This is a genomic window from Enterococcus cecorum DSM 20682 = ATCC 43198 (assembly GCF_000407565.1).
Classification (GTDB): Bacteria; Bacillota; Bacilli; order Lactobacillales; family Enterococcaceae; genus Enterococcus_E; species Enterococcus_E cecorum.
In genome coordinates this window covers 909,045-966,715 of record NZ_ASWI01000004.1, presented here as the reverse complement: position 1 = coordinate 966,715, position 57,671 = coordinate 909,045, and the positions used below count along the sequence as shown (strand labels likewise).

56 protein-coding genes and 4 pseudogenes (2 of these 60 cut by a window edge) are annotated in these 57,671 nt (G+C 35.9%); 33 read left to right on the top strand and 27 right to left on the bottom strand.

The genetic code is table 11. The features are described 5' to 3' along the window. The 13 genes from I567_RS10725 to I567_RS10665 form a co-directional block, all read left to right on the top strand. On the top strand, positions 1–219 hold the 3' end of the coding sequence (locus I567_RS10725) for a CBS domain-containing protein (protein WP_016252247.1). Its footprint begins 486 nt before the window's first position; the window shows 219 of its 705 coding nt (coding positions 487–705); its start codon lies off the left edge, out of view; it ends in the stop codon at positions 217–219. Beyond that, a complete protein-coding gene (lspA, locus tag I567_RS10720) occupies positions 219–677 on the top strand; it encodes a signal peptidase II (RefSeq protein WP_016252246.1) in 459 nt (152 codons plus the stop codon). The genes I567_RS10725 and lspA overlap by 1 nt, the downstream gene beginning before the upstream one ends. Then, positions 674–1,591, top strand: coding sequence for an RluA family pseudouridine synthase (locus I567_RS10715; RefSeq protein ID WP_016252245.1), 918 nt, complete (start codon positions 674–676; stop codon positions 1,589–1,591). The genes lspA and I567_RS10715 overlap by 4 nt, the downstream gene beginning before the upstream one ends. 361 nt (positions 1,592–1,952) lie before the next feature. Next, on the top strand, positions 1,953–2,477 hold the full coding sequence (gene pyrR / locus I567_RS10710; RefSeq protein WP_016252244.1) for a bifunctional pyr operon transcriptional regulator/uracil phosphoribosyltransferase PyrR: 525 nt from the start codon (positions 1,953–1,955) through the stop codon (positions 2,475–2,477). A gap of 19 nt (positions 2,478–2,496) precedes the next feature. Beyond that, positions 2,497–3,423 carry an aspartate carbamoyltransferase catalytic subunit gene (locus I567_RS10705; protein ID WP_016252243.1) on the top strand — a complete coding sequence of 309 codons (927 nt, stop codon included), beginning with the start codon at positions 2,497–2,499 and terminating at the stop codon, positions 3,421–3,423. A gap of 11 nt (positions 3,424–3,434) precedes the next feature. Further along, positions 3,435–4,721 carry a dihydroorotase gene (locus I567_RS10700; protein ID WP_016252242.1) on the top strand — a complete coding sequence of 429 codons (1,287 nt, stop codon included), beginning with the start codon at positions 3,435–3,437 and terminating at the stop codon, positions 4,719–4,721. Next, positions 4,721–5,809, top strand: coding sequence for a carbamoyl phosphate synthase small subunit (locus I567_RS10695; RefSeq protein WP_016252241.1), 1,089 nt, complete (start codon positions 4,721–4,723; stop codon positions 5,807–5,809). Before I567_RS10700 ends, I567_RS10695 begins: the two co-directional genes overlap by 1 nt. Further along, positions 5,802–8,984, top strand: coding sequence for a carbamoyl-phosphate synthase large subunit (carB, locus tag I567_RS10690; RefSeq protein ID WP_016252240.1), 3,183 nt, complete (start codon positions 5,802–5,804; stop codon positions 8,982–8,984). Before I567_RS10695 ends, carB begins: the two co-directional genes overlap by 8 nt. Positions 8,985–9,052: 68 nt before the next feature. Further along, on the top strand, positions 9,053–9,844 hold the full coding sequence (locus I567_RS10685; protein ID WP_016252239.1) for a dihydroorotate dehydrogenase electron transfer subunit: 792 nt from the start codon (positions 9,053–9,055) through the stop codon (positions 9,842–9,844). After that, on the top strand, positions 9,844–10,782 hold the full coding sequence (locus I567_RS10680) for a dihydroorotate dehydrogenase (protein ID WP_016252238.1): 939 nt from the start codon (positions 9,844–9,846) through the stop codon (positions 10,780–10,782). Before I567_RS10685 ends, I567_RS10680 begins: the two co-directional genes overlap by 1 nt. Then, entirely contained in the window at positions 10,769–11,482 is a 714-nt protein-coding gene (pyrF, locus tag I567_RS10675; protein ID WP_016252237.1) for an orotidine-5'-phosphate decarboxylase, read from the top strand. Before I567_RS10680 ends, pyrF begins: the two co-directional genes overlap by 14 nt. Next, on the top strand, positions 11,479–12,114 hold the full coding sequence (pyrE, locus tag I567_RS10670; protein WP_016252236.1) for an orotate phosphoribosyltransferase: 636 nt from the start codon (positions 11,479–11,481) through the stop codon (positions 12,112–12,114). Before pyrF ends, pyrE begins: the two co-directional genes overlap by 4 nt. Before the next feature lie 95 nt (positions 12,115–12,209). After that, complete coding sequence (locus I567_RS10665; protein WP_016252235.1) at positions 12,210–12,908, top strand: carbonic anhydrase family protein; 699 nt, start codon at positions 12,210–12,212, stop codon at positions 12,906–12,908. Positions 12,909–12,951: 43 nt separating this feature from the next. Here I567_RS10665 and efbA read toward each other — a convergent pair whose 3' ends face one another. Further along, complete coding sequence (efbA, locus tag I567_RS10660) at positions 12,952–14,655, bottom strand: fibronectin-binding protein EfbA (RefSeq protein ID WP_016252234.1); 1,704 nt, start codon at positions 14,653–14,655, stop codon at positions 12,952–12,954. Between the two features lie 446 nt (positions 14,656–15,101). On the opposite strand from efbA, the gene trpX reads away from it, so the two are divergent. From trpX to I567_RS10600, 13 genes and pseudogenes are all read left to right on the top strand, one after another. Continuing rightward, complete coding sequence (gene trpX, locus I567_RS10655; protein ID WP_026209918.1) at positions 15,102–16,112, top strand: tryptophan ABC transporter substrate-binding protein; 1,011 nt, start codon at positions 15,102–15,104, stop codon at positions 16,110–16,112. A gap of 83 nt (positions 16,113–16,195) precedes the next feature. Continuing rightward, positions 16,196–17,080, top strand: coding sequence for an ABC transporter permease (locus I567_RS10650; RefSeq protein WP_016252232.1), 885 nt, complete (start codon positions 16,196–16,198; stop codon positions 17,078–17,080). Beyond that, the gene (locus I567_RS10645) at positions 17,077–17,844 is read left to right on the top strand and encodes an ABC transporter ATP-binding protein (RefSeq protein WP_016252231.1); all 768 of its coding nucleotides are present in this window, start codon (positions 17,077–17,079) and stop codon (positions 17,842–17,844) included. Before I567_RS10650 ends, I567_RS10645 begins: the two co-directional genes overlap by 4 nt. A gap of 361 nt (positions 17,845–18,205) precedes the next feature. Continuing rightward, the gene (aroE, locus tag I567_RS10640) at positions 18,206–19,072 is read left to right on the top strand and encodes a shikimate dehydrogenase (protein ID WP_016252230.1); all 867 of its coding nucleotides are present in this window, start codon (positions 18,206–18,208) and stop codon (positions 19,070–19,072) included. 29 nt (positions 19,073–19,101) lie between these two features. Continuing rightward, entirely contained in the window at positions 19,102–20,127 is a 1,026-nt protein-coding gene (gene aroF, locus I567_RS10635; RefSeq protein WP_016252229.1) for a 3-deoxy-7-phosphoheptulonate synthase, read from the top strand. 11 nt (positions 20,128–20,138) lie between these two features. Then, positions 20,139–21,206, top strand: a complete 1,068-nt coding sequence (gene aroB, locus I567_RS10630; protein WP_016252228.1) for a 3-dehydroquinate synthase — start codon at positions 20,139–20,141, stop codon at positions 21,204–21,206. A gap of 3 nt (positions 21,207–21,209) precedes the next feature. Beyond that, the gene (gene aroC / locus I567_RS10625) at positions 21,210–22,376 is read left to right on the top strand and encodes a chorismate synthase (RefSeq protein WP_016252227.1); all 1,167 of its coding nucleotides are present in this window, start codon (positions 21,210–21,212) and stop codon (positions 22,374–22,376) included. Beyond that, positions 22,354–23,460 carry a prephenate dehydrogenase gene (locus I567_RS10620; protein ID WP_016252226.1) on the top strand — a complete coding sequence of 369 codons (1,107 nt, stop codon included), beginning with the start codon at positions 22,354–22,356 and terminating at the stop codon, positions 23,458–23,460. Before aroC ends, I567_RS10620 begins: the two co-directional genes overlap by 23 nt. A gap of 19 nt (positions 23,461–23,479) precedes the next feature. After that, positions 23,480–24,751 (top strand): 3-phosphoshikimate 1-carboxyvinyltransferase, encoded by a 1,272-nt coding sequence (gene aroA / locus I567_RS10615; RefSeq protein ID WP_016252225.1) that lies wholly within the window; start codon positions 23,480–23,482, stop codon positions 24,749–24,751. Positions 24,752–24,764: 13 nt separating this feature from the next. Beyond that, a pseudogene (locus tag I567_RS12980) lies at positions 24,765–25,247 on the top strand (shikimate kinase); the annotation flags it as partial. A 21-nt stretch (positions 25,248–25,268) separates the two neighbouring features. Continuing rightward, positions 25,269–26,093, top strand: a complete 825-nt coding sequence (pheA, locus tag I567_RS12975; protein WP_034863815.1) for a prephenate dehydratase — start codon at positions 25,269–25,271, stop codon at positions 26,091–26,093. A gap of 104 nt (positions 26,094–26,197) precedes the next feature. Beyond that, positions 26,198–27,337 carry an LCP family protein gene (locus I567_RS10605; RefSeq protein ID WP_016252223.1) on the top strand — a complete coding sequence of 380 codons (1,140 nt, stop codon included), beginning with the start codon at positions 26,198–26,200 and terminating at the stop codon, positions 27,335–27,337. 83 nt (positions 27,338–27,420) lie between these two features. Further along, a complete protein-coding gene (locus tag I567_RS10600; RefSeq protein ID WP_016252222.1) occupies positions 27,421–28,269 on the top strand; it encodes a DegV family protein in 849 nt (282 codons plus the stop codon). A gap of 25 nt (positions 28,270–28,294) precedes the next feature. Here I567_RS10600 and I567_RS10595 read toward each other — a convergent pair whose 3' ends face one another. Together I567_RS10595 and I567_RS10590 are read right to left on the bottom strand one after the other, a co-directional pair. Next, on the bottom strand, positions 28,295–28,630 hold the full coding sequence (locus I567_RS10595) for a nitrous oxide-stimulated promoter family protein (RefSeq protein ID WP_016252221.1): 336 nt from the start codon (positions 28,628–28,630) through the stop codon (positions 28,295–28,297). 13 nt (positions 28,631–28,643) lie between these two features. Continuing rightward, positions 28,644–29,516, bottom strand: coding sequence for a DMT family transporter (locus I567_RS10590; protein ID WP_231940234.1), 873 nt, complete (start codon positions 29,514–29,516; stop codon positions 28,644–28,646). 215 nt (positions 29,517–29,731) lie between these two features. Between I567_RS10590 and I567_RS10585 the strand changes: the two genes are divergently transcribed. Together I567_RS10585 and I567_RS10580 are read left to right on the top strand one after the other, a co-directional pair. Continuing rightward, the gene (locus I567_RS10585) at positions 29,732–30,757 is read left to right on the top strand and encodes a threonine aldolase family protein (RefSeq protein ID WP_016252219.1); all 1,026 of its coding nucleotides are present in this window, start codon (positions 29,732–29,734) and stop codon (positions 30,755–30,757) included. Between the two features lie 267 nt (positions 30,758–31,024). Continuing rightward, positions 31,025–32,695 carry an aryl-sulfate sulfotransferase gene (locus I567_RS10580; RefSeq protein WP_248622575.1) on the top strand — a complete coding sequence of 557 codons (1,671 nt, stop codon included), beginning with the start codon at positions 31,025–31,027 and terminating at the stop codon, positions 32,693–32,695. 44 nt (positions 32,696–32,739) lie between these two features. On the opposite strand, the gene xerS is transcribed toward I567_RS10580, so the two are convergent. The 6 genes from xerS to obgE all read right to left on the bottom strand — a co-directional run bounded on the left by xerS (position 32,740) and on the right by obgE (position 40,256). Continuing rightward, on the bottom strand, positions 32,740–33,861 hold the full coding sequence (gene xerS, locus I567_RS10575) for a tyrosine recombinase XerS (protein WP_016252217.1): 1,122 nt from the start codon (positions 33,859–33,861) through the stop codon (positions 32,740–32,742). 306 nt (positions 33,862–34,167) lie between these two features. Then, on the bottom strand, positions 34,168–34,680 hold the full coding sequence (locus tag I567_RS10570; protein WP_016252216.1) for an adenine phosphoribosyltransferase: 513 nt from the start codon (positions 34,678–34,680) through the stop codon (positions 34,168–34,170). Position 34,681: 1 nt separating this feature from the next. Then, positions 34,682–36,991: a single-stranded-DNA-specific exonuclease RecJ gene (gene recJ / locus I567_RS10565; RefSeq protein ID WP_016252215.1), complete on the bottom strand. Its 2,310-nt coding sequence runs from the start codon at positions 36,989–36,991 to the stop codon at positions 34,682–34,684. 73 nt (positions 36,992–37,064) lie between these two features. Beyond that, a complete protein-coding gene (locus I567_RS10560) occupies positions 37,065–37,856 on the bottom strand; it encodes an SDR family NAD(P)-dependent oxidoreductase (RefSeq protein ID WP_016252214.1) in 792 nt (263 codons plus the stop codon). Between the two features lie 16 nt (positions 37,857–37,872). Further along, positions 37,873–38,814 carry a ribonuclease Z gene (rnz, locus tag I567_RS10555; protein WP_018345245.1) on the bottom strand — a complete coding sequence of 314 codons (942 nt, stop codon included), beginning with the start codon at positions 38,812–38,814 and terminating at the stop codon, positions 37,873–37,875. Positions 38,815–38,942: 128 nt separating this feature from the next. Beyond that, complete coding sequence (gene obgE / locus I567_RS10550; protein ID WP_016252212.1) at positions 38,943–40,256, bottom strand: GTPase ObgE; 1,314 nt, start codon at positions 40,254–40,256, stop codon at positions 38,943–38,945. A 192-nt stretch (positions 40,257–40,448) separates the two neighbouring features. Here obgE and I567_RS10545 point away from each other — a divergent pair, with 192 nt between their 5' ends. Further along, entirely contained in the window at positions 40,449–41,192 is a 744-nt protein-coding gene (locus I567_RS10545) for a peptidylprolyl isomerase (RefSeq protein WP_016252211.1), read from the top strand. A gap of 26 nt (positions 41,193–41,218) precedes the next feature. Here the strand turns inward: I567_RS10545 and fabZ are convergent, their stop codons facing one another. The 7 genes and pseudogenes from fabZ to tnpC all read right to left on the bottom strand — a co-directional run. After that, on the bottom strand, positions 41,219–41,659 hold the full coding sequence (gene fabZ, locus I567_RS10540) for a 3-hydroxyacyl-ACP dehydratase FabZ (RefSeq protein WP_016252210.1): 441 nt from the start codon (positions 41,657–41,659) through the stop codon (positions 41,219–41,221). 194 nt (positions 41,660–41,853) lie between these two features. Next, complete coding sequence (locus I567_RS10535) at positions 41,854–42,117, bottom strand: hypothetical protein (protein WP_016252209.1); 264 nt, start codon at positions 42,115–42,117, stop codon at positions 41,854–41,856. Next, positions 42,098–42,322 carry a helix-turn-helix domain-containing protein gene (locus I567_RS12525; RefSeq protein ID WP_071858882.1) on the bottom strand — a complete coding sequence of 75 codons (225 nt, stop codon included), beginning with the start codon at positions 42,320–42,322 and terminating at the stop codon, positions 42,098–42,100. Before I567_RS12525 ends, I567_RS10535 begins: the two co-directional genes overlap by 20 nt. A 14-nt stretch (positions 42,323–42,336) precedes the next feature. Next, positions 42,337–43,278 (bottom strand): metal ABC transporter substrate-binding protein, encoded by a 942-nt coding sequence (locus I567_RS10530; protein WP_016252208.1) that lies wholly within the window; start codon positions 43,276–43,278, stop codon positions 42,337–42,339. Continuing rightward, positions 43,275–44,117, bottom strand: coding sequence for a metal ABC transporter permease (locus I567_RS10525; RefSeq protein ID WP_016252207.1), 843 nt, complete (start codon positions 44,115–44,117; stop codon positions 43,275–43,277). Before I567_RS10525 ends, I567_RS10530 begins: the two co-directional genes overlap by 4 nt. Position 44,118: 1 nt before the next feature. After that, on the bottom strand, positions 44,119–44,838 hold the full coding sequence (locus tag I567_RS10520; protein WP_016252206.1) for a metal ABC transporter ATP-binding protein: 720 nt from the start codon (positions 44,836–44,838) through the stop codon (positions 44,119–44,121). Between the two features lie 238 nt (positions 44,839–45,076). Then, positions 45,077–45,802: pseudogene (tnpC, locus tag I567_RS10515) on the bottom strand (IS66 family transposase); the annotation flags it as partial. Here tnpC and I567_RS12690 point away from each other — a divergent pair. Next, positions 45,778–46,401 (top strand): annotated as a pseudogene (locus I567_RS12690) (IS110 family RNA-guided transposase); the annotation flags it as partial. The pseudogenes tnpC and I567_RS12690 overlap by 25 nt on opposite strands. A gap of 151 nt (positions 46,402–46,552) precedes the next feature. Here the strand turns inward: I567_RS12690 and I567_RS10505 are convergent. The 4 genes and pseudogenes from I567_RS10505 to I567_RS10490 form a co-directional block, all read right to left on the bottom strand. Further along, complete coding sequence (locus I567_RS10505; RefSeq protein ID WP_016252202.1) at positions 46,553–46,930, bottom strand: hypothetical protein; 378 nt, start codon at positions 46,928–46,930, stop codon at positions 46,553–46,555. 31 nt (positions 46,931–46,961) lie between these two features. Then, on the bottom strand, positions 46,962–47,141 hold the full coding sequence (gene rpmF, locus I567_RS10500; protein WP_016252201.1) for a 50S ribosomal protein L32: 180 nt from the start codon (positions 47,139–47,141) through the stop codon (positions 46,962–46,964). Between the two features lie 14 nt (positions 47,142–47,155). Further along, the gene (gene rpsN / locus I567_RS10495) at positions 47,156–47,425 is read right to left on the bottom strand and encodes a 30S ribosomal protein S14 (RefSeq protein WP_034863813.1); all 270 of its coding nucleotides are present in this window, start codon (positions 47,423–47,425) and stop codon (positions 47,156–47,158) included. 134 nt (positions 47,426–47,559) lie between these two features. Beyond that, positions 47,560–48,425 (bottom strand): annotated as a pseudogene (locus I567_RS10490) (IS982 family transposase). Positions 48,426–48,621: 196 nt separating this feature from the next. Here I567_RS10490 and fabI point away from each other — a divergent pair. After that, positions 48,622–49,377: an enoyl-ACP reductase FabI gene (fabI, locus tag I567_RS10485; protein ID WP_016252197.1), complete on the top strand. Its 756-nt coding sequence runs from the start codon at positions 48,622–48,624 to the stop codon at positions 49,375–49,377. Between the two features lie 86 nt (positions 49,378–49,463). After that, the gene (locus tag I567_RS10480; protein WP_016252196.1) at positions 49,464–50,354 is read left to right on the top strand and encodes a mechanosensitive ion channel family protein; all 891 of its coding nucleotides are present in this window, start codon (positions 49,464–49,466) and stop codon (positions 50,352–50,354) included. 47 nt (positions 50,355–50,401) lie between these two features. Here the strand turns inward: I567_RS10480 and cbpB are convergent, their stop codons facing one another. The 4 genes from cbpB to racE are packed head-to-tail and all read right to left on the bottom strand — an operon-like array spanning position 50,402 to position 53,587. Then, the gene (cbpB, locus tag I567_RS10475; RefSeq protein ID WP_016252195.1) at positions 50,402–50,887 is read right to left on the bottom strand and encodes a cyclic-di-AMP-binding protein CbpB; all 486 of its coding nucleotides are present in this window, start codon (positions 50,885–50,887) and stop codon (positions 50,402–50,404) included. 11 nt (positions 50,888–50,898) lie between these two features. Next, entirely contained in the window at positions 50,899–51,411 is a 513-nt protein-coding gene (locus I567_RS10470; protein WP_016252194.1) for a metallophosphoesterase, read from the bottom strand. Between the two features lie 15 nt (positions 51,412–51,426). Next, positions 51,427–52,770 (bottom strand): ribonuclease PH, encoded by a 1,344-nt coding sequence (rph, locus tag I567_RS10465; RefSeq protein WP_016252193.1) that lies wholly within the window; start codon positions 52,768–52,770, stop codon positions 51,427–51,429. Between the two features lie 13 nt (positions 52,771–52,783). Further along, the gene (racE, locus tag I567_RS10460; protein ID WP_016252192.1) at positions 52,784–53,587 is read right to left on the bottom strand and encodes a glutamate racemase; all 804 of its coding nucleotides are present in this window, start codon (positions 53,585–53,587) and stop codon (positions 52,784–52,786) included. A 200-nt stretch (positions 53,588–53,787) separates the two neighbouring features. Here racE and trpS point away from each other — a divergent pair, with 200 nt between their 5' ends. Next, on the top strand, positions 53,788–54,792 hold the full coding sequence (gene trpS / locus I567_RS10455; protein ID WP_016252191.1) for a tryptophan--tRNA ligase: 1,005 nt from the start codon (positions 53,788–53,790) through the stop codon (positions 54,790–54,792). A gap of 43 nt (positions 54,793–54,835) precedes the next feature. On the opposite strand, the gene I567_RS10450 is transcribed toward trpS, so the two are convergent. From I567_RS10450 to pheT, 3 genes are all read right to left on the bottom strand, one after another. Further along, positions 54,836–55,222, bottom strand: a complete 387-nt coding sequence (locus I567_RS10450) for a hypothetical protein (protein ID WP_016252190.1) — start codon at positions 55,220–55,222, stop codon at positions 54,836–54,838. Between the two features lie 125 nt (positions 55,223–55,347). After that, positions 55,348–56,766, bottom strand: coding sequence for an MFS transporter (locus tag I567_RS10445; RefSeq protein ID WP_016252189.1), 1,419 nt, complete (start codon positions 56,764–56,766; stop codon positions 55,348–55,350). A gap of 114 nt (positions 56,767–56,880) precedes the next feature. Beyond that, positions 56,881–57,671, bottom strand: partial view of a phenylalanine--tRNA ligase subunit beta gene (gene pheT / locus I567_RS10440; protein ID WP_016252188.1) — the final stretch only. It continues 1,630 nt past the right edge of the window; 791 of the gene's 2,421 nt are visible here — the last part of the coding sequence; its start codon lies off the right edge, out of view; the stop codon is at positions 56,881–56,883.

Genomic DNA, 57,671 nt, shown 5'->3' with positions numbered 1-57,671 from the left:
GAGCAATTAAAAGCGAAAGATATCCTAACAATTGAAGGAAAAAAAGCCAATTATCAATTTGTGGGTGAACAAACTTTGGTAGCTGATGTGTTAAAATTTTTTCATCAGTATCCACAATTAGAAGTGATTTTTGTAAGTGCAAAAGGAAAGGAAGAATTGCCAATTACGGGTGTGATTCGTCCTAGAGATTTAATTAAATTAGAAGAGAGTGAAAATTAGTGTATATTTATTATTTATTGGCGATATTGTTTGCCATCTTGGATCAACTAGTCAAATTGGCGGTGGTCAAACAAATTCCATTGGGTGATGAAGTGAATGTCATTCCTGGTATTTTATCTTTCTTTCATATTCGCAATACAGGTGCTGCTTGGAGCATGTTGGAAGGTCAAATGTGGTTTTTCACTGTGATCACATTATTAGCCATTGTTGCCGTCAGTCACTTACTTTCTAAATATGGGAAAACAAATGGTTGGTTGTTTTCGTTAAGCTTAAGTATGATTTTAGGTGGTACATTTGGTAATTATTTTGATCGCATGCGCTTAGGTTATGTTGTAGATATGTTTAAACTTGATTTTATCAACTTTCCGATATTTAATATCGCGGATATTGAGTTAACTGTTGGCGTAGTGATTATGTTTATTTATATTATTTTTGAGGAGCGTTTCAAACATCAATGAGTGAAAAATTAACTGTAACAATTACTAATCAAAAAGGTCGCTTAGATAAATTATTAACGGAACAATTGGCTGGTTATTCAAGATCACAAATTCAGTCTTGGCTAAAAGATGGCTTAGTCTTTTCAATCACTGCGCAACAAGTTGTCAAAGCTAATTATAAAGTGAAGAGCACAGAAACTTTTGAAATTCAACTACCTGAAGTGCAAGAATTGGAAATATTGCCTGAAGATATTCCTTTAGAGATTGTCTATGAAGATAAAGATGTGGCTGTTGTGAACAAACCTCAAGGAATGGTGGTTCATCCTTCTGCCGGACATCCTAATCATACATTGGTGAATGCTTTACTTTATCATTTGAAAGATTTATCTTCTATTAATGGTGTGATTCGTCCAGGGATTGTTCATCGCATAGATAAAGACACCTCGGGATTGTTAATGATTGCTAAAAATGATATGGCCCATGAAAGCTTGGCCAAACAATTAAAAGAAAAAACTTCTTTACGTAAATATGTCGCTCTAGTGCATGGCGTGATTCCTCATGAGAAGGGAACCATCAACGCGCCGATTGGAAGAAGTAAGCAAGATCGCAAAAAACAAGCAGTGGTGGAAGATGGTAAGGATGCAGTGACGCATTTTACTGTTTTGGAACGCTTTAATCAGTTTACTTTAATTGAATGTAAATTAGAAACGGGGAGAACCCATCAAATCAGAGTCCATATGCAATATATTGGCTATCCATTAGCAGGTGATCCGGTTTATGGTCCGAAAAAAACACTAAAAGGTCACGGCCAATTTTTACATGCACGTGATTTAGGTTTTGAACATCCAACGACAGAAGAGTGGCTAGCATTTTCTTGTCCACTTCCAGAAGTTTTTTCAACTACTTTAGAAAAACTACGAAAAGAAAATATATAATCTACAGAGCACTCAATTTTGGGGTGCTTTTTTTATTTTATTAGTAGTTTTGAAATATATTTTTAAGATAAACTGTTTTACTTGAAAATATATGTAAATTTTCACGAAAATAGATTGCTTTTATTCGTAATTGCGCGTATATTGGTTGTAATAAGAAATATTAGTCCTTTAAGTTTAGTCCCGTGAGGCTAAGAAGGAAGCAATCAAAATAAATATCTAGCTAATATTCTATCCATTTTTGAATATTGGCGCCTTTGTTATAGATAATTTTGTGAACTTCACTCCGACCTCGCGCAGGTGGGAGTTTTTTGTTGTAAACGGAAGGCAAAAATAAAGGATGAGACATTTTGGAGGGATATTTATGTCAGCAAAAGAAGTCATTGATTCAGTTACTATGAAGCGAGCAATTACACGAATGACCTATGAGATGATTGAACGTAACCGAGGATTGGAAGATTTGGTATTAGTTGGAATTAAAACAAGAGGTATCTATATCGCCCAACGCATTGCCCAACGTTTAAAACAGATTGAAGAAATTGAAGTGCCGGTTGGGGAGTTAGATATTACCTCCTATCGCGATGATCAAAAGAAGCACTCATCTGAAAAGCAAGAATCCGTAATGCCGGTATCGCTTGAAGGTAAAGAAGTCATTTTAGTAGATGATGTTTTATATACCGGACGTACCATTCGTGCTGCTTTGGATGCGGTAATGGATTATGGTCGACCAAATCGTATTGGTTTAGCTGTATTGGTAGATAGAGGACATCGTGAGCTGCCTATTCGTGCCGATTATGTCGGAAAAAACATTCCAACTTCATCAGACGAAGAAATTATTGTTGAAATGGAAGAAATTGACAAGCAAGATAGAATTTTAATCAATAAATAATCGATGAAGGAGTAGGCAAATGATCATTCAATCACAGGCAATCAGTTTAAAGCACTTATTAACAGTTGAAAGTTTAAGTGAAGCAGAAGTTTTAGGATTAATTAAACGTGCGAGTGAATTTAAAGCGGGTGCTAAGTGTGTATTACCTAAAGAAAAATATTTTGTGGCCAACCTATTTTTTGAAAACAGCACGCGAACGCATAAAAGTTTTGAAGTGGCCGAGAAAAAATTAGGCTTAGAAGTGATTGAATTTGATGCTTCTACTTCATCAGTACAAAAAGGTGAAACGTTATATGATACCGTCTTGACAATGTCGGCTATCGGTGTTGATGCTGTGGTTATTCGTCATAGTGCTGAACATTATTATAATGAATTAGTAGAAAGTAAGACAATCCAATGTAGTGTGATTAATGGTGGGGATGGTAGTGGCCAACATCCTACGCAATGTCTATTAGATTTAATGACGATTTATCAAGAATTCGGTTATTTCGAAGGTTTGAAAGTAGCAATAGTTGGTGATTTAACCCATTCACGTGTTGCAAAATCAAATATGCAAATGCTGAAACGATTAGGGGCACAAGTTTACTTCTCTGGTCCGCTTGAATGGTATGATGAATCCTTTGAAGTATATGGAAAGTATCTTGCAATTGATGAGTTAGTCGATAAAGTGGATGTGATGATGATGCTGCGGGTACAACATGAGCGTCACGTAGGAAATCAGCAATTTTCTAAAGAGCAATATCATCAAACTTATGGATTGACCCTTGAACGTGCGAAGAGAATGTTACCTCATGCGATTATCATGCATCCTGCACCGGTGAATCGTGATGTAGAACTGGCAGATAGCTTGGTGGAAGGGTTACAATCAAGAATTGTGCAACAGATGACTAATGGCGTGTATATTCGCATGGCGGTTTTAGAAGCAATATTAAATGGAAAGGCATAAGGAGTAAGTATATGAAAACTTTATTAAAAAATGGACGAATGGTTACAAAAGAAAATACCTGTCATCAAGTAGATATTTGGGTAGAGGATAAAAAGGTTTTCGCTATCGGATTAGATTTTGCAGAAAAAGACTTTGATCAGGTGATTGATTTAAAAGGAAAATTAGTTATGCCAGGTTTGGTTGATGTGCATGTTCATTTTAGAGAACCTGGTTTTACGTATAAAGAAACGATTTTAACAGGAAGTCAAGCAGCGGCAAGAGGTGGTTTCACCAGTGTCTGTGCGATGCCAAATCTAGATCCAGTTCCAGATAGTGTAGAGAATTTTCAAAAAGTTCAGGAAATAATTGATCGTGATGCTTGTGTGAAAGTGTATCAATATGCTTCTATAACTGAAAAACTAAGAAGTGAAGTGTTAACGGATCAAGTGGGACTTAAAGCTGCGGGTGCCTTTGCTTTTACGAATGATGGTGTTGGTGTTCAAACAGCTGGAACCATGTATTTGGCCATGAAAGAAGCTGCTAAAAATAATATGGCCATCGTGGCTCACACAGAAGACGAATCACTTTTATTTGGTGGCGTGATGCATGCTGGCAAACGTGCAGAAGAATTGGGTTTACCAGGAATTTTAAGTGCGACAGAAAGTTCTCAAATTGCCCGTGATTTAATCTTAGCCGAAGAAACTGGGGTTCACTATCATGTTTGTCACGTCTCAACGAAAGAAAGTGTGCGAATTATTCGTGAGGCCAAAAAAGCTGGGGTTCATGTGACTTGTGAAGTTTGTCCGCACCATCTACTGTTAAATGATATGGATATTCCTGAAGATCATGGCTTTTGGAAGATGAATCCGCCATTAAGAGCGAGTGAAGATCAGCAAGCATTAATTGAAGGACTATTAGATGGTACGATTGATTGTATTTCAACCGACCACGCTCCTCATGGACATGATGAAAAATGTCAATCTTTCTTAAAAGCGCCATTTGGAATTGTTGGTTCTGAGTATGCCTTTCAGTTAATTTATACAAAATTTGTTAAGACAGGTATTTTCACTTTAGAACAAGTCATGAATTGGATGGCTATCAAACCAGCAGAAATATTTGCGTTACAAGCAGGTCAATTAACTGTTGGTAGTCAAGCGGACATTGCAGTATTTGATATTGATCATGAATATGTGATTGATGCGGCTAATTTTAAATCAAAAGCTGATAATACGCCGTTTACAGGTTGGAAATTATTCGGTGATACCTATCTAACCATGGTGGATGGTCAAATTGTCTATCAAAAGGAGGCAAACAACTAATGAAACGTTGGTTAATTTTAGAAGATGGGACGCATTTTGTTGGTGAAGGCTTTGGCGCGACAAATAGTGTGGTTGGTGAACTGGTTTTTACTACAAGTATGACCGGTTATCAAGAAACCATCACTGATCAAAGTTTTAATGGACAAATCATTACTTTTACCTATCCAATGGTGGGAAATTACGGGGTTAATCGTGATGACTATGAATCAATTGCACCTACTTGTAAAGGGGTTGTAGTAAAAGAACATGCTAGACGTGGAAGCAATTGGCGTAATCAAATGACTTTAGATGAATTTTTAAAGCGTAAAGGAATTCCAGGCATTTCAGGGATTGATACTCGTGCTTTAACGCGTAAAATTCGTCAACATGGAACGATGAAAGCAAGTATTGTAGATGCAGCTGATGATTTCAATCATGCTTATGACCAATTAAAAGCAGCTGTTCTTCCAACGAATCAAGTCGCTCAAGTCTCTACTGCTAAGCCATATCCAAGCCCTGGTACTGGATTAAATGTAGTAGTGATAGATTTTGGCTTGAAACATAGTATCATGCGAGAGTTCTCAAAACGTCAATGTAATTTAACGGTTTTACCTTATAATACGACTGCTAAAGAAATATTAGAATTATCTCCAGATGGTGTCATGCTGACAAATGGGCCAGGAGATCCTAAGAGTGTCCCAGAAGCCATTGAGATGATTCAAGGAATTCAAGGAAAAGTGCCGATTTTTGGTATTTGTTTAGGTCATCAACTATTTTCATTAGCAAATGGTGCGGATACTTTTAAAATGAAATTCGGCCATCGCGGTTTAAATCATCCAGTAAGAGAAATCGCAACCGGCCGTGTCGACTTTACCTCACAAAATCATGGCTATGCAGTAGATGCCAATACGATTGATCCTGAAAAATTAATTGTAACGCACGTGGAAATTAATGATGGCACGATTGAAGGGGTTCGTCATCGCCACTATCCAGCTTTTAGTGTGCAATTCCACCCAGATGCTGCCCCTGGTCCGCATGACGCCTTATATTTATTTGATGAATTTATCGAAATGATGGAAGCATGGAAGGAGAAACAGAAAAATGCCTAAACGTACAGATATTTCAAAAATTTTAGTCATTGGTTCAGGGCCAATCATTATTGGACAAGCCGCTGAGTTTGACTATGCTGGCACACAAGCTTGTTTAGCTTTGAGAGAAGAAGGCTATGAAGTTATATTGGTAAACTCTAATCCAGCAACCATTATGACCGACCGCGAAATTGCTGATAAAGTGTACATTGAGCCGATTACTTATGAGTTTTTAGCGCGAATATTACGTAAAGAACAACCAGATGCCATTTTACCAACATTAGGTGGACAAACTGGTTTAAACATGGCGATGGAATTATCTAAATCAGGAATTTTGGAAGAATTAGGAATCGAATTATTAGGGACTAAGCTTTCAGCCATTGACCAAGCAGAAGACCGTGATTTATTCAAACAATTAATGGAAGATTTAAACCAACCTATTCCTGAATCGACTATCATCAATAGCGTGGATGCTGCAGTTGATTTTGCCAATGAAATCGGCTATCCAGTCATTGTTAGACCAGCATTTACTTTAGGTGGAACTGGTGGCGGAATGTGTAATAATGAAGAAGAACTCCGTCAAATTGCCGAAAATGGCTTAACACTTTCTCCAGTTACGCAATGTTTAATTGAACGCAGTATTGCAGGATTTAAAGAAATTGAATATGAAGTGATGCGAGATAGTGCGGATAATGCCATTGTGGTATGTAATATGGAGAACTTTGACCCAGTTGGTATTCATACCGGTGATTCGATTGTTTTTGCACCAAGCCAAACTTTATCTGATATTGAATACCAAATGTTACGGGATGCTTCTCTATCCATCATTCGTGCCTTGAAAATTGAAGGAGGCTGTAACGTTCAATTAGCCTTAGATCCAAATAGCTTTAATTATTATGTGATTGAGGTAAATCCTCGGGTTTCTCGTTCTTCTGCCTTAGCAAGTAAAGCAACGGGTTATCCAATCGCCAAATTAGCAGCAAAAATTGCAGTAGGGTTAACCTTAGATGAAATGAAAAATCCTGTCACTGGTACTACTTATGCTGAATTTGAACCAGCTTTAGACTATGTGGTCGCTAAGATTCCGCGTTGGCCATTTGATAAATTTGAAACTGGTGAACGTCTACTTGGTACACAAATGAAAGCAACTGGGGAAGTCATGGCAATTGGGCGTAATATTGAAGAATCACTGTTAAAAGCTGTGCGTTCACTAGAAATTGGTTGTATCCATGTTGAAATTCCTGAATTGGGTCAAGTCGATGACGCACATTTAATGAATCGTATTGTTAAGGCCCAGGATGATCGTCTATTTTACTTAGCGGAGGCTTTACGTCGTGGATTTACCATTGAAGAGTTACATCAAATGACAAAAATTGACTTATTCTTCCTTGATAAATTATTGCATATTATCGAAATTGAACAACAGTTGAAAGAAACAGTAAAAGATGTCGATACTTTACGTTTAGCCAAACAAAATGGTTTTGCAGATAAAAAGATTGCTGAGCTATGGCAAATGACGATTGAAGAGGTCCGCCAATTTAGATCAGCCAATCAAATTAAACCTGTTTATAAAATGGTTGATACTTGTGCGGCTGAATTTGAATCAAGTACACCATACTTCTATAGTACTTATGAATTTGAAAATGAATCGATTCGCTCGCCTAAAGACTCAGTATTAGTGTTAGGCTCAGGTCCTATCCGTATCGGTCAAGGGGTAGAGTTTGACTATGCGACCGTTCATTCGGTTAAAGCGATTCAAAAAGCTGGTTATGAAGCTGTCATTATGAATAGTAATCCTGAAACAGTTTCTACAGATTTTTCAATTTCAGATAAACTATACTTTGAACCATTGACGATTGAAGATGTTTTAAATGTGATTGAATTAGAACAACCAATTGGCGTGATTGTACAATTTGGTGGGCAAACTGCGATTAATTTAGCTGAACAATTAGTAAAAAATGGCGTTAATATTTTAGGTACGCAAATTGAAGATCTTGATCGTGCGGAAAATCGTGATTTATTTGAACAAGCCTTAAAAGATTTAAATATTCCACAGCCACCTGGTGATACCGCGACGAATAAAGCTGAGGCCGTAGAAATTGCAAAACGTATTGGATATCCGGTACTAGTCCGTCCAAGTTATGTCTTGGGAGGTCGTGCGATGGAAATTGTCCAAAATCAAGCCGACTTAGAAGACTATATGGAAAATGCGGTTAAAGCTTCTCCAGAACATCCCGTTTTAGTGGACCGTTATTTGGTTGGTAAAGAATGCGAAGTCGATGCAATCAGTGATGGTAAAAATGTCTTAATCCCTGGAATCATGGAGCACATCGAACGTGCCGGTGTCCACTCAGGAGATTCAATGGCTGTTTATCCACCACAAACTTTATCACCAGAACAAATTCAAACGATTGAAGACTATACTAAGCGACTAGCCATTGGTTTAAATTGTGTGGGCATGATGAATATCCAGTTTGTTATTCACGATGATCAAGTTTATGTCATTGAAGTCAATCCGCGAGCAAGTCGTACTGTACCATTCTTAAGTAAAGTAACTGGTATTCCTATGGCGCAAGTAGCAACTAGAGCGATTCTAGGGGAAGATTTGGCAGAAATGGGCTATCCAAACGGGTTATATCCAACTAGTGAAAACGTTCATATTAAAGCACCGGTCTTTTCATTTACGAAATTGTTAAAAGTAGATACGTATTTAGGACCTGAGATGAAGTCAACGGGTGAAGTTATGGGTTCAGATAAAAATCTGGAAAAAGCCTTGTATAAAGCTTTTGAGGCGAGTGGTCTGCATATTCCAAGTTTTGGCACTGTTTTATTTACCATTGCAGATGATAGTAAAGAAGAAGCACTTTCCTTAGCCAAACGTTTTGTCGAGATTGGCTTTAGTATTTTAGCCACTTCAGGAACAGCGAAATACTTTGAGCAAAATGGTATCAAATGTAAGACAGTGGCTAAGATTCATCAAGCCTTTGAAAAACATGTGATTGACTATATTCGTGATGGTAGCTTACAGATGGTGATTAACACGATGGATAAAAATCGTCAAAATAATGCTGAAGATGGCTTCCATATCCGCCGTGAATCTGTTGAACATGGTGTGCCGCTTTTCACTTCATTAGATACAGCTGATGCAATCTTAAAAGTGATGGAATCTCAAGCATTTACTACGCAAGCAATTTAACGTTAAAGATAGGCAAGGTCATTCTTGCTTATCTTTTAAAATGATGGCAGGAAAGGAAAGGTAGTGGCATGAAACAAGAATTAATGACAGTAGTCTCAAATCACCAACTTGCACCTAAAATTTTTGAATTAGTCTTAACCGGACAATTGGTCAAGCAAATGCATCATCCAGGACAATTTTTACATTTACGTGTCCCACAAGCAGATTTGTTATTACGTCGACCAATTAGTATTAATCAAATCAATCAAGAAAAACAAACAGTGACTTTAATCTATCGTGTACAAGGACAAGGGACACAAGTTTTCTCTCAATTACAAGCAGGCGATCAATTAGATTGTATGGGGCCTTTAGGTAATGGATTTAGTCTTGAGGGTGTTCATTCAGGTGATGAGGTCTACATTATTGGCGGTGGGATTGGCATTCCGCCATTATATGAACTATCCAAACGATTAATCGAAAAAGGAGTACGCCCTGTGCATTTCTTAGGTTATGCCAATGGTGAAGTGAGCTATTATATTGATGAATTTCAAGCTCTTGGTCGCACGTTGATTGCTACAGATGATGGTTCGATTGGCTTTAAGGGAAATGTTGGCCAGCTTTTAGATGATTATTTATCAAAAAATACAGAAATGCCAAAAGCAGTTTTCACTTGTGGCAACAATGGGATGTTAAAAAAAGTAGAAAGCTTATTTTATCAAAAAGTAGCCGATGTTCAACTCTCTTTGGAATCAAGAATGGCTTGCGGAATGGGTGCATGTTATGCCTGTGTCTGTCATAAAAAAGATGATCCAACCAAACAAACAAGTGTGAAAGTTTGTGATGAGGGACCAATTTTTCAAGCTGGGACGGTGATTTACTAATGAATCGATTACAAGTCAAACTACCTGGATTAGATCTGAAAAATCCAATTATGCCCGCTTCTGGTTGCTTCGGATTTGGGAAAGAATATGCAAAATATTATGATATTGAACAGCTCGGGGCAGTCATGATTAAAGCGACCACGCCTCTTGCTCGCTTTGGTAATCCTACGCCGCGTGTGGCAGAAACACCCAGTGGCATGTTAAATGCGATAGGCTTACAAAATCCTGGCTTAGAAGTTGTCATGAATGAAATCTTGCCTTATTTAGCAAAAGAATTCCCACGATTACCAATTATTGCCAATGTTGCTGGTTCTACAAAAGAAGATTACATCGAGGTTTGTGGTAAAATTGGGGATGCCAAAAATGTACATGCCATCGAGTTAAATGTTTCTTGTCCAAATGTCAAACATGGCGGAATTGCATTTGGTACTAATCCTGAAGTGATATTTGATTTAGTCACTGCGGTTAAAAAGGTCAGTAGTGTACCAATTTATGTCAAACTTTCACCAAATGTTACGGATATCATTCCAATTGCTCAAGCGGTTGAAAGTGCTGGTGCTGATGGCTTCTCAATGATTAATACTTTATTAGGGATGCGCATTGATTTAAATACCCGAAAACCAATTTTAGCTAATCAAACAGGTGGCTTGTCTGGTCCGGCTATTAAACCAGTAGCTATTCGCTTAATTCATCAAGTAGCGAGCGTTTCTGATTTACCTATTATTGGGATGGGGGGCGTAATGCATGTTGATGATGTCATTGAAATGTATCTTGCTGGAGCGAGTGCCGTAGCGGTAGGCACAGCGAACTTCACGGACCCTTATATTTGTCTAAAATTAATTGAGGCCTTACCAAAGCGGATGGATGAACTAGGAATTGAAAGTCTATCCCAATTCATTCAAGAAGTGAGAGAGGAAAAGAAAAATGCAAGAAAATAGACCTATCATTGCCTTAGATTTTGCTTCTAAAGCGCAAATCGAACAATTTTTAGCGAAATTCCCTGCAGACGAATCACTATTTGTGAAAATTGGGATGGAATTATTTTATCAAGAAGGCCCAGCGATTGTCCAATTTTTAAAAGAACAAGGTCATGATATTTTTTTAGATTTAAAATTACATGATATTCCTAACACGGTCGAGAAAGCCATGAAAGGAATTGCTAAACTTGGCGTAAAATTAACCAATGTTCATGCCGCAGGTGGCATTCAAATGATGCAAGCGGCACTAAAAGGACTAACGGAAGGAAGCAATGGAGAGGTACCAATGTTAATTGCAGTTACGCAGCTCACTTCTACTAGCCAAGAACAGATGAACCAAGAACAAAAAATTCCTGGTGATTTATTGGCAAGTGTTATCAATTACGCCAAATGTAGCCAACAAGCTGGTTTAGCAGGAGTGGTTTGCTCGGCTTTAGAAGCTAGTGCCATCCACCAAGCAACGAGTGACGCCTTTGTCTGCTTAACACCTGGTATTCGTCCAAGTGGCAGTCAAGTTGGTGATCAAAAACGAGTCGTAACCCCAGCCTTAGCCAAAGCGTATGGTGCTAATTTTATCGTGGTGGGAAGACCAATTACTCAAGCTGTGAATCCTTATGAAGCTTACCAAGCAATAAAAAAAGAATGGAATGGTGAAGAATGAGTCTATCAATTGAACAACAAGTAGCACAAAATTTATTAGCGATTAAGGCGGTATTTTTAAGCCCAAATGAACCCTTTACTTGGGCGAGTGGGATTAAGAGTCCAATTTATTGTGATAACCGTTTAACGATGAGTTTCCCTAAGGTTCGTCGTTTAATTGCCAAGGGATTAGCTGAAAAAATCAAAAAGCAATTTCCTGACGTAGAAGTAATTGCTGGCACTGCCACTGCTGGGATTCCGCATGCTGCCTGGGTAGCAGAAATTTTAGATTTACCAATGGTGTATATCCGTAGTAAAGCGAAAGATCATGGAAAAGGCAATCAAATTGAAGGTCAAATTACCCCTGGTCAAAAAATGGTTGTAATTGAAGATTTAATTTCTACAGGTGGAAGTGTACTAGAAGCATGTCAGGCAGCCAAACGAGAAGGAGCTGATGTCTTAGGGGTAGCAGCTATCTTTACCTATGAATTACCAAAAGGAGCGACTAATTTTAACACAGCAAAATTACCACTTGTTACCTTGACCAATTATACAACGCTTATTCAAACTGCTCTTGAAGAAGGTTATATTTCAGAGGATGACTTAGCTTTACTTACAGCTTGGAAACACGATCCAGAAAATTGGTTAAAATAATCCATTTTTGTTAATATAAGGATATCAGGCTAATCTTACTTTTAATCAATTGAAAAGTGAGTATTAGCCTTTTATTATAAAGGACGGTGAAAGCGATGCATCAAAATTTAGAGGTTTATTGGGATTATAGTGGGAATACTGGACCAGAATGTTGGCATTTATTGTGCGATAGATTTAAAAAAGGAGCGGAATTTGCCTATCAGTCTCCGATTCATTTAAAAAAGCAAGAAACAATAGCGATTCCAACATCAGAGAAGATTCAATTCTTTTATCAGAAACAAAAATTTACAGAGAAGGAATTCAAAAATACCATTCACTTTGTTCCTTTTGATCAACTTTCGCATTTGGTTTATCATGGTGAAAAATATTTTTTAACCGATATTCATTTTCATATGCCTAGTGAACATGTATTAGATGAAATTCAAGCCCCTTTAGAATTTCATTTGGTGCATACTAGTAAAAAACAAGTGAATCTGGTTGTGGGCATCTTATTTGAAACTGTCTTTATGTCAAATCACATATGTCACGATCATGGAGATGAAATTTGGGATTTTGATCATCATATTCAGTGGTTTAATCCGGATATCTTTTTACCAAATCAAAAAAGTTATTATCATTATGTCGGTTCCTTAACAACACCGCCTACTGTAGGACCGATTCAGTGGTTTATTTTTGATGAAGTAGGACAAATGAATAGCGAATTTATTAAAATGTTTAAAAATGAGCTACTTCTTAAAAATAATCGCCCGTTACAGAAGAGAAAAGGACGCTTGATTTATTATCACGAAGAATAACAAAAACGTTATCTGACCTATTCGGAAAGATAACGTTTTTTCTTTATTGTTTTCTTAAACGTTCGATAACATCAGCTTTAGGTGTGACAAAGTTAGTTGTTTGATTAGTGTAGATGACAAAGCCCGGTTTTGCACCATTTGGTTTCTTGATATATTTGACTTGTACACAATCGACAGGCACTTGGGCTGAATAGCGATATTTTGAGAAGTAGGCAGCTAGTTCACTTGCTTCTAATATATCTTGATCACTTGGTTGGTCCGTTTTTAAAATGACATGTGATCCAGGTATATCTTTGGTATGGAACCAGTAATCCGTTTTTCTAGCTTGCTTTAAGGTTAATTGATCATTTTGTAAATTATTTTTACCGACTAAAATTTCGATCCCACTTGATGTTTGATAGCTATCTGGTTTACTTGGTGTTGCTTTTTTACTTCCTTTGATTTGTTTGTTTTTTAAATAGCCTTGACTGACTAGTTCTTCACGAATTCCCTGTAATTCAGTTGGTTCAGCTAGTTCTAATTGTGCTAGAACAGATTCAAGATAATCGATTTCGGCTTTTGCTTCATCAATTTGTTCGTGAATTAATTTGACTGCATTGCGCAATTTTTGATAGCGTTGAAAATATTTTTGCGCATTTTGATTAGCAGACAAGGCTGGATTTAATACGATTGTTAATGGCTGATTATTTTCGTAATAATTATCTAAAGTTACTTTTTCAGCTCCTTTGGGTACTTGTGACATGAAAGTAGTAAGCAATTCGCCTTTTTGTCTTAAAATTTCAGCATTTTCGGATTCTGCTAATGTTTGTTCACGTTTTTTGAGCTTGGTTTGATTGCGACTCAGCTCATTTTCTACTTTTTTGATTAATTCATTCCCTTGTTGGCGTACGCGATCTCGTTGGGCTTTATCATGGTAAAAGGCTTCAAGTAATTCGCTTAAGGTATTAAATTCCTGAATTTCTTCAGCTTTGTTTGTTTGGTAAGTATAATTGATTGGACTAAAAAATTCTTTTTGATTGATACGTGTTAAAGTTGGCTGAACTTGTTTTAACTCTTGAAAGAATGTTTGCCAAACTAGGATTTTATCGTTTGGATGTTGTTGCAAACGATAAATTAACTCACTAGCGGTATCTTTTCCAAGTCCTTGAAAGCTTTGTTGCAAGTATTTGGTATTTAATTCATTGGTTTGAGAGAGTAATTCAAATAGCTGTACTTTATCGATGGTAAATGGATTGGCTGCTGTTTGCTTTGGTGGATGGACATATTCGACACCGGGAAGTAATTGGCGGTAACTATTTTGTGAGCTGCCGATATGTTTAATGGCATCTAAAATTTTACCTGTTTGTTTGTTCACTAAGCAAATCGTACTATGTCTGCCCATAAGTTCCACAATCAAAATAATTTCTTGCATATCTCCGAGTTCATCGCGCTTTTTGATATGAAAATGTACAACCCGATCATTGTCGATTTGTTCTAGAAAATCTAAAATGGCACCGTCTAGATATTTTCTAAGCATCATAATAAAATTTGGCGGTGTATCTGGATTAACATAAGGGGTTTGTGTTAATTGGATACGTGCATAACTTGGATGCGCAGAGATTAATAATTTATGATTTTTTCCTTGTGAGCGGATTGTTAAGATAATTTCATTTTCATAAGGTTGATGAATTTTACTGATTCGACCACCACTTAGTTGTTGATTTAATTCATCAACCATTAAGTGGGTAAAGATTCCATCAAATGACATATACTTTCCTCGTTTCTTTCAGATTACTATACTTATTATAGCTAAGTTCTTATTAAAAATAAAATATAATCTCTATTATCTAGATGTATTTGTATTATGAAACTAATAGAGAAGGATTAAAAATTTCTCATTTTTTTATTGACGAGTCTTAAAAATTTTTGTATATTAGAACCATCAAATTTAGGAGGTCGTCATTATGAAATTATCAAAACAAAACACTGCATACAAAGCATGGCGTTTTTGGCGTAGATAAGATTGTATTGAGGACAATTCCATAGATACAATCTTTTTGATGAACGAAAAAGTTTGTATCTATGCCGGTTATAATTGAATTTACCCGCATAGATGTCGATCCTATGCGGTTTTTGTTTAGGCAATTTCCAAATAGGAGGTTGCTTTTTTATTTTTTAAAAGATGAAATTTAAATGAGTTAGGAGAAATGAATGATGAAAAATAAGGGATTAATCGCTAGTGTCGTTGTGATTATTGCCGTTGTAATTGGCTTTTTTATCTATCAAACAATGAATACACCAGCAAAAACGGCAAAAAAAGCTGAGGATAAAGTGCAAACAGTCGGTATTTTACAGTTTGTTTCACATCCAGCTTTAGATACGATTACAAAGGGAGTGAAAGATGCTTTAAAAGAAGCTGGCTATAAAGAAGGTAAGAATTTAAAGATTGTCTTTCAAAATGGTCAAGCCGATCAAAGTAAATTAGCGACTATGAGTCAACAGTTAGTCGACAAAAAAGCCGATGTATTGGTTGGGGTTGCGACACCAGCTGCCCAAAGTTTAGCGAATACGACTAAAGATATTCCAATTGTTTTAGGGGCAGTTACTGATCCTGTGGGGGCAAAATTGGTCGCTAGTTTAGACAATCCTGGAGGAAATGTTACTGGAGTATCTGACCAACCACCAGTCGCTTCTCAAATTAAATTAGGTAAAGAATTATTGCCAGATGCGAAAACAGTAGGGATGCTTTACTCATCAACAGAAGTCAATTCAAAATATCAAGTGAATGAAGCTAGCAAAACAGCGGAATCACTTGGGATGGCAGTGAAAGAATATCCAGTTGCTTCAACCAATGAAATTGCGCAAACCGTTCAAGTGATGAGTCAAAATGTTGATTTTATTTATATCCCTCTTGATAATACGATTGCCAATGCGATGCAAGCAGTAGTTGGAGAAGCAAATAAATCTAAAACACCAATTATTACTTCAGTAGATACGATGGTTGAACAAGGTGGTTTAGCAACTGTTGGGATTGATCAATATACTTTAGGTAAGAAAACAGGGCAAATGGTCGTGCAGATTCTAAAAGGTGCTGATCCTTCTGTAACGCCAGTCTATACCTTTAAAGAAGGTGTGACCGTCTTGAATGAAAAACAAGCCGAATTTTTAGGTATTCAAATTCCAGATAATCTGAAAAAAGAGGCACAAATTGTAGGCAATAAATAATAAACATGATATAGTGAAATAGGTCTGACTTGGACTTATTTCACTTATTTTAAATTTTTTGATGATAACGCTTGGAGGTTAAAATGATTATTTCAGCAATTGGTCAAGGGCTTTTATGGAGTGTCCTTGGTCTAGGTATCTTTATGACCTATCGTATTTTAAATTTCCCGGATATGACGACAGAAGGTTCATTTCCTTTGGGTGGGGCAGTCTGTGTTACAGCAATTACGCATGGGATTTCACCAGTATTAGCAACTCTATTAGGAATTTTAGCTGGTATGGGGGCCGGACTCGTGACAGGCCTGCTTTATACGAAAGGCAAAATTCCGGTTATTTTAGCAGGAATTTTAGTCATGTCTGGGCTAAACTCTGTAATGCTATTTGTGATGCAGTCTCCAAACCTTTCATTATTACACCAACAGCGACTTTTTGACTTTTTTAATAAGATGCCTCTTCCAGATTATTTTGATATTGTTTTTATGGGCTTCATCATTGTTGCGATTATCGTTGCATTATTATATTTCTTTTTTGATACGCATTTAGGACAAGCCTATATTGCGACGGGTGATAATGAAACGATGGCCAAATCATTAGGAATCCATACAGATGCGATGAAAATTTTAGGTTTAGTTTTGTCTAATGGCGTGATTGCTTTATCTGGAGCCTTAATTGCGCAACACGATGGTTATGCAGATGTCTCTAAAGGTGTAGGGGTAATTGTTATTGGTTTGGCTTCGATTATCATTGGTGAAGTATTATATGGAAATTTAACTTTATTTGAACGTTTAATAGCCATTGTGATTGGTAGTATTATTTATCAATTATTAATTCTCTTCGTTATTAAGGTTGGTTTCCCTACAACATACATCAAGATTTTCTCATCCATGATATTAGCGATTTGTCTATTAATTCCACAATTGAGAAAAGCACTGAACTTAAAGACAGGTTTAGAGGGGATGAGTAAATGAGTATGTTACGATTAGAAAATATTACTAAAATCATTCATAATGGTAGCAATGAAGAAAAAGTACTATTGGATCATATTGATTTTCAGGTTAATGCCAGTGATTTTGTGACGGTTTTAGGAGGAAATGGTGCCGGCAAGAGTACACTTTTTAATACGATTTCGGGGAGTTTACCAGCTACTTCCGGTAAGATTTTTATCGATAATCAAGAAGTCACGCATCTTAGTGAAGAATTAAGAGCACCTTTTATTGCTCGCGTTTTCCAAGATCCTAAAATGGGGACTGCACCTAGAATGACTGTAGCTGAAAATTTATTATTAGCAAAATTCCGTGGGCAAAAACGGAGCTTAAAGTTAAGAAAGCTTGGACAATATCAAGAGGAATTCTATCAATTATGTGCCCAAATCGGAAATGGACTCGAAGCCCATCTGCAAAGTGCGACCGGTGATTTATCTGGCGGACAAAGACAAGCTTTAAGTTTATTAATGGCTACTATCCAATCACCAAAATTATTATTGCTTGATGAACATACAGCGGCATTGGATCCAAAAACAGCCAAACAATTAATGCATTTAACAGCTGAAATTGTTGAACAAAAGCAGTTAACTTGTATGATGATTACCCATCGCATGGAAGACGCACTGAAATATGGTAATCGTTTAATTGTATTGAAAAAAGGGAAGATTATTAAGGATTTATCAAATGAAGAAAAAGCAAAATTGACGATGAATGAAGTTTTACACTTTTTTGAAGATGACTTTATTTAGTTTATTCATTTATTTTTCACTTTTTTTAACAATTTCTCATTTTCCGTATTGACAATTGCATGTACACGGCTTATACTGTTATCAATCTTACATCAGTTTGGAGCGAATCGATATGAAAAAGAATAATCCGCAAAAACTGAATAATTTTTACTTTAGCTATTTTAGATAGGTTTGTATTCATATTCATTATGGGTACAAACGAAAAGTATGTTTGTATCTATGATGGCTAAAGCATTTAATCTTGCATACACTAGCCACGTAGAGATCGCAACAATCTACAGTGGCTTTTTTCTTTTAACGTACACTTTGATTGTTGTAGACATTTAAAGTGTACGTTTTTTATTTTATAAGGAGGGAAAACATGAAAAGTATTGAAGAAATCAGTGGACAAACTAGATTGGTTGGGTTTTATGCTAATCCTGCTCGTCACAGTTTATCTCCTAAAATGCATAATTTAAGCTTTTCAAAATTAGGCATTGATGCGGTCTATCTAGCGTTTGAAGTAACAAAAGAAGCTTTACCCACACAAATTCAAGCTATTCGTAATATGCAAATGTTAGGGGTAAATTTATCTATGCCCCATAAGGTTGCTGCACTAGACTACGTGGACGAACTTTCGCCAGCAGCCAAAATCATCGGTGCAATCAACACTATTGTGAATCATGAGGGAAAATTGATTGGGCATAATACAGATGGTATCGGATTTATTGCTAGTCTTGCTGAAAATCAAATTGATATCATTGGACAAACGATGACCATCATTGGTGCAGGCGGGGCAGCTACGGCGATGATTACCCAAGCGGCCTTAGATGGTGTAAAACAAATCTATGTACTGAATCGTCCAAGTGCTCATTTTAAAACTTATCAAGAAAAAATACAGGCAATTATGCAAGCGACGAATTGTCCAATTGAGCTCATTTCACTTGAAGACCAACCACTTGTTTATCAAGCAGTGAACAAGAGTCAATTATTGGTGAATGCAACGAGTGTCGGGATGTACCCTAATGTTGATGAACTACCAATTGATAAAGAAGTTTTAAGAGCTGATTTGCCTGTATATGATGCCATTTATCATCCAAGAGAAACCAAATTGTTAAAAGTGGCTGCAGCAAAAGGCGCGTTGACGATCAATGGACTTGGCATGTTGTTACATCAGGGCGCAGCGGCATTTAAATTATGGACAAACCAAGAGATGCCAGTAGATTATGTGAAGGAACATTTATTTTAAAAAGGAAAAATAGAAAGGATGTTGGTCAAATGATTATTATTATGAAACCGAGAGCAACAAAAGAACAATTAAACAAAGTGATTCAAAGAGTGGAAGCGGAAGGATTAACCTATCAATTAAACCAAGGAAGTGAACAAGTTGTTTTAGGTTTGATCGGTGATACACGTTCTATTCAAGATGTGGCCTTTTTAAGTTATGAAGGTGTTGAAAAAACTATGCGTATTTCAAACACTTATAAATTAACTTCTCGTGAATTCCACCCGCAAGATACGGTGGTTGATGTGGATGGTGTGAAAATAGGCGATGGTTCTTTTGTTACTATGGCAGGCCCCTGTTCGATTGAAGGTTTAGAGCAAATTCGTGAAACAGCAAGAATGGCTAAAGCGGGTGGAGCGAAAATCTTACGTGGTGGTGCTTTCAAACCAAGAACGTCTCCTTATGCTTTCCAAGGGTTAGGCGAAGAAGGCTTGAAATATATTCGTCAAGCAGCGGATGAGTTTGATATGAAAGTCATTACTGAAGTGATGGATGAAGCCCACATAGATATGGTTGCTCATTACAGTGATATTATTCAAATCGGTGCTCGTAATATGCAAAACTTTAAATTATTATCTGCAGTTGGGAAAACAGGTAAACCCATTGGCCTAAAACGTGGAATTTCTGGTACAATAGATGAGTGGTTAAATGCAGCAGAGTATATTGCAGTTGAAGAAAAAAGTCCGGTTATCTTTATTGAACGTGGTATTCGTACTTATGAAACAGCTACAAGAAATACGTTTGACTTGAGTGCTGTACCTTTAATCAAAAAATTAAGTCATTTTCCAATCATTGTTGATCCAAGTCATGGTACCGGTGTGTGGGATTTAGTCACTCCGATGGCAAGAGCTGGGGTTGCTGCTGGTGCTGATGGGATGATTGTTGAAATTCATCCAGATCCACAAAATGCGTGGTCAGATGGCATGCAATCATTAAATGAAAAGACCTATTTGCAAATGATGAAAGAAGTCAATATTTTAGTGGATGCAATGAAGAAAATCAAACAAATTGAAGCTTAAGGGGCGATTTTATGTTAGCAGTCAATTTACCAAATCATAGTTATCAAATTATTGTTAAAAAAGGCGCGTTAGATAACTGTGGTCAATGGGTGAAATCTTTATGGAAAGAGCAAAAAATTGCCATTATTACGGATAGCAATGTAGAAAAATTATATGCAGACAAAGTCAAGCAAGAATTAAATGATGTTGGCTTTGAAGCAGAAGTCTTGGTGGTTCCGGCTGGAGAAAAATCTAAATCTTTACAATGTGCTAGTGATTTGTATGATCAATTAGCCGATTTAGGTTTTACTAGAAGTGATGGAATTATTGCTTTAGGTGGTGGCGTAGTAGGCGATTTAGCTGGTTTTGTGGCTTCAACCTTTATGCGTGGCCTTCATTTCTTGCAAATTCCAACTACACTTTTAGCTCAAGTTGATTCCAGTATTGGCGGAAAAACAGCGGTCAATACCCAAAAGGCGAAAAATTTAGTGGGAACCTTTACCCAACCTGATGGCGTCTTAATTGATCCTTTTGTATTGAAAACCTTAGATGACCGCCGGATTCGTGAAGGAATTGCTGAAATTGTCAAATCTGCAGCGATTGCGGATAAAGTGCTTTGGGAATTTTTAGGGACGCTTTCTGATGAACATGATTTATTAAACCATGCCGAAAAAGTCATTACGGCAGCATTAAACGTCAAGAAAAAAGTCGTTGAAGAAGATGTTTTTGATCATGGAAGTCGCTTAACTTTGAATTTTGGTCATACCATTGGACATGCCATTGAAAATACCGCAGGTTATGGTGTGGTCAGTCACGGTGAAGGAGTAGCAATCGGGATGATGATGATAAATTCGCATGCTGAAGCGCTTGGACTTTCACCAAAAAATTCTACTCAAGCGTTAAAAACGATGCTAGAAAGATTCCATTTACCAACGAGCTATCCTGAACTAGATGCACAAGCTATTTATACGGCGATTACGCATGATAAAAAGGCGCGTGGAAGCCAATTGAAGATTATTACCTTAAAAGAAATTGGCCAAGCGCAAATCACACCAATTCCAATAGAGAATATTAAAGAATACATTAAAGGAGAGAATTAATTTATGCGCTACTTTACAGCTGGAGAATCACACGGACCAGAGTTGACAGCAATTATTGAAGGATTACCTGCAGGCATGCCTTTAACAGTAGAAGATATCAATACAGAATTAGCAAGAAGACAAACCGGCTATGGCCGTGGTGGCAGAATGTTAATTGAAAAAGACCAAGTTCGCATTACTTCTGGTGTTAGACATGGTAAGACTTTGGGATCACCCGTCACTTTAGTCGTTGAAAATAAAGACTGGAAAAACTGGACAACGGTCATGAGTGTCAGTGAAGTTGAAGAAAAGGAACGTCATTTGCGTCGTGTGGCTAAACCTCGTCCAGGACATGCGGATTTAGTAGGTGGTATGAAGTATCATCACCGTGATTTGCGTAATGTATTGGAACGTTCTTCCGCGCGTGAAACAACGATGCGCGTGGCAATTGGTGCAGTATGTAAGAAATTATTGTCTTTACTAGATATTACTGTAGCTGGCCATGTTGTAAAACTAGGTGGGATTAGCGTCAATCCAGAAAATTATCCAAGCGTGGCTGAAATCAAAGCCATCTCAGAAAAGTCAGAATTACGCGTCATTGATCCAAGTGTGGAACAAGCGATGAAAGACTTAATCGACCAAACCAAGAAAAATGGCGATACGATTGGCGGAATTGTGGAAGTACAACTGGATAATGTTCCTGCTGGATTAGGAAGCTATGTTCAATGGGATAAAAAGCTAGATGCAAAAATTGCTCAAGCGGTGGTTAGTATCAATGCCTTTAAAGCGGTCGAATTTGGTATCGGTTTTGAGATGGCAAATTTACCAGGTTCTCAAGTCATGGATGAAATTCAATGGGATCAAGAAAAGGGCTATACCCGTAAAACCAATCGCTTAGGTGGCTTTGAAGGTGGTATGACAAATGGTGAGACATTGATTGTACATGGTGTGATGAAACCAATTCCTACTTTGTATAAACCATTACTGAGTGTGGATATTGATACCAAAGAACCATACAAAGCAAGTATCGAACGCTCAGATTCAACGGCAGTCCCAGCAGCAAGTGTCGTGTGTGAAAATGTTGTGGCAACTGTGGTAGCTGGTGAAATATTAGAAAAATTTGCCAGTGATTCCTTTGAAGAATTAGTAGAAGAGGTTAGTCGTTATCGTGAATACCTTAAAGCATACTAAGCAAATTCTAGTGATAGGTCTAGGCTTAATCGGAGGATCTTTAGCCAAATGCATTCGTCTTGCTCATCCGGATTATCACATTATTGGTTTTGATGCTAATCTCACTTCTGGGAAAACAGCGGTTAAACGAGGAGTTATTGATAAATTTACCCAAAACTTACAGGAAGCTGCGCAAACTTCAGATATTATCTTGTTAGCAGTGCCTGTTAAGATTTCCTTGGATTATCTGAAACAATTAAATCAATACTCCTTAAAAGAATCAGTTTTAGTTACAGATGCAGGTAGTACCAAGTGTGAGATTAGTGAATTTGCGCAGAACTTAAATTTTGATTTTATCGGTGGACATCCTATGGCAGGTTCACATAAATCAGGGATTCAAGCAAGCGATGTGAATCTTTTTGAAAATGCTTATTATATTTTCACCCCATTTGATAAACAAAATCCGCGTGTAGCTGAATTAACAGATTTATTTAGTGGGACAAGAGCCAAACAAATTATTTTAACACCGCAAGAGCACGATGAGATCACGGCGATGCTTAGTCATTTACCGCATATTATTGCCGCAGCTTTGGTGAATCAAGCGGATCAATTTAATCAACTTCATCCGCATGCCAAAAGATTAGCTGCTGGCGGATTTAGAGATATCACACGGATTGCTTCTTCAGATCCTAAAATGTGGACAGATATTTTATTGAGTAATCAAACGTCTTTAATTCATTTGATTGATCAATGGCAAGAAAAAATGGCTGAAGTAAAGTCTTGGTTAACATCTGATAACCAAACACAAATTTATCAGTTTTTTGAAAATGCGAAAGATACCAGAGGTCGCTTGCCGGTTCATAGCAATGGTGCGATTCCGGCCTTCCATGATTTATTCATTGATGTGCCAGATAAACCAGGGGTCATCGCCGAAGTAACCACTTTATTGGGGCAAGCCAATTTGTCGATTATAAATATTAAGATTTTAGAAACGCGTGAAGATATTATCGGGGTTTTACAAGTTTCCTTTAAGAATCAGGCCGATCTTTTAGCGGGTAAAGCCTGTATCGAAGCCAATACCCCTTATCATTGTAGAGTAAAGTAAAAATAGAAAGAAGGATATTATGGAGTTACTACGTGCAAAACAGTTAAATGGTCAAATCGAAGTTCCAGCCGATAAATCTATTTCCCATCGCAGTATTATGTTTGGGGCGATTGCAAAAGGCACGACAACTGTTAAGAATTTTCTGCGTGGGGAAGATTGTTTAAGTACTTTAAATGGCTTTAAAGAATTAGGGGTTCCGATTGAAGATGATGGACAAACAATCACTATTCAAGGAGTGGGATTTGAAGGATTAAAACCAGCTTTGGGTCCAATTGATTTAGGTAATTCTGGTACAAGTATCCGTTTGATGATGGGAATATTAGCAGGAACAAATTTTCAAACAACCCTATTTGGCGATGAATATTTAAATCGTCGTCCCATGCAACGGGTGATGGCACCGCTCAATCAAATGGGCGCTCATCTAGTTGGCTTTGAAAATACGCAATATCCGCCAATTAGTATTCAAGGTGCAAAATTAGCTCCGATTACTTATGAAATGCCCGTCGCAAGTGCTCAAGTAAAATCAGCCATTATTTTTGCGGCCTTACAAGCTCAAGGAACTTCTACCATTATTGAAAAAGAACCTTCTAGAAATCATACAGAACAAATGATTAAACAGTTTGGCGGTGAGATTGAAGTATCAGGAAAAACGATTCGTGTTACAGGTCCACAACAACTTACTGGACAAGAAGTGATTGTGCCGGGGGATATTTCATCAGCAGCTTTCTTTATCGTGGCAGCCGCAATTTTGAAAAACAGTCAAGTAGTCTTAAAAAATGTGGGGATTAATCCAACGCGTACTGGTATTTTAGATGTGTTAGAAGCGATGGGCGGTACATTTGAACTCAGTGAAATCGATGAAGCCAATGAATCTGCAACGATTACTGTTTCTTCGTCTACGCTTAAGGCGACCACTATCCAAGGGGCGGATATCCCACGTTTAATTGATGAGTTACCAATCATTGCTTTATTAGCCACACAAGCTGAAGGCACGACCATTATTAAAGATGCTCAAGAATTAAAAGTAAAAGAAACCAATCGGATTGATGCAACCTGTGAAGAGCTACAAAAACTAGGTGCCAATATTGAACCAACTGATGATGGCATGATTATTCATGGTCCAGTTCAATTACATGGTGGAAAAGTAAGTTCTCGAGGGGATCATCGCATTGGTATGATGTTACAGATTGCTGCACTTTTAACAGAGAAGATAGTCGAATTAGACAAGGCTGAAGCTGTAGCCGTTTCTTATCCACATTTCTTTGAAGATTTAGCTAGTTTAATAAATTAAAAGAGGGTTAAATGTGAAAACAACAATAGTATTAGTAGGATATATGGGTGCTGGTAAGAGTACTGTTGCAAAATTATTAGCTGAAAAATTAGCTATGCCGATTGTAGATTTGGACAAAAAAATTGAAGAAAGTGCACAGTTGTCTATTCCTGATATTTTTGCCAAACAAGGAGAAGCTGCCTTTCGAAAATTAGAATCACAAGTTTTACAAGAGTCTTTACAACAAACAGGAATTATCGCGACAGGTGGAGGCGTTGTGCTCTCTAAAACCAATCGTGATCTTTTAAAGGATGCTTGGGTGGTGTTTTTAGATTGTCAAGGCGATGTTCTTGTTAAGCGAATTTTCGGGGATAAGCAAAACATTCGCCCCGTGGTCCAAAATAAAACGGCTGAGCAAATCAAAGGAATTTATCAAGAGCGCAAACCTTTTTATGATGAGGTTGCGTCATTAACTATTGATACTTCAAGCTTAACTGTAGATGAAGTGGTGCAACAAATTATTCAAGCACAGCAAACGATTGGCTATTTAGGTCCGGTCAATTCCTTTTCTTTTCAAGCGTTAAAACAAGTCGTTGATCATCAAAAAGTGGTAGAATTTGCTTCTATTCCACTATGTATAGATGCTTTATTAAAGGAAAAACTTGATTTTGCCTTGGTTCCAATTGAAAATTCGCTTGAAGGTTCTGTCCATGCTAGTGTGGATCGTTTGTATGATCAAAAAGAGTGTTACGTGCAAGCTGAAATTGTCTTACCCATCCATCAACAACTGATTGGTTATGATGCAAAACAAATCAAGAAAATCTTATCGCATCCACAAGCTTTAGCCCAATGTCAAAAGTATATTGAAGAGCATTTTCCTTGCGCTTTCTTAGAACCCGTTCAGTCAACTACAGCTGCGGTGCTTGAAATTGCGCAAAGAAAAGATAAAAGTTTAGCTGCAATTGCCGGTAAACAAGCAGCCAAATTTTATCAAGTGCCAATTTTAGCTTCAAATATACAAGATAATGACTTTAATCAGACACGATTTTGGATTTTAGGAAAGAAGCATTTCGATACTTCACGGTTAACAACCAGTGAGCAAAAATTAACATTGTATATCACTTTACCTAAAGACAGTCCGGGGGCTTTACATAAAGTATTAGCTGCATTTGCTTGGCGTGATTTAAACTTAGTAAAGATTGAGTCCCGACCACAAAAAACCAAATTAGGAGAGTACTTCTTTATTGTTGATTTACAAGTTAATCGTCCACATATCTTGTATCAAAATGCGATAGAAGAGTTAGAAGCATTAGGCTGTGTGGTACAGAATTTAGGAATGTATCCAGTTTTACATCACAGCTAATTTGGATGTGAAAATTTTAAAAAATATTAAATCCTCCCCATTCCAGATTCGTTTATAGGTAAACTATGCTACAATGGATTTGACTTAGGTGGAGGTTATTTTTTATGAATCGAATGGAAAAAAATAAAAAATTGCGCGATGAATTACGTCAATCTGAACAGCATGCGAATCGCTTTGCTCGTAAAACAAGAAATCGGCACGAAGAACAAGCGCATCATTTTGAAGAGGATACTCATCGAAATGTTGAAAATAGCTATGAAAATCAACAACAAATATATCAAAAACAGCTCCAACATCATCATGAACATCACCAAAATGTGCATTCTACTAAGAAGTTACGAAAAAAACATCATCCATTCAGAAAGTTATTTGTTCTCTTACTTTTGATCGTTTTGGGTGCAGGGGCTTATAGTGTATATGGTTATCAAAAAGGGTATAATGAAGCCAAAAAAGAAAAGCATACCCAATCAGCTCAAACGTTTCATGGCGTTACTTCTAGTGATGGTTCCGAGAATATTTTATTGATTGGTAATGATAGTCGTGACGGTGAGAATTCACGTTCAGATAGCATCATGGTCTTGCACATAGGAAATTCACTTAATAGTAAACCTAAAATTATTTCCTTTATGCGTGATACTTATGTGACAATTCCTGGCGTAGGGGATAATAAGATTAATGCTTCTTATGCCTATGGTGGGGCAGAATTATTACGTGAGACTTTAAAACAAAACTTTAATATTGATTGTAAGTATTATTTTTTAGTTGATTTTAAAACATTTGAGAAGGTAATTGATGCACTATTTCCAGATGGCGTACAAATTGATGCTGAAAAAGATATGAGTGCCTATATTGATGTGCCAATTAAAAAAGGACCACAAAAAATGAATGGCTTTACGCTATTACAATATGCGCGGTTTAGAATGGATGAAGAAGGCGATTTTGGCCGAGTACGACGTCAACAACAAGTGATGAATGAGGTTTTCAAACAAGTTAAAAGTTTTTCAGCAATTTCTAAAATGCCTTATGCAGCAGGAAAAGTGATGGGTTATTCACCCAATGATATTCCAATGAGCTTTATTTTAAAACATGGTTTGATTGCGGCTAAAAATGCAAATGGGATTCAACGTTTGAGTATTCCTGTAGATAATTCATGGCAATATGGTGAAAGCTATGAAGCTGGCAGTTATTTAGAAGTGGATAAAAAAATGAATCAAGATGCCATTGAAAACTTTTTGAAAAATTAACTGAATTTCATTTTATTTACAACTTATTTATGCTATAGTTAATATAATATGACTAATATATTGAAATGAGGATTTATAATTCTATGAAATTAGCAATTGTTACGGATAGTACGGCTTTTATACCAACAGCTATTAGTAATCATCCGGATATATATATATTACCAATCCCTGTTATTTTAGATGGCAAGATATATAATGAAGGCATTGATATCCATGCAGATGAATATTATGATCTCCTTAAAGCCTCTAAAGAATTCCCGACTACTTCTCAACCAGCTTTAGGTGAAGTGGTTAGTTTATATGAGAAATTAGCAAAAGAAGGTTACACTGATATCATTAGTATCCATTTATCAGGCGGGATTTCTGGTTTTGTCAATACCTTATTTGCTTTACAAGGAACGATTGAGGGAATCAATATCCATCCATTTGATTCAAAAATTACTAGCATGCCAATGGGTAATATGGTTCAAAAAGCGCTTGAAATGAAAGATGCGGGCAAATCTATTGAAGAAATTTTGGATTATTTAGATTATATTCGCTCAAATACCCGCGCCTTCTTAATTGTCGATGATTTGAACAATTTAGTACGTGGTGGCCGTTTAACAAATGGGGCTGCGATTATTGGCGGTTTATTGAAGATTAAGCCGATTTTAACTTTTGAAGATGGTAAAATTGTCTTGCATGAAAAGATTCGTTCAAGTAAGAAAGCATTTGCTAAGGCAGAGGAACTAGTATTTGAAAGTGCACAACAATGTCCAGGTAAGGTAAAATATTATGTGATTCATGCCAATAATTTGGAAGTTGCGAAAGAGGAAAAGGCGAAGTTAGAAGCACAATTTCCTGATATTCAAGTAGAAATTGGTTACTTCGGTCCTGTAATTGGTACCCATTTAGGTGAAAAAGCAATCGGGTTAGCTTTTAGTGCAGAATAAAAAAATTAGCTAGATAGTTTTCTTACTATCTAGCTTTTTTTAATTCATGTGAGCGTGTCCATTGTCGATAGTAATGTTTGATAGAAAAAATGGGGTGACGGTATAACATGCGTGGGCCAGCATAGCGCATAATGACTTTCATTTGTTGACGGTATTTTTTCTGATAACAATGAACCGGGCATTTTTTACACGTTGTTTTCTTTTCACCAAAGCGACAAAAGGCAAGTCGGTCTAGCGCATAATTTAGCATTTCGTCTTTACTAATTTCATCGTTTGGATGTTTTTGATAGTAAAGTTGAATCATAATTGAAATTAATCTACTCTCTTCAGTAATTACAGGTCCAGTGTTTCTTTGTTTCACGATTTTCACCTCTCTAATAAAGTTCAATTCCTAACACACCAATAAATAGAAATATAATGCCAATCACTTGGATAAATTTGATTGGTTTTTTAATAGCACCTAGTAATCTAAATTGATCGATGACTAAGCTAGAAATAATTTGACCCACTAATGAAAGAGTGACCACCGCTCCAGTGCCAATTAATGGTGCTAAATACGCATTACAAAAGACATAGCTTGCTCCGAAAAAGCCGGCAAGATAAATGTATTTTGGTGCCTGTTTAAGGATGCTTAATTGTAATTTTCGATAAGATTTTTCAGATAATACAACAACTAAAACTAAAAATGTACCAATCGAAAATGAAATAAAAGCTGCGTGGATAGATGAGTGCAGTTGTTTACCTAAAAAGCCATTAATAGCAACTTGTGTGGACATTAACATACCAGCTATAATACCTGTTAGTTGCCAGAGAAATTTGGATGGCACATGTTCTTTCGTCTCTTTCATCAATTGACGTTTTTGTTGCAGGTAACTTGGTAAAAATACAATTAAAAGTACGCCCACAATAAATGAAATAAGTCCTAAAAAGCGAATGAATGATAATGGACGTAGTAAGGTATGAAATAAGCCAAAATGATCAATAAGAATTGACATCAATAATTGGCCTAAAATAGGTAATATGACTGTCTGAACACTACCTAAAATCGGGAAAAGCAGAATATTCGCTGTTAGTCCAAGCATTCCGAGTAAACCACCAAGATAGGCCCACCAAGGAGTTCTGGCAAAAACATCTGAGGTAATCAATAAGGGCACCCCTTGAAAAATTGCAATCAAAGCTAAAAAAAGCGTACCGATAGCAAATGAAAATAATGAAGCTAAAAAAGGGGATTGCACGATACCTCTCATTTTTTAATTAAATGCTGTTTGTATTGGTAAAAGACTTCCAACAAATAGTCCGAGTAATAGATACATGTACCCACCTCCAAAAAAATCTATGTTTATTTTACCACATTCGTATTTTTATTCACCATACTAGAATTTTGTTTACATAATACATATATTAAATAAATTGTATTTAGAATAAAGATTTGATAAAATAGCAAAAAAGGAGGAATGTTTGAATGCTTTCATTTGAATCAGATTATACTGAAGGAGCGCACCCTAAAATTTTAGAAAAGTTTATCCAAACCAACTTCGAACAATTACCAGGTTATGGCTCTGATGATTACACAAAACAAGCAAAGAAAAAAATTAAAGCGGCTTGTCAATTACCAGATGCAGATGTTCATTTCTTAGTAGGGGGTACTCAAACGAATCAAATTATTATTGATACGATGTTAGCTCCATATGAAGGTGTCATTGCTTGCCAAACAGGTCATATTGCCTCACATGAAGCTGGAGCCATTGAATTTACCGGTCATAAAGTTTTAACACTACCTGAAAATTTAGGGAAAATGTCCGCACAAGATCTGAGTCAATTATTACAGGTATTTTACTCAGATGAAAATCATGAACATATGGTATTTCCAGGAATGGTCTATCTTTCTTTCCCAACTGAATATGGTACGCTATATACTAAAGATGAATTACTTGCAATCAAAGCTATCTGTCAAAACTATCAAATTCCACTATATATTGATAGCGCAAGATTAGGTTATGGACTTAAAGCTGCTGATTGTGATTTGACACTCCCTGAATTAGCACAACTTGCGGATGTATTTTATATTGGTGGGACAAAAGTAGGTGCTTTATGTGGTGAAGCGGTGGTATTCACTAAAGGTAATACGCCTAAACATTTTATTACGCAAATCAAGCAACATGGTGCTCTTTTAGCCAAAGGAAGGGTGTTAGGGATTCAATTCGATACTTTATTTACTGATAATCTTTATTTTAAAATGAGTCAAAATGCGATTGAGCGTGCGGATGAAATTAGAAAATTACTTAAGGAAAGAAAATACCCATTCTTCATTGAAACAACGACTAATCAAATTTTTGTCATCGTTGAAAATCAAAAATTAAGTCAACTTCAAGAACAGGTAAGAGTCGGTTTTTGGGAAAAATATGATGAAAGTCATACGGTGATTCGTTTTGCAACAAGTTGGGCAACGACAAAAGAGCAAGTACAACAATTAGAGGAAATCTTATAGTTTTGGATAACCGATATACTTTGATGGTATATCGGTTGTTTTTATCCAGGTTATGAGAAGAGTCGAACAGCTACGCGCAGCTAAGTTTGTCCGGAATGGCAGGAAAATCCATCGTGTTTTAAGATTTCCCTAGGCAGGCCGGCTTAGATGTGATGTAGCTACCCTTCGAATACCGTTTTAAGTTAAGCTTAAGTTTAAAATGATTCAATAGAGTTATCAAAAATAGAGAGGAAGATTCGTTTGAAAGTGTCACGAAAGCTTTCTATAGTGGCTATTAGCTTATTCCTAGTTGTAGGAACGATAACTAGCTATGATATCATTCAAAAACATCGTTCATCAGAAACTGTAAAGATGGCACAGACAACGCAAAATAATTTAGTGAATCGCTTGACTTCAGCAACTGGATCAACCATTCATATATTAAATTATAGTGATATGGATATTGAAAAGATGGCGGATGTCTATCAATTATCGACACAGGAAAGAATTCAAGAGCAATTATTACAATTGATTGAATCGCAAACACCAACCTTTACGCAACCGCTGATTGTATCAAATCCATTTTTAACCAATACCACTGGCTTATATTTGGCCTTTTCAACAGATGAAGCAGTAAAAATTTCTTATCGTATTGATGCCCAAGGATATCCATCGTTTGAAAAAAATTTGAAACAAAATGAAGAATATGCGACGAGTCATCAGTATCAAATCATTGGCTGTATTCCAAATGTTGATAATCTCATTACCTTGACTGCGACTACTCAAGATGGGCAACAGCAGCAGATGCAGTTTCACTACACACCGCCTAAATTAAGTACAACCTCTGAAATGAACTATCAATTGTCAAAACAAGAAAGTGATGAAAGTTTGAGTGAGGGTCTATTTGCAGTAATTGGAAATCAAGCTGGCGAAAAAGCAACCTATTTAGTCGATAACGATGGCTATATTCGTGCAGAAATACCGATTGTTAATTATAATTCCATGCGCTTAGTTTTTAATGATCAGCAAGAAATGTTTATGGCTGTCTCAGATTCCAAAATTGTAAAGATCAATGCGTTAGGGCAAGTTAAACAAGTTCTTGATTTAGCAAATACCGACTATCTTTTACATCATGATTACATATTGAATGATAAGAATCAATTGATAGCTTTAGCAACAAGTAAAACTGCTAAAAAACAAGCGGGCTATGTAGAAGATCGAATCATAACTATTGATTTATCCACGCAAGAAGTCACTGAGATTGCTAATTTTGAAGAACTTTTACCTGATTTATATCAAAAAGCAACAGGAATTGAAGAACATAGCAACAATAAAGGGTATTTAGATCCTGTTCATATCAATAGTCTTCAATTAACAGATAATCAGCAACTCTTGGTCAGCTCTCGGGAAACTTCGACTATTCTTGCCTTGAAACCAGATGAGCAAGGCATCTATCAAGTAGAATATATGATGGGGGATGAAGCAATTTGGCAGGGAGTAGGAGAGTGCGGCCAATTATTGCTAGAAAAAGAAGGCAGTTTTACTTCTCAATATGGACAACATTCAATTACGTATGAGACAGCAGAAGATTTATCAGCTGGCCAATATTATTTGAGCTTTTTTAATAATAATTCGACTATTATGGATTCGCGGATTGATATATCTTTAGCGAAAATTGCAGATAAGACAGCAGGGAAAACCTCTAAATATATGAAATATCTGGTAGATGAAAAGACAAATTCTTATAAACTGGTGGAAAGTTTTGATGTTCCTTATTCAGCTTATGTGTCAAGTGTCCAGAATTATCAAAATCATATTATTGTTGATTCCGGTCAACAAGCTACTTTTGCAGAATATACGAGTTCAGGTAAAATGATTCAACGGTTTACACAAAAAACGGATACAAAATATTTATATCGTGTCTATAAATATGATTTTAAAAACTATTATTTTGATTAAAATCAACCAGCCATCAAAGCTAATTAATGATGGCTGGTTTTGTGTTAATCGTATAAATGATTCATGATGTTGACTTGTTCTTTGGCACCAATGTGGGTATAGATACTAGTTGAGTTGGTATTATTTTGACCAAGTAATTGTGCAGTGGTAACAATTGAGCCGGTTTTTCGATAAATTTGAGTACCAACGGAGTGTCTAAGTTTATGCGGAGTGGTCCGCTTATTATAGGCTTTAGAATACTTATCAACCATTTTTTCAATTGCATTGGCTTTTAGACGTTTAGCTGCACCACCATAAGTTGATAAGAAGAGGGGTTGGACATTTTCTGTAATTTGATAGGTAGTTTGGCGAGTATCTAGATAGTCAGTAATGTAAGATATCATAGGAGAGGCTACAGTAACCCAGTCCATTTGTCCACCTTTTCTGATAACCCGAATATGCATAGATTCGTCCGTTAATTCCATGTCTCGTAGATTAATGTTGACCAATTCGGACAAACGGATACCAGTTCCTAAAAATAATGCCAAGATTGCCAAGTCACGAATTTTATTTTTTTCAAATGCAGCAATGGCTTGACGGGTGGTGAGTAGTTCTTGATATTGATGATCAATAAATTGTAGAAAAGCCAGACCTTCATTATCAAAGAAAATCATAGGCTCCATTTTTTTAGTACGAACACTCATTTTAACCGAATCATTCACATTTTTGACGCCTTGCATTTGATTAGATGATAAATAAGGTTTGTTGGTTTCATCATTAATCGTAGTTGATAAAAAATTAAAGAGTGATCGTAAAGCTGTCAGACTGCGTTTTATGGTACTTTTTGATAAGCCAGGCAACTCATCTCCTGACTCTTCATATAACGATTGTTTTTCTTTTGAAACATTCTTTTTGCGATTTTGAAGTTCACGTTTGTATAAGCTCAAATCTTTTTCGGTCAACACATCTAATTCAGCAATTTGAATATCTTTCATTACTGTTGCTTTTGAATAGCCTTCACGAATAAGCCATTCTAAAAAACGTTTCATTTCTTTTTGATATTCGAACAATGTGACAGATGAATATTCTTCTTCAATCTTCTTTTGAAAATACTCTTGAGCAAAATCCGGATATTCAGGTAAGTTTTCCAATACTTTGGCCTTGGCTGTTGCTTGCGTGGCTTGCATGATATCTAAAACCTTTCTAAAACTTTATAAAAATCTTCAATATATTGTCATTATCGAAGTGACGATTAAAATACTAAATCGATGGAGGATGTCTTTTGATATATAGTAGAAAAATCACTCTTTTATGGTTTACAGAAAACAGTGATTTTCTATAAAACTATATTAGCATATCTTTTAATAGAAAGCAAATCCCCTTATATCAATATTTTACTTTAAGAGGCTTATGTGTGAGTCGTTCATAGTGAAGCGTTAATACAAAAAAATCAGCAGTTCAATGATTGAACTGCTGATGACTTTTAAAAGATTTTAGTAATCCATCAAAGTGATGATATCATAATCTTTAATTTTATCACGACCATGTAAGTCATTTAATTCGATTAAGAAGGCACAACCAGCAACAACACCACCAAGTTGTTCTACAAGATCAATAGTAGCTTTAATAGTACCACCAGTTGCTAATAAGTCATCACAGATAAGTACGCGTTGACCAGGTTTAATTGCATCTTCATGAATCGTTAAAGTATCTGTACCGTATTCTAAATCATAAGTGACTTCGATGGTCTTACGAGGTAATTTTCCTTTTTTACGTACAGGGGCAAAACCAACACCTAATTCATAAGCTACTGGACAACCAACGATGAATCCACGTGCTTCTGGTCCAACAACCATATCGATTTGTTTTTCTTTTGCGTACTCAACGATTTCGTGAGTTGCTACACGGTAAGCCTCACCATCAGCCATTAATGGTGAAATATCACGGAAAATAATACCTTCAGATGGATAGTTTGGAATACTTGCAATGTAATCTTTCAAATTCATATTAATGTTCCTCCTGCGAATGGATTAACCAATTCTTTAATGTCTCCAGATTTGACAGCAAGAAAAATTCTTCTGTTTTAATCTTTTGTAATCTATTTTGATAGGTTTGACTCTCTGTTAAGCTATGTTTTGGTGGATTTTCGATATAGCTTAACACGCCATCTTCTATTTTAACAAATTTTAAGTCAAAAAACACCTGAATCATGAAAATTAATAATTTTTTTGGGATTTTGAGATACTTTTCGACTAAATCAAGCTTATAGCGGACATCTATACGTTTTTGCTGTTGGATAAACTTGAATAATTTCGCAAATTGTTCTTTGCTTCCAACGCCATCTACATAAGCATCTTCATGGGTATAACATACAAAATAGACGCGACTAACCGAGAATTGCTGATAAATTTTAAGGTAATCCTCGGCTTGTAATGGACAATCCAGAAATACAATTTGTTGATAATTTATAACATCAGTCATTTCATCAATTTCTTCCACTAAATAAATCGGCTTATCTAGAATTTTTTGGAAGTTTTTTCGATTTTTTTCGAAACTTGCGATATATAAAGTTGGTAAATCAAAGTTCAATTGACGATAGAATTTTTTGGGACGATAATCAAATACCTGTAAATCGTCAATCGAAAAATCACTGAGCATTAATTGACAAGAAGTATTGCCATTCCATTCATTGATACTTAGTTGCCCCACCAAATTAATATTTTCATTGCCTAATTCATCAATGTACATGCCTTGATTGAAACCGACGACATCTAATTGATGATCACTTTTATCATTCACAACTAGTTTCAAGTGATTTTGATTTGCGCCAATTGCCCTCTTTAGGGATACTTTGACATTTTTAATTAGGAAGTTTGGTCTAGGGTTATCCATTCCAAATGGTGCCAAGACTTTAAACTGTTCAATTAAAGACACACTAACTTCACTTATCTCAATGATTTCGTCAATTTGAAGTGGTAAACCTTCAGCAAAAGTTAAATGCTGACTCAATGCCGACTGATTCAAATGGTCTTGTAATTTAGCAATATTTTCTAACTTGATAGTCAGTCCCACTGCAGAATGATGACCACCAAATTTTTCAAATATTTCTCTGACTTGTCCCATACTTTCAAAGAGGTTGAAGCTATCCACACTTCGGCCGGATCCTTTTGCCTGATTATTTTCGTTAATAGAAAGAACGATGGTCGGTTTCCCAGTTTCTTTTAAAATTCTACCAGCTACAATACCAAGCACACCTTCATGCCAATCTTGTCCAGCAATCACATGAACATAATTATTGGGATTTATTTTTTCTATAGCTTGACTGGTGATTTCATCGACTAAATCTTTTCTTTTTTGGTTCCATAAATCAATTTGTTTGGCTAATTGATAGGCTTCTTCCTCATCAAAAGTTAGCATTAATTGAACCGCTGGATTAGGGTCATCCAGTCTACCTAAGGCATTCAATCTTGGAGCAAGTGCAAAGCCAATTGTTTGTTCATCTAATTCTTTAGGATTGACTTCACTGACTTCCATTAAGGTTTTTAATCCGATTCGTTGCGTTTGTTTCATCATTTCTAGACCTAAGCGTACAAAAATACGATTTTCATCAGTTAGAGAAACCATATCAGCTACCGTACCAATTGCAACTAGCTCCAATAATTCATAAGGCACCTCTTCAATTAAGGCGCAGGCTAATTTAAATGCAACCCCTACTCCAGCCAATTCACCAAAAGGATAATTGCCTTCAGGGTGTCTAGGGTGAACAATGGCAAATGCATCAGGAAGTTGTTCAGGTAATTCATGGTGATCGGTTACAATGACATCTATCCCTTGCTGATTGGCATAATCAATGGCTTCATGACCAGCAACCCCATTATCAACTGTTAAAATTAATTCGATACCTTCTTCAATTTTTTGCCGATAAACATCGACATTTGGCCCATAACCGTCTTTAAAACGATTGGGTAAATAATAGCTGACATTTGCACCAAGCATTTCTAAAGTCTCGACAATGACCGAGGTACTTGTGATTCCGTCCGCATCATAATCACCATATACGAGAATAGACTCACCATTTTCAATTGCAATTTGTAAACGTTCAACTGCTTTTTGCATATCGTGCATTAAAAATGGATCATATAGATTTTCAATACTAGGATTTAAAAATTGATTTAGCTTTTCTGCTGTATCTATTTTTCTTTGAACGAGTAACTTTTGAATCACTGGATGGATATTTTGCTGCGCTAAAATGTCGCCAAATGCTGTATGTATCGTTGCTTTTTTTGGATATACCCAGTGATGAGTGGATTTTCTCAATATCAAACGTCCTTTCTATATTTTTCAATGAATAAGCTACTATCAAAAATCGCTGGATAGTAGCTTAAGAAAATTATTTTTTGTTAAAAATACCACCTGCTAGATAATCACCAATCGTTGGAAATACTTGATAGAAAAAGGCTGCCGTATTCATCAATCGTGGACGGTTAATTTCACGCTTGTTTTTACCAAAAGTATTGACAATTTCTTTTGCAAGGTCATCTGCTTGTAACACCATCGCCCCAATTTTATCTAAATAACTACCATTTGGATCGGCAATATTAAAGAAGTTGGTTTCAATTGGTCCAAGATTGACCGTTGTAACATGGATGCCAAAAGGTTTTAATTCTAGACGTAAGGCATTCGAAAAACCAATTACCGCAAATTTTGTAGCAGAATAAATAGTTGATTTAGGAGTAGCCATTTTACCAGCCATAGAAGCAATATTAATTACATGTCCTGATTGACGTAACACCATCTTTGCTGTAATTTTTTGCGTTAAAAGCATCATCCCTAAAATATTTACTTCAAACATTTGTCTCGCTTGACTCATATCAAAATCAATGAAATCTTCAAAATAACCAAAGCCAGCACAATTTACTAAGACATCAATATTTTTTTCATTGGCATAAATAGCTTGAACTAAATACTCGATACTTTGAGCATCAGACATATCTACTTTAAACGCATAGCAATGATTTTGACTAAGCTCCTCGCATCTTTCTTTGACTTGTTGTAATTTATCTACGCTACGAGCACAGGCGATAATGATTGCCCCTTGTTTTGCGGCTTGATAACAAATTTGTTCTCCTAAACCTGAAGAAGCACCAGTGACTAATACGACTTTATTTGCTAAATTCTGCATAAGAAAGACTCCTTATTTAAGATTTTTTGACTTTTTTCATTGGAATATTATAAACAGCTAAATCTTTTGCGACAGTAGTATTTTCAAAAATTTCTTGTGCTTCCTTAGCTAATGCAGACAAATCGCTGTTTAAATACCTTGAACTAATATGTGTCAGAATCAATTGTTTGACATTGGCTTTTTTGGCTACCGTAGCTGCTTGGTGTGTAGTTGAATGAAAATAAGCTTTGGCAAGTTTGGCTTCCGATTTATTAAATGTACTTTCGTGAACTAAGACATCGGCCTCTTTTGCCAACTCAATAGAAGACTGTGTATATCGTGTATCACCTAAAATTGTGATGATTCTTCCCTTAATAGACTCACCAATAAAATCATGTCCATCAATGATTCGACCATCTGGCAAAGTAACTGTTTCACCATTTTTAATTTTACCATAAATTGGACCAGGTTGAATGCCTAATTCTTTTAAGCGTTCAACTTGTAATTCACCTTTAAAATCAGCCTCTTCAATGCGATAACCATAGGATAAAATACCATGATCTAATTTTTCGGCATAGACTTTAAATTGACTATCCTCAAAAACCACTTCTTTATCGTGAACTTCAATGAATTTTAATGGATAACCTAGACGTGATTTTGAAAGATTTAAGCTTGTTCGAACATATTCTTCAATGCCTTTTGGTCCATAAATTTCAAGGGTTTCTTCTCCACCTTGAAAAGAACGACTACTCAATAAGCCTGGTAATCCAAAAATATGATCCCCATGAAGATGCGTGATAAAGATTTTCTCAATTTTTCGTGGGCGAATCGCTGTTTTGAGAATTTGCATTTGTGTCCCTTCTCCACAGTCAAAGAGCCAAACAGCATTTCGCTCATCTAGTAGTTTTAAAGCTATACTTGTTACTGTACGATGTTTAGCGGGAACCCCCGCACCCGTACCTAAAAATTCTAATTCCATAATATCCATACTTTCATCAATTAAATTACTCACTAATTTTAACAGTTTTAAACTTAATTTAAAATAAAAAATCTCAAAATCTATAAAAAAACTGATAGTACTAAATAATCAGTACTATCAGTCAATGCTTATTCTACAAATTCGAATTCAAAGTTACCAATACGTACAATATCGCCATCTTTTGCACCGCGCGCACGTAAAGCTTCATCAACACCCATCGCTCTTAATTGACGGGCAAAACGCATAATGGTTTCATCGTGTTCAAAGTTTGTCATCTTAAATAATTTTTCTAGTTTTTCACCAGATAAAATCCATGAAGCATCATCATCGCGATCAATTTGGAATTCTTGTTCGTCTTTTGTAAATCCATAATGAACCACATCTTCTTCAATTTCTTCGTCATATAAAAGAAATTCTGGTGTAACTTCTAATAAATCAGCAGTGGCACTTAGTAAAGCCTCAATTCCTTTTCTAGTCACCCCTGAAATTGGAAAGACCGGAATTGGTTCATCTAATTCATCGTTTTGTTCTTTAGCTAATTTTTCTTTAAAAACTTTTAGATTTTCTTCAGCTTCTGGCATATCCATTTTATTTGCGACAATAATTTGTGGACGCTCCATTAGACGTAGATTATAGCTAGCTAATTCATGATTAATCGCTAAATAATCTTCATAAGGGTCTCGACCTTCCATTCCAGACATATCAATCACATGTAAAATGACACGTGTACGTTCGATGTGTCTTAAAAATTGCGTACCCAAACCTACACCTTGGCTTGCCCCTTCAATTAAACCAGGTAAGTCTGCTGCAACAAAACTACGACCATCTTTTGTATTGACCATACCTAAATTAGGAACAAGTGTGGTGAAGTGATAAGCACCAATTTTAGGACGAGCAGCTGAGATAATTGATAGTAAGGTAGATTTACCAACAGATGGAAAACCGACTAATCCGACATCAGCGAGCACTTTTAGTTCTAATTCGATTTTACGCTCTTGTCCTGGTTCGCCATTTTCGGCAATTTCAGGTGCAGGATTTCGCGGTGAAGCAAAACGAATATTGCCTCGTCCGCCACGTCCCCCTTTTGCTACAACAAGGGTTTGACCATTTTCAATTAAATCACCTAATAGACGACCAGTTTCAGCATCACGAACCGTTGTACCTTGAGGAACTTTCACATATAAATCTTCAGAGCCACGGCCATGCATGCCTTTACTCATACCATTTTCACCAGGTTGCGCTTTAAAATGTCGGTTAAAACGAAAATCCATTAATGTTCTAAGACCTTCATCCACGATTAAAACCACATTTCCGCCACGGCCACCATCGCCACCAGCGGGTCCACCATCAGGCACATATTTTTCACGACGAAAGGCAACCATCCCATCGCCACCTTTACCTGCTTTAACATCAATTGTTACTTGATCCAAAAACATGGACATTTTATCTATCACTCCAATTCTATTACAGTTTGCAACTCTACTTTATTGTACCTAGCAAAAAAATCTTTGTCTATTCTTTTTATTCCAAAAGACGAAAATATTAACGAATTCACAGAAAGTTCATTGGAATCTTGACCATTATTTAGTATAATTTATCACGTTAAGTCAAAATTTAAAGGAGCAACAACAATCATGAAAAAATTAACGCTATTAACTTTGCTGACTTGTACCTTTTTATTAGGTGCTTGTAGTTCAGGTAAGCAAACATCTACAACTACTTCAACAAAAGCAGAAACGACAACTTCATCAAAAAAAGTTGACTTAAATGCTTTAGACTTACCTCAATTAGAGACAAACGTAAAAGAAAATGAAGATGTAGTCGAAATCGTGACGACTCAAGGAAATATTAAAGCAAAATTATTCCCTGAAATAGCCCCAAAAGCTGTTGAAAACTTTATGACACATGCAAAAGAAGGCTACTATAACGGCACCCCATTCCATCGTGTCATAGATGAGTTTATGATTCAAGGTGGCGATCCTAAAGGTGATGGTACAGGTGGCGAAAGTATTTGGAAAAAAGGCTTTAAGGTAGAAATATCGAATCGTCTTTATCATATTCGAGGTGCTTTAGCGATGGCAAGAAGTCAAGCTCTAGACAGTCAAGGTAGTCAATTTTATATTGTTCAAAATGATCAAGATGTCTCAGATGGTCTTGCTATTCAATATTATCCAGAAAAAATAATTGAAGCTTATAAAAAAGGTGGCACGCCACAATTAGATGGCAATTATACAGTTTTTGGTCAAGTAATTGAAGGAATGGATGTTGTTGACAAAATTGCAAAAGCGGAAGTTAAAACAAGTGAAACAGGCGAAAAATCTACACCTGTTGATCCTGTAAAAGTAGAAAAAATCAATATTATCCAAGAAGCAAAATAAGAGTGGGACTTACCCACTCTTATTTTTTATCTTTGATTCCCCACGATAAAGGTAAATTCACATTCAGCAACTTTTTTACCTTCTACGGTTGCTATGGCGTCGGCTGTACCAACAGAACCTTTTAATTTCGTAATTTCAAAACTTAATTTCAAGACATCGCCTGGAGTTACTTTTTGTCGGAATTTTGCTTTATTGATACCACCAATATAAGCAGTTCTTCCTTGAAATTGACTTGATTTCAAAATAAGAATTGAGCCAGCTTGAGCTAATGTTTCGATAATAAGTGCACCTGGCATTACCGGATTTCCAGGAAAATGTCCTTGAAAGAAATCTTCATTTATCGTGACATTTTTTGTTGCGATAATTTTCTTACCATCAATCATTTCATCTACATAATCAATATAAATAATTGGAAAACGATTGGGAATTAAATCCATTACTTCTGTTTCAGTCATAAATTTTGCCATATAACTAACCTCATTTTTGTATAATTTACTTTGATTATCAAACTATCATACTTTTGAATATATTGCAACTTAAATTTATAATATACCCGTGGTGCTAGTTTATTTCAAAATACAATAAAAAGCCCAAATGGACTATACTGTAAGGGATGAAACATACAGGAGGTTAGCCCAAATGAGCCACTTACACTATACCGTTAAATCTCATCATTTTGATCGTTAAAATCGTAATATTGGAGCAACATCTCATTGAGTGTTTCCCGTAGTATTACCGATAATTCAAGTTGTTTTAACCATTTAATATGAGCTACCGTCCACTTACTTCTTTGATAGTTGAAACCATGACGTAATACAAAAGCATTAATTTGTTTTTTGATAACTCCTCGAGCCTTACATGCGTTTTTACGTAAACGAACAAACTCTTTAATTTCTATATCTTCATCATCTTTTGTAATCGTCAATAAAGGTTTTCCTTTTATCAGTTAATTGAAATCCTATATCTAAATAGTCTTCATATCTAAGTTTAGCCAGCATCTCACTTACAGATGCTGGACTAACACTTAGAACTTTTGCTAAATCATTATTTTTTAATTTCTTTTTTCTTTTTGATAATTTCTGAATTGCTAGTAAATAAATTAGTATAGTAGTTGATTTAATTTGTAGTATACCTATCCTCCAAATTATTTCGAAAGGCCTTCAGCAATTTTATCCAGGTTCCATTTCATCATCGCGTAGTAACTATCACCATCTTGTCCTTTCTCTGCAATTGAATCAGTAAAAATCGTTGAATAGATAGGAATATTGGTATCTTTCGATACTGTTTTCATCGGTCTATCGTCCACGCTGCTTTCTACAAATAAGGAAGGAACTTTTGTTGTGCGTAGTCTTTCAACTAAGTGTTTAATTTGATCTGGCGTTCCTTCTTCTTCAGTGTTGATTTCCCAAATGTAAGCAGAAGGCACATTATATGCTTTCGAGAAATACTTAAAGCATCCTTCACTTGTAACAATCATTTTTTTATCATTCGGAATTGAAGCAAATTTAGATTTTGCTTCTTTGTCTAGCGCATCCAATTTTTCAATATACTTATCTAGATTTTCTTTATAGAATTTTTTATTACCAGGATCTTTTTCCGCCAAATGTTTTTCAATGTTTTTAGCGTAAATAATACCGTTTTCTAAATTTAACCAAGCATGAGGATCTTCCTTCCCTTTCTCACTCTGACCCTCTAAGTAAATAACATCTATGCCATCACTTGCTGCAAAATAGTCTCTGTTTTCCTCCTTGTTCGCATTTTTAACTAATTTTGTAAACCAAGCATTTCCTCCAGTTTCCAAGTTAACACCATTATAAAAAATCAAATCTGCTTTTGAAGTTTTTTGAACATCTTCAGGCAAAGGTTCATATTCATGAGGATCTTTCCCAATAGGTACAATACTGTGTAAATCAATTTTATCCTTTGCTATATTTTCAGTAATATCTGCTAAAATCGAATTAGTAACTACTACTTTTAATTTTTTGTTCGAAGTCACTTTATCTTTACTATTTGTTGAACACGCTCCTAATATAAAAAGAGCAATCAAAATCCCCAGACTGCCTACTACTTTCCATTTTCTCATCATGATGATCTCTCCTTCTTTCTTAAAAATTTTTGTTTTGGTGAGATTAGAAAACTAATTACAAATAAGGATGCCACTGTTAAAACAATACTTGATCCTGCGGCTATGTTAAAATTATAACCAATAAATAATCCAAGTAATGATGAGCTTGCCCCGACTGCTGCAGAAATAAATATCATAGTTTTCAAACTATTTGCATATAAATATGCTGTAGCTGCTGGCGTGATTAACATTGCAACAATTAATATAGTTCCTACACTTTGCATAGCTGTTACTGCTACTAAAGTTAATAGAACCATCAATAGATAATGATAAAAATTGACATTCATCCCCATTGCTTTTGCCATTAATGGATCAAAAGAAGTGATTAATAATTCTTTAAAAAATAGAACTACTATAACCAACACTAAAACAGAAACGCCAATTGTAATCCACTTGTCAATATCTTGTACAGCTAAAATATTTCCAAACAAGATATGAAATAAATCGGTTGAGCTATTTGCAACACCTATAAGGATAACTCCTAGTGCTAAAAAAGAACTGAAAGTAATGCCAATTGCTGTATCTCCTTTTATTACACTATTGCTTTTTATAAAAGTAATAATGATAGAAGCTAATAGACCAAATACAATCGCACCAATAAAAAAGTTAATGCCTAAAATATAAGAAATTGCTACTCCTGGCAAAACAGCATGAGAAATAGCATCGCCCATAAGAGACATTCCTCTTAAAATAATAAAACAACCTACTGTTCCAGAAACAATCCCTATAACTACAGATGTAATTAGAGCATTCTGTAAAAAGTGAAAGTCATACAGACCATTAATAAAATTTTGAAGCATATTATTCCCCCTCTCCAATAAATATAGTATCTCCATAAGCTTTTTTTAAATTCACTTCATTAAAGACAGATTCTACACTTTCGTGAGCAATTAGATTTCGATTCAAAAGAATAATATTATCAAAATACTTCTTTACCTTGCTTAAATCATGATGCACAATTAGCACTGTTTTTCCCTGATGTTTCAATTCTTTTAACGTATCCATAATTATTCGTTCACTAATTAAGTCTATCCCTACAAATGGTTCATCTAAAAATATAAAATCCGCATTTTGAGCAAGACATCTTGCTAAAAGTACACGTTGAAATTGTCCTCCAGATAATTCTCCTATTTGATGATTAGAATATTCTTCCATATCGACCTTTTCCAAAGCCTTTGAAACTCTTTGCCATTCTGCATTTTTAATTCTTTGAAAAACTTTTATTCCGGCATACGTTCCCATAGATACACATTCTTTTACTTTTATTGGAAAAGTAAAATCAATATCAGCTTTTTGCTCTACATATGCAATCTTTACCAGTTTTTTATTGATATCTTCATTATTAATGGAGACCTCTCCCTGATGAGGGATAATATTTAACATTGCTTTAAGTAATGTAGATTTTCCAGCACCATTTGGACCAATAATACCTGTTAGAGTACCTTCTTGTATTTTTAAAGAAATATCGTTCAATGCTAAAAAATCATTATAACAAACAGTAAGATTTTTCACTTCTAACATAACTTTCTCCTTCTATATGATAATGATTATCACAAATATATGGTATACAAAAAATATATTTTAGTCAAGCCTAAATTTTAAAATTTAGAATTTTTTTCTGTTGCTGAAGATTAGGATGACAGAACTATTTGAAACTACCTGTATAGTAAGTAGTTTTCAAAACAAAAAAAGAGTAAGCGCCCAATAACGAGGTATATTGAAAATCTCCAAAGTCACTCGACTTTGGAGATTCTTTTCTTTATTTACAATTTGCTTGTATAGTTTCTGACCATGGAAAATAAGCTTCTAGAACTGCTTTTTTTGCGAAAGACTCCTCATTGGGTAACTTCTCCAAAAGATAGGTGAGATATTTCTCTGAGTCTAAGCCATTTCGTTTGGCAGTTTCCAAAAGCGAAAGGATGATTGCGCTAGAATTGGCTCCTTCAAAACTTTGAGAGAAAAGCCAATTCTTACGTCCCATGACTAATCCTTTAATCGCACGCTCAGCTCGATTATTGGATAATACTAAGGAACCATCTGTTAAAACTGTTTTAAATGTTTCCTCATATTTTAAGGCATAGGTGATCGCACGGCCTAATTTCGATCCTGGGAGCACTGATTGATTGCGACACCAATCAAAGAACGTTGTCATCAATGGCGCTAAGCTTTCTTTGCGCTTGCACATTCTTTCACCTGAAGGCAGCTCAGCCCAAGATGCTTCTAGTGAAAACATCTGATCACAATAATCTAATGCCTTGCGCCCCAATGACTTCTTATCTACCTGTTTAGGCGTTGCTTCAAAAAATTTTCGGCGCACATGTGCCCAACAACCTACTAACTTTGCCCTAGGTAATTGGCGATACGCTGACCACATATCACAGTGAACATAGCCATCATATTCGCCAAGAAATTCTTGAACTGCTAAGCCGCTTCGGCGTTGATCATGATGATAAAGCGTAATTGGCTGTGTTGCTTGTTTTCCTGAGTAGAGGGCGATTCAAGAATCCGGAAAAATTAGCAAAAACGATTCAAAAAGTCATCCGTTCTTCTTATCGCCTGACCCCTACGCTTGAAACATCCGTTGATATCGTTATGGCCACTCTTGTAGGGCAGATTCGTTCTCTAGAAGCTTCTATCAAGCAACTAGAAAAGGGCATCGAACAAATCGTAAAGGCCCTACTAGAGTATCAATGTCTAACGAGTATTCCTGGTGTCGGTCCTGTCTACGCCGCGGGATTAATCGCTGAAATTGGACAAATACAACGCTTTGAAAATTAAGCAAAACTAGCAAAATACGCTGGATTACATTTGAAAAAAAGTGAATCTGGTAATAATAAATCTGAAAACACACTACTTACGAAACGGGGAAACAGGTTTCTTCGCTATTACTTAATTGAAGCCGCCAATTCTGTAAGAAGACATCTCCCTGAATATAATGAATTTTATCGTAAGAAGTATCAAGAAACACCTAAACACCAACATAAACGTGCTATCGTCTTAACTGCAAGAAAATTTGTTCGTCTGGTGGATACGCTGCTACGTAACCATCAACTCTATACGTCACCAAGGAGCGTGGAGAGTTAGAATAACATGATTCTAGATGCATCTTTCTTGGCAAGAACCTGGTAAAAACGTTTTATTTCGCTAGGTTTATTTAAGTGCGCCATCAATGTGGTTTTATCGTAAAAACTAAATTAAAAATTTTCTTGACTTTAACACCACTATGCTTCAATACTTATCGATCTTCAAGATATGCTTGAATTTGTTGTGCATCTTCAAAAGTTAACTCGCCAGATTCCAATTGTGAAACTAAATTTTCTTTCATATCAACAGGTATCTCCCAATAACCATCGATACATTGAAATAACTCCTCGTCATACTCTTCAAAAATTGGATAGATTCTTAAAAAATCATCAAATGATAAACCTTGGTCCTCATAGTAATCTTTGACTAATCCATTTTTAATTGCCTGTTGGGTCGGTAAACCCGTTTCAGTAATAATTCCTCTCTCTACCATCAAACGATAAAAAGTGCATTTATCTAGCGATTGCTGTGTCGTTTCAAGATAATACTTTAATCCTTCTTCAACTAAAGGTGGGTAAATAATTTCCATTTTGGTTCCCTCCTAAAAGTTATATATTAAACTATTTTGAAGCTCCTTTAATTACTTTCTTTCCATTATAGTACCCTTTTAAAGATACATGATGGCTACGTCTATAATCACCATTCACTTCGTCAAATGAAATTTCTGGTTTTACTACAGTTTGATGAGTTCTTCTTAACCGTTTCTTCGCCTTAGATGTTTTTCTTGCTGGTACTGCCATGATATTTCCTCCTCTTACCAACTCGCTTTTTTTACTCCAGGAATCAAACCTTGATGGGCAAGCTCTCTAAAGTTAATACGGGACATACCAAACTTCCGCATATACCCTCTTGGACGGCCATCCGTCTGATCACGAAGCCTCAGACGATTTGGATTTGAATCTCTTGGCAATTTCGCAAGGGCGGTGCGATCTCCTATGGCTTTTAATTCTTGACGTTTGTCTGCATATTTTTCAATCATTTCCATTTGTTTCTTTGCTTTAGCAATTTTAGACTTTTTTGCCATATACATTTATAATCCTTTCGTTTTGATTTAGATGCCGCAAATCGTAAGCATTACGTTTTGTCATTAACACTATACCAACAAAAATTTCTCTTGTCAACAATAAATGACATGAAATAAAACTCATACCCGTGATGTTAGTTCATTTCAAAATAGCGTAAGTTATTAGCTAGAATAATTTGTTCAATTCGTAACTGTAGTCCGGCTAGGCTTCTAGCTAATGTATGTTCGATGTTAAAGAGACGACACAGTTCAGAAAATCGTGTTTCAATGGTTCGTCTCATGGCCATCAGTTTCCAATCATTATGTTCTTCGGCTCCTGTCATGCTTTTAAGAAATGGCGTCCATAGATGGTAACCTTGTTGTTCTAAGGCCTTCTTGAGTTCACTGCTTAGTTATAGCCTAAATCCCCTAGGATAATCGATTGCTTGCGTCCCTCTAATAGTTCATAAACCACCTTGATATCATGTACAGAGGCTGGTGTGACAACATAGTTCAGAATATAACCAGATAAGGTCACCAGCATATGAACTTTGAAGCCGTAGAAACAAAGATGTTTAGAGGCGTTGTAGCCAATATCGGCTAATCCTTTAAAAATGGTAGCTCTGTGATTGCGAATAGGTTGGCAAAGTGGCAAAGGAAAACTATCTATAATGGCTAGTTTATCAGATGGAAGCATTTCACTCATAGCTTTCCGGATTAATTGGACGAGCCAAATCAATTGTTTTGACCGACGATTGAAACGACTTCTTTCTAGTAGCTGCCCACAAGGAAAGAGGTGGCAGATACTGTAGAAATGACGCTGTGACGTTATGCCTAGTTCAGCCTGTAACAAAAGCAAGACAAGAATTGATTCATCTGAAACTTTGGCTAAACTAACATTACGCCGATGTTTGAAGAAATCGGGGCAATAGTTTTGGTAGAAATGATGACAAATTTGACATAATTGGCGTACATTCCATTGTAAATGATGAGATTTAACGGTATAGTGTAAGTGGCTTATTTGGACTAACCTCCTGTATGTTTCATCCCTTACAGTATAGTCCATTTGGGCTTTTTATTGTATTTTGAAATAAACTAGCACCACGGGTATAATACATATATTTCAATTAAAAATAGTTTGACAATCAAAAGAATTTAGATGATAATAAGAAATCATAAATGAAAATATCAATTGATGACAATAAAGGAGAAATATTATGAGTTTTTTAACTGGTAAAAAAATTGTGGTTATGGGTGTAGCCAATAAAAAAAGCATTGCCTGGGGCTGTGCTCAAGCGTTGATTCAACAAGGTGCTGAAGTCATTTATACTTATCAAAATGAACGAATGGCTAAATCATTGGTCAAATTAGTTGGAGAAGAGCCTTTCATGGTTGAGTGTGATGTCGCTGATGATCAATCCATTCAATCTGCCTTTGAACAAATCAAATCTTATGCTGGTGAAATTCACGGTGTGGTTCATGCGATTGCCTATGCGAATAAAGAAGATTTACAAGGAAAAGTAACAGAAATTTCACGTCAAGGTTATGCATTAGCGCAAGACATTAGCAGTTATTCTTTCATTGCTGTTACGAAATATGCTAAACCTATCCTTGCTGAAAATAGCGGGATTGTAACCTTAACATACTTAGGGGCTGAGCGTGCAGTACCAAATTATAATATGATGGGGATTGCCAAAGCGGCTTTAGAATCGTCTGTACGTTATCTTGCAGCGGAATTATCTCCTGAAAAAATCAGGGTCAATGCTATTTCAGCTGGTGCAATTAAAACACTTGCTGTAACGGGTGTCAAAGATTATCAAAAACTATTACAATTGTCAGAAGATCGTACACCGGATAATGTAGGCGTCACAATTGAAGAAGTCGGCAATGTATGTGCTTTTTTAATGAGTCCCCTTTCAAGTGGCATTATTGGCGAAGTTATATTTGTTGATAAAGGAGTTCATCTATCGTAAAGGTATTATGTAAACTTTATTCTTTACCTTCCCTTTCTTTTGATTTTTACTTTGTTATGATACAATTATTTTAAAGGAGGGATTTTATGTTAGCTACGAATAATGGCTCTGTAGCAGAAACAACAGAAAAACAATTAAATGCCTTACAACGTTGGTGGCATAATATTAATTGGGAGAATATTATTAATACAATTGTTGATAAAGCAATTGGTGTGGTTTTACTCACCCTCTTATTCTTTATCCTTCAGCGTTTGAGTTTCTTTTTACTTGATCGTGTCTATAAACAATATGCCAAAAGATACAGTATGAATGAAAATCGCTTAAACACCTTTAAAACATTGATGCATAATATCATTCAATATACGCTCGGCTTTTTTTACGTTTATAGTTTATTATCTGTTTTAGGTTTTCCAATCGGTTCATTACTTGCAGGTGCCGGAATTGCCGGAATTGCGATCGGTTTAGGTGCACAAGGATTTATGAATGATATTATTACAGGTGCCTTTATTATTATGGAACAACAAATCGATGTAGGGAACTATATTCGCCTACCAAATTTAGGAATAGAAGGCACGGTCATGTCTGTCGGAATACGTACCTTACAATTAAAATCAACAGATGGTACCCTACATTACGTTCCAAATCGTAATATCACTGTCATTAGCAATACCTCACGTGAAAATATGCAAGTATTGGTTGATGTGAGAATTAATCCTAATGAAGGAATCGAGGAAATGAAACAAATTATTACAACGGTGAATCAAGAATTTGCTCAAGTCCATCATGAAGTCATTAAGACGCCACCAAGTATTTTTGGTGTGGTTGACTTAGGAAATAATAATTTTGCGATTCGCAGTATTATGTATGTTTCAAATGGCCAACAATTTAGTATTAAGCAAGCCTATTTAACTGCTTGTATTGATGCCTTAGTACAAAACGGCTACACCATTCCTAATACACCAATTATTACGAAATGAAATAACCGCACATCGCCAAAAGATTAATCGGTGATGTGCGGTTTTGTTTATTGAGCTTTTTTCTGCTCGTTTTTTTCTATTAGATAATATCTACTTTCAATTTCATGTACCATATGATTGACAGATTTGAGTATCGTTTTTCTTGTATAAATGCCTAAAAAAACATTTTCTGCTGTTACATAGGGTAAAAAGGGTTCATTGACCAAACGCCGCAACAAGACTTCTAGCCCTTCGTTTTGATGAATGGTTGTGACATTTACTTCCATTACATCAGCAACCGTTAAACTTTCAAGTAGACTCATATCAAAACCAGTTAAGCCGCTAATTGCGCGCATAATATCTGCTAATGAAAGTAAGCCTACTAAATGATCTTCACTGTCTAATACTGGTATTTTTGAATATCCCACATTTGTAAGGACTAAAAGTGCATGTTCTAATGGATGGGTGTAAAGTACCGTTGCAACATTTTCAGCTTCGATTAAAAAAGTATCTTCTGTTTCAGTTAATAATTCTTTGACGTGTTTACCAATCATTTCATATCCACCTATTTTTCAAATTCAAAAGCTAAATCGGCAATTGGTTGATTTGCACGATTGTAGTACTGAATCTTCCAATGTGTTGGTGTACTTTCAATAATCGCAAAACTACGATGTTGAATTGGACCTCGTGGTAGTAAGATGCTACCAGGATTTAAATATAGTCGATGATTCACCACTTCGCAACCAATTAAGTGGGTATGTCCAAACAATATGATATCAGCATGACTTTGTTCCGCTAAATAAGCAAGTTTTTGTAGTCCCATTCGTACTCCGTAAAGATGACCGTGTGTCACCAAGATTTTATCTTCTGGTGTGGTAATGATTTTAACATCTTCATACCCATTATCGTAATCACAGTTTCCAGCTACGACATGAATCTCTTTCCATAATTCATCATCACTAGACAATTCTGAATCTCCGCAATGTATCACGTAATCTACTTTATCTTTCCATTGTTTGAATACATCGACTACAATTTGACGATCTTGATGGCTATCACTCAGTACAAGATATTTCATAATCATTCTTCCTCTCTATGCTTCTAACCAGGCTTGCCATAATCCATCCAATTTTTTCATCGCTTGACCACGATGTGAAATCTCATTTTTCTCTTCTGGTGTTAATTCAGCAGATGTTTTTTCTAGACCATCAACGATAAATAATGGATCATAGCCAAAACCATTTTCACCTCTAGGAATTCGTGCAATACGTCCGTTCCAAATGCCCTCAACAACGAGCGATTCTTTTTGTGGCGCAGCAAAGACCAAGGTACAATGGAATTGCGCTGTACGATTTTCATCTGCTACGTTGGTTAATTCATGCAGTAATTTGGCATTATTGGAGGCATCACTCTTTTGTTCACCGGCAAAGCGTGCGGAATAAATTCCTGGCATACCTCCAAGTGCATCGACAGTCAAACCAGAATCATCAGCTAATACTGGACATTGAAGGATATTGGCAATTGTTTCCGCCTTTAATCGGGCGTTTTCTTCAAAAGTTTGACCGGTTTCTTGCACTTCAGGTAGTTCAGGAAAATCTTTCATGGTTTTAATTTGATAGCCCGCTTTAGCAAACATTTTTTCAAATTCTTTCGCTTTACCCATATTTCCTGTTGCAATCATAATCGTTTTATCAGCAACAGCATCATTAGCTGTATTCTGTACATATAAAGCTTCTTTTTGATAAGCAATTAAAGATTCGATGGCTTCTTTTCCATAGTGTAATAAGTGATTTAATTGGTCGCCATCAAAGGTAGCTTCCTCTCCTGTCCCTTGAATTTCAACAAAGCGGCCAGATTCAGTCATGACTAAATTCATATCTACTTGGCAGGCAGAATCCTCAATGTAATCCAAGTCGACGGCGTAACTATCATCTTCTAAAATCCCTACACTAATAGCAGCTAGATGTTCTTTAATTGGATTTTCGCTTAGCTCCCCTGTTTGCATCAGTTTATTAATCGCTAATTGTAAAGCAACAAAAGCACCAGTAATACTTGCTGTACGTGTACCTCCGTCTGCTTGAATGACATCACAATCGACAATAATGCTACGTTCTCCAAGTTTTTCTAGATCAACCACCGCACGCAAACTCCGACCAATTAAACGTTGAATTTCCATTGTACGGCCAGATAATTTACCTTTTGAGCTTTCTCGGCGATTTCTAGTATTGGTTGCTCGTGGTAGCATACTATATTCAGCACTTACCCACCCAGTTTCGCTACCACGTAAAAATGGTGGCACACTTTCTTCAATTGTCGCAGAACAAATGACTTGTGTATCTCCAAAAGAAATCACAACCGAGCCTTCTGGATGCTTAAAGACATTTGTTTGAATATCAATTCTTCTTAAATCATTTACTTGACGGCCATCATGACGCATGTAAATTCCCCCTTTATAATTGAATATGTTTGGCTTGAATATCAGGAATATTTAACCAATTTTTAGCAATTTGATTAAAACTTTGTGTTGATCCGGTTGTATAAAATTGACGTGTTGGTGTGGTATTTTCCGGTGAGTTGGCAATATCAAAGTAGTCTAAAAGCATGCTGACCTCTCCGACTGTTTCAACGCCAGAGTCGATTAAAACCACCTCTTTGCCCATTACATTTTGAATAATCGGACGTAGTAAAGGATAATGTGTGCATCCTAAAATCAAGGTGTCGATGTTTTTTTTCGTCATCGGTTGTAGTGTTTGAGCGACAATTTTTTTTGCCACACTTGAATTTGCTTGATTACTTTCTACTATCGGAACAAATCTAGGACACGCTAAACTCACAGGTTGAGCAGTCGGTACTTTAGAAAGAATGGCTTGTTCATAACTGCCACTTTGGATGGTTCCTTGTGTGCCGATAATCCCAATTCGTTGCGATTTTGTATTTTTGACAGCAGCTCTAGTTCCAGGTAAAATCACACCGACAACTGGAATGTCTAATTGTTCCTTAATTTGGGTTAAAGCTGCTGCAGTCGCCGTGTTACAAGCGATTACAAGCATCTTAATATTTTGTTTTAGTAAAAAATAAGTCATTTGCCAAGTAAATTCAATGACTTGTTCTTTTGGACGTGGACCATATGGACAACGCAGATTATCTCCTAAAAAAATAATATTTTCATTTGGTAGTTGTTTTAAAGCTTCCTTAACAACGGTTAGCCCTCCTACTCCTGAATCAATAAAACCAATTGGAGCAGTATTTATCATAAAATAAACTTCCTTTTTTTATATTTTATCCATCCATATTTTCGCTTTTTTTCGCTAAGAATGCAAGTAATTATCTTGAAATCTTAGCAAACCAAAATAAATTTTAATCTTTGCAACTAAAAAGTCATAAACTGGTTGCTAAATCTAGTAAAACAAGGTAGGATAAAACTTGTGAGAATTAGTAGAAAAAGGTGAAAACAATGAATATTATTTTAACTGGTGATCGTCCAACAGGTCAATTGCATTTAGGTCATTATGTTGGTTCTTTAAAAAAACGTGTTGAAATGCAAGCTGATGAAAATAATCAAATGAATATCATGATTGCAGATGTACAAGCTTTAACCGATAATGCCAAAAATCCCGAAAAAGTTTCTAAAAACGTATTAGAAGTTGCCCTTGACTATTTAGCAGTTGGTTTAGATCCAAAACGATCAACCTTATTTATTCAGTCGCAAATTCCACAATTGGCTGAATTGATGATGTATTACATGAATTTAGTTACGGTTGCGCGTGTGAAACGCAATCCCACTGTTAAAAGTGAAATTGAACAAAAGAAATTTGGTGAAAGTGTCCCAACCGGATTTTTTGTTTACCCTATCTCCCAAGCAGCTGATATTACGGCTTTCAAAGCAAATCTAGTACCCGTTGGCGAAGATCAAAAGCCAATGTTAGAACAAACACAAGAAATTGTTCATACCTTTAATAGTACTTATGGTGAAGTTTTAGTCGAACCTAAAGCTGTATTACCTGAAAAAGGAATGGGGCGTTTACCAGGTATCGATGGCAATGGTAAGATGAGTAAGTCTTTAAATAATGGTATTTACTTGGCTGATGATGCGGATACGATTAAGAAAAAAGTCATGTCTATGTACACCGATCCAAATCATATTCACGTTGAAGATCCTGGGCAAGTTGAAGGCAATATGGTCTTTACTTATCTTGATGTATTTGGCAAAGATAAAGCCTATATTGAAGAGCTAAAAGAACATTATCGTCGTGGTGGACTTGGTGATGTGAAAATTAAACGCTACTTAATCGATGTATTAGAAGCTGAATTAGCCCCAATTCGTGCCCGTCGTTTAGAGTTTGCCAAAGACCCACAAGCTGTGATGGAAATGTTGCGACAAGGTAGCTTACAAGCTGAAAAAGTAGCAGCTGCAACCCTTGATGATGTGAAAAAAGCGATGGGTATTCAATATTTTTAATCGATTTACGAGGATTGAAACAAGATCAATCCTCGTTTTTTCATTATCTTAAATTTTCCCAAACGGTAATTAACTTATTAATTTTACAGGGCGCATCTAAACCAAACTCTCTAAGTAACATTTGAACCAGATTTTCATCTAGTTTCTCTTTTTTACCTTCTTTGAAATGAGCAAATACGTGATAAGTCAGTTCATCGCAAAATTCTGGATGACTATGTAACCAGTATTCAACTGCCTTATTTTGATTTTTTTCTTTGGCATAATTTCTTTTATAATAATACCCGGCATAAGCTTTTTTCTTACTTTTATAACCAAATCCTTGGGCATCATCTAATATTTCCCCAGTTGTCACATTTATAATAATGTATCTAGCTTCTCCTCTTTGCGATAATTTTCTTGAATAGACTGCTTGATAATCTACATCATTCATGGTAATCCTCTCCTCTTTTTATGCTCTACTTTATAAATACGCAAAATAGGGAGAAAAGCTTTTTAAAACCATAAAAAAAATCTAGAAAATCAGAAAAATCCTAATTCTCTAGATTACTTTTAAACTTATATTTTACGTAAGCGATAGATACTGATTATCAATGAGCTAAAACATAGTAAAAATGAACCAAAAAAGGCAATTTTCATACCATAAATAAAGAATTCTGGATGTTGATTCAAATAAGTGGTTACCTTATACCCTGCTTTGAGACTCATTGCTTGATAAAGAATAGTGGTTGCTAAACTAATACCGACAACCATCCCAAAGTTTCGCGCAAATGAGTTTAAACTTCCCGCCAGGCCAAGATTTTCTCTTGTGACACTACTCATGACCATTGTGTTATTAGGTGATTGGAATAATGAGTTACCTAGACCTACAAATGCTGTTATCACTGCATAGACAAAAATCGGCGTATGGATATCTAAAAACATGTAACAAATTTGGGTAATTGACAAAATCGTTAATCCAGAAATAACTAAATATTTTGGACCAAATTTGTCCGTTAATAAGCCGCTTAATGGTGAAGCAACGACCATAACGACTGGGAAAACCATCATTAATAATCCTGCCACACTTGGTTTAAGATTTAAAGTACGTTGCAAGTAAAATGGCACAATGACATTAATAAAAAAGTTTGAAGCAAAAATCAAAGTTGCACATAATAAACTGAGGCTGAAGGTTTGATTTTTGAAAATACCAAAAGTAATTAATGGCAATTTTACGCGTTTTTCCACTAAAATAAAGCCTGTAAAAGACAAAATGGCGGCGATGAATAAAATGATTGGTAAAATGCGTGTAAATCCGATCTCTTGTCCGATAAAGATGCCACCAAATAAAGTGATGATAAACAAGGCAAATAAGCCAAATCCTTTTGTATCAATCGGATGACCTGAGCGATGGATATCTTTAGGTAAAACTTTGGTACCTAAGATAAAGGTTAAAATACCGATTGGAATATTAATCCAGAAGATATAGCCCCAGGGTAACTGTCCTAAGATTACCCCACCAATTCCTGGACCAGCGATTGAACCTAGAGAGACAAAAGCACCGATGGATCCTAATGCCCGACCTCTTTCACTCATTGGAAAAACTTCTGTGATAATACCGGTATTGGTGGCCATCGTCATACTTGCACCAATTGCTTGAATAATACGAGCGACTAATAATAGACCTAAAGAATGATTAAAGCCACATAAAAAAGAACCTAACGTAAAAATAATCATCCCTAGACGAAATACTTTAATTTTTCCGATGCTGTCCCCTAATTTTCCAAAAACCAACAAACATGCACAGGCAGTCATTAAATAAATCGAAACTACCCACTCTACTTGGTTCATCGGAATATTTAAATCTTTTGAAATGACGGGTAATGCGATGTTTACAATACTACCATCTAAAGTTGACATGAATGTAAAACTCGCCACTGCAATTAAAATAAGCCAGCGATTTTTTTGAACGATAGGATTGTCCTGATAAGTTGGCAAAACAATCTCCTCCTTTAAATAAAATTTGGCGTAAAGTATCATAACACGAAAAACTAAAAAAAGCGAATAAAACCACTAGCTCAATAAAATGAGAACTAGTGGTCTTAAAATCATTTATCGGATAATCGCTGAGAAGTTTTCAGTTAAGGCTTTGGTTACTTTTTCCATCGCTTTATTCACTTCTTCATCTGTTAAAGTGGCTTCAGGATTTGTAAATGTTAGTGAATAAGCCAATGATTTGAAGCCTAGATCGATATTTTTACCTTGATAGACATCAAAGATAGCTACATCACTTAAGAATCTACCAGCAGCTTGTTTAATGACACTGATAACTTCTTGGTTTGAAATCTTTTCTGATACTAACATCGCAATATCACGTGACATGGATGGGAATTTAGAAACTGGTTTAAAGCTAAACTTGCCAAATGATGCCGCAATTAACGCTTCAACATTTAATTCTGTGACATAAGTTTCTGGAATGTCGTAAGCTTTAGCAGTCGTTGGATGGACTTGGCCAACAAAGCCAATTAATTCTTCCCCTAAGTAGATATAGGCACTTCTACCTGGATGTAAATCCTTCATGTTTTGCGCGCGTTCATATTTAATTTCATCAGCAACACTTAACTTTTCAAATAATTGATCTAAAATACCTTTTGCATGGTAGAAATCAACTTTTTCATTTGCTGTTTGCCAATCTTTAGTCTGCCATTGTCCACTTAAAGCAAAAGCAATATGGTTTTCTTCTAAAGGCAAGTTTTTCTTAGGATTTTCATTTTGATAGAAGACACGACCAACTTCATATAAGGCGATTTGGGTATTTCTTCTAGCTACATTATATTGCACATCATCAAGTAACCCACTGATTAGATTCATGCGTAATACACTACGATCCTCAGTCATTGGCC

Bases quoted from the DNA above. Each gene is read 5' to 3' on its own strand.
- rph (WP_016252193.1), bottom strand. From the start codon at position 52,770: ATGCGTCATGATGGCCGTCAAGTAAATGATTTAAGAAGAATTGATATT.
- I567_RS10645 (WP_016252231.1), top strand. From the start codon at position 17,077: ATGAGTATGTTACGATTAGAAAATATTACTAAAATCATTCATAATGGT.
- fabZ (WP_016252210.1), bottom strand. From the start codon at position 41,659: ATGGCAAAATTTATGACTGAAACAGAAGTAATGGATTTAATTCCCAAT.
- rpmF (WP_016252201.1), bottom strand. From the start codon at position 47,141: ATGGCAGTACCAGCAAGAAAAACATCTAAGGCGAAGAAACGGTTAAGA.
- rpsN (WP_034863813.1), bottom strand. From the start codon at position 47,425: ATGGCAAAAAAGTCTAAAATTGCTAAAGCAAAGAAACAAATGGAAATG.
- I567_RS10665 (WP_016252235.1), top strand. From the start codon at position 12,210: ATGCATCAAAATTTAGAGGTTTATTGGGATTATAGTGGGAATACTGGA.
- rnz (WP_018345245.1), bottom strand. From the start codon at position 38,814: ATGGAATTAGAATTTTTAGGTACGGGTGCGGGGGTTCCCGCTAAACAT.
- trpX (WP_026209918.1), top strand. From the start codon at position 15,102: ATGAAAAATAAGGGATTAATCGCTAGTGTCGTTGTGATTATTGCCGTT.
- I567_RS10585 (WP_016252219.1), top strand. From the start codon at position 29,732: ATGCTTTCATTTGAATCAGATTATACTGAAGGAGCGCACCCTAAAATT.
- I567_RS10650 (WP_016252232.1), top strand. From the start codon at position 16,196: ATGATTATTTCAGCAATTGGTCAAGGGCTTTTATGGAGTGTCCTTGGT.
- aroA (WP_016252225.1), top strand. From the start codon at position 23,480: ATGGAGTTACTACGTGCAAAACAGTTAAATGGTCAAATCGAAGTTCCA.
- racE (WP_016252192.1), bottom strand. From the start codon at position 53,587: ATGATAAATACTGCTCCAATTGGTTTTATTGATTCAGGAGTAGGAGGG.
- aroC (WP_016252227.1), top strand. From the start codon at position 21,210: ATGCGCTACTTTACAGCTGGAGAATCACACGGACCAGAGTTGACAGCA.
- cbpB (WP_016252195.1), bottom strand. From the start codon at position 50,887: ATGATTGGTAAACACGTCAAAGAATTATTAACTGAAACAGAAGATACT.
- I567_RS10560 (WP_016252214.1), bottom strand. From the start codon at position 37,856: ATGCAGAATTTAGCAAATAAAGTCGTATTAGTCACTGGTGCTTCTTCA.
- I567_RS10470 (WP_016252194.1), bottom strand. From the start codon at position 51,411: ATGAAATATCTTGTACTGAGTGATAGCCATCAAGATCGTCAAATTGTA.
- I567_RS10480 (WP_016252196.1), top strand. From the start codon at position 49,464: ATGTTAGCTACGAATAATGGCTCTGTAGCAGAAACAACAGAAAAACAA.
- I567_RS10700 (WP_016252242.1), top strand. From the start codon at position 3,435: ATGAAAACTTTATTAAAAAATGGACGAATGGTTACAAAAGAAAATACC.
- I567_RS10520 (WP_016252206.1), bottom strand. From the start codon at position 44,838: ATGTTAGAAGTGAAAAATCTTACTGTTTGTTATAATGATTTTTTAGCA.
- I567_RS10450 (WP_016252190.1), bottom strand. From the start codon at position 55,222: ATGAATGATGTAGATTATCAAGCAGTCTATTCAAGAAAATTATCGCAA.
- I567_RS10715 (WP_016252245.1), top strand. From the start codon at position 674: ATGAGTGAAAAATTAACTGTAACAATTACTAATCAAAAAGGTCGCTTA.
- I567_RS10695 (WP_016252241.1), top strand. From the start codon at position 4,721: ATGAAACGTTGGTTAATTTTAGAAGATGGGACGCATTTTGTTGGTGAA.
- aroB (WP_016252228.1), top strand. From the start codon at position 20,139: ATGTTAGCAGTCAATTTACCAAATCATAGTTATCAAATTATTGTTAAA.
- I567_RS10505 (WP_016252202.1), bottom strand. From the start codon at position 46,930: ATGGAAATTATTTACCCACCTTTAGTTGAAGAAGGATTAAAGTATTAT.
- pyrR (WP_016252244.1), top strand. From the start codon at position 1,953: ATGTCAGCAAAAGAAGTCATTGATTCAGTTACTATGAAGCGAGCAATT.
- fabI (WP_016252197.1), top strand. From the start codon at position 48,622: ATGAGTTTTTTAACTGGTAAAAAAATTGTGGTTATGGGTGTAGCCAAT.
- xerS (WP_016252217.1), bottom strand. From the start codon at position 33,861: ATGCAAGCCACGCAAGCAACAGCCAAGGCCAAAGTATTGGAAAACTTA.
- I567_RS10680 (WP_016252238.1), top strand. From the start codon at position 9,844: ATGAATCGATTACAAGTCAAACTACCTGGATTAGATCTGAAAAATCCA.
- aroF (WP_016252229.1), top strand. From the start codon at position 19,102: ATGATTATTATTATGAAACCGAGAGCAACAAAAGAACAATTAAACAAA.
- I567_RS10525 (WP_016252207.1), bottom strand. From the start codon at position 44,117: ATGCTTCAAAATTTTATTAATGGTCTGTATGACTTTCACTTTTTACAG.
- pyrF (WP_016252237.1), top strand. From the start codon at position 10,769: ATGCAAGAAAATAGACCTATCATTGCCTTAGATTTTGCTTCTAAAGCG.
- carB (WP_016252240.1), top strand. From the start codon at position 5,802: ATGCCTAAACGTACAGATATTTCAAAAATTTTAGTCATTGGTTCAGGG.
- I567_RS10600 (WP_016252222.1), top strand. From the start codon at position 27,421: ATGAAATTAGCAATTGTTACGGATAGTACGGCTTTTATACCAACAGCT.
- I567_RS10570 (WP_016252216.1), bottom strand. From the start codon at position 34,680: ATGAATTTGAAAGATTACATTGCAAGTATTCCAAACTATCCATCTGAA.
- I567_RS10685 (WP_016252239.1), top strand. From the start codon at position 9,053: ATGAAACAAGAATTAATGACAGTAGTCTCAAATCACCAACTTGCACCT.
- I567_RS10530 (WP_016252208.1), bottom strand. From the start codon at position 43,278: ATGATGAGAAAATGGAAAGTAGTAGGCAGTCTGGGGATTTTGATTGCT.
- I567_RS10590 (WP_231940234.1), bottom strand. From the start codon at position 29,516: ATGAGAGGTATCGTGCAATCCCCTTTTTTAGCTTCATTATTTTCATTT.
- trpS (WP_016252191.1), top strand. From the start codon at position 53,788: ATGAATATTATTTTAACTGGTGATCGTCCAACAGGTCAATTGCATTTA.
- I567_RS10605 (WP_016252223.1), top strand. From the start codon at position 26,198: ATGAATCGAATGGAAAAAAATAAAAAATTGCGCGATGAATTACGTCAA.
- aroE (WP_016252230.1), top strand. From the start codon at position 18,206: ATGAAAAGTATTGAAGAAATCAGTGGACAAACTAGATTGGTTGGGTTT.
- efbA (WP_016252234.1), bottom strand. From the start codon at position 14,655: ATGTCATTTGATGGAATCTTTACCCACTTAATGGTTGATGAATTAAAT.
- I567_RS10705 (WP_016252243.1), top strand. From the start codon at position 2,497: ATGATCATTCAATCACAGGCAATCAGTTTAAAGCACTTATTAACAGTT.
- obgE (WP_016252212.1), bottom strand. From the start codon at position 40,256: ATGTCCATGTTTTTGGATCAAGTAACAATTGATGTTAAAGCAGGTAAA.
- pyrE (WP_016252236.1), top strand. From the start codon at position 11,479: ATGAGTCTATCAATTGAACAACAAGTAGCACAAAATTTATTAGCGATT.
- I567_RS10545 (WP_016252211.1), top strand. From the start codon at position 40,449: ATGAAAAAATTAACGCTATTAACTTTGCTGACTTGTACCTTTTTATTA.